Source organism: Rhizobium lusitanum, assembly GCF_014189535.1.
Lineage (GTDB): Bacteria > Pseudomonadota > Alphaproteobacteria > Rhizobiales > Rhizobiaceae > Rhizobium > Rhizobium lusitanum_C.
The window spans coordinates 1,367,250-1,423,430 of record NZ_CP050308.1 but is presented as its reverse complement, the minus strand read 5'-3'; the positions used below and the strand labels follow the sequence as shown (position 1 = coordinate 1,423,430).

The following is a 56,181-nucleotide window of genomic DNA, read 5'->3' as shown; positions in this document are numbered from 1 at the left end:
TGGCGATTCGACTATTTTCCATGCCATCAACCGTTCCAAGGAAAGTCTGGCGATCGACCTGAAGAGCGAGCGCGACATGCAGGCGCTGCGCCGGCTGATTTCGCAGGCCGATGTCCTGGTGCAGAATTTTCGGCCCGGCGTGATCGAGCGGCTTGGGTTGGGGTACGAGGCTGCGAACGAGATCAATCCGCGGCTCGTCTATTGCTCGATCAGCGGCTATGGCGACGAAGGCCCCTGGGTGTCTCGCCCCGGGCAGGATTTACTGGCGCAATCGCGCTCCGGCGTCATGTGGCTGAACGGCGACGAGGGGCAGGGGCCGGTGCCGTTTGGCCTCGCGATCGGCGATATGCTGGCAGGGGCTGCCGCAGCACAGGGTATTCTTGCGGCGCTGGTGCGTCGCGGCGTCACTGGCAAGGGCGGGTTGGTGGAGACGAGCCTGCTGGAGGCGTTGGTCGATCTGCAGGTGGAAGTTCTGACCGTCCACTTGAACAGCGGCAACAAGCTGCCGCAGCGCTCCGGTTTCCGCAGTGCCCACGCCTATCTCTCGGCACCTTACGGCGTCTATCCGGCCAGCGACGGCTATCTTGCCATTGCCATGACGCCGATTTCGAAGCTTGCCGACCTGCTCGGCATGGATGAACTTGCGCCCTATCGCGACGATCCGAAAAGCTGGTTCACGGCGCGCGACGAGATCAAGGCACTGATTGCGGCGCGCATCGCCACACGTACCGTCGATGAATGGCTTGCCATCCTCGAGCCGGCGGATATCTGGTGCGCAAAGGTGCTGGACTGGCCGGAGCTGTTGCAGAGTGAAGGATTTGGAGCGCTGGATATGTTGCAGACTGTCGGTCGCGGCGATGGCGTTTCCTTGACGACGACACGGTCTCCCATCCGGGTCGATGGGCAACGACCGAAATTCGAGCGTGCAGCCCCCGAAGTCGGCGAGCATAATGCGGCGATCTGGGAAGAATTCGATCTCGGTTGATAATCCGAGAGATCGCCCGAGAGATTTAGAAGGAGTTTCCCATGACACGCATCACCAATCTCCGCGTATTCGACCTGCGCTTTCCCACCTCGCAGAGCCTCGACGGCTCGGATGCGATGAACCCGGATCCGGATTATTCCGCCGCCTACGTTATTCTCGACACCGACAAGCCTGATCTTGCGGGCCACGGCCTGACCTTCACCATCGGTCGCGGCAACGACATCTGCTGCATGGCGATCGAGGCGATGCGGCATCTGGTGGTTGGCACCGAGCTTGCGACCGTGCTGGAAAACCCCGGCAAATACTGGCGGCACCTGACCAGCGACAGCCAGCTCCGCTGGATCGGCCCGGAAAAAGGCGCCATGCATCTGGCCACAGGCGCTGTCGTCAATGCCGTATGGGATCTGCTCGCCAAGGAGGCCGGCAAGCCGGTCTGGCAGCTGGTGGCCGATATGGATGCGGAACAGATCGCCGATATCGTCGACTACCGTTACATGACCGACGTTCTCACCCGCGATGAGGCGGTGGCTATCCTGACGAAGGCCGAGCCCGGCAAGGCCGAGCGCATCGCCACCCTCGAGCGCGAGGGCTATGCCTGCTATACGACGTCGGCCGGTTGGCTCGGCTATGAGGATGCCAAGCTACGCCGCTTGTGCCAGGAGGCGATCGATGCCGGCTTCAACCATGTGAAGATGAAGGTCGGCCGCGATCTCGAGGACGATATCCGCCGGCTCACCATCGCCCGCGAAGTCATCGGCCCCGATCGCTACCTGATGATCGACGCCAACCAGGTCTGGGAAGTCGGGCAGGCGATCGACTGGGTCAACAAGCTCGCCTTCGCCAAGCCTTTCTTCATCGAGGAGCCGACTAGCCCCGATGACGTCGCCGGCCATCGCAAGATCCGGCAGGCGATCGGCCCGGTGAAGGTTGCGACAGGCGAGATGTGCCAGAACCGCATCATGTTCAAGCAGTTCATCGCCGAAGGCGCGATCGACATCGTGCAGATCGACTCCTGCCGCATGGGCGGGTTGAACGAAGTTCTCGCCGTGCTGCTCGTGGCCGCCAAATACGGCCTGCCGGTCTGGCCGCATGCCGGTGGCGTCGGGCTTTGCGAATATGTGCAGCACCTGTCGATGATCGACTATATCGCCGTTTCCGGCACCAAGGACGGCCGCGTGATCGAATATGTCGACCACCTGCACGAACATTTCATCGACCCCTGCGTCATCCGCGACGCCGCCTATATGCCGCCAAGCTTGGCCGGTTTTTCCATCGAGATGAAGCCGGAGTCGATCGCGGAGTATACGTTCAAGGGGTGATCTTTACGGCCGGTTGGTATCGGCCATCCGCCGCCCCTTTATTCGGCGGCAGAAGCTGTGCAATATCCGCGCACCTCTGTCGGAGTATGGGTGCATGCGAGCCACGTTTGCCGTCGTCTTGACGTTTCTAATGTCCCTCGCATGCGGAAAGGCCGGAGCCGCTGATGGTAGCCAGTTCAACGTGGCGACACCTGGCGGCAATGTTCTGGTCGAAGGTTTTGTGAGCAGTTCAGGTGCTTCGCGTCCGGCGGTGATCATCCTGAGCGGCAGCCATGGCTTTGCTTCGCCCGCCTATGACGAGCTTGGGCGAAGCTTCAATGCGTCCGGCCTCGATGCCTATCTCGTCCATCTGCTCTCACCGGCCGATCAGCAGGCCATTGCCCGTGCAGGCAGTGCACCCGCTCGCATTGCCTACTATGCGACGCGGTGGCAGGACTGGATCGCAACGATTCACGGTGTGGTTTCCTATCTCAAGAACCAGCCCCACCATACCGGCAAGGTTGGCGTGTTTGGCTTATCCCTCGGCGCGCAGACGGCAGCTGCCGCCTCGGCCGACAGTACCGATATCGGCGCACTCGTGCTCGTCGACGGCGCCTTTCCGGATGGTTATTCGAAGCCGGTGCGCTCCCTGCCGCCACTCTACATCGTCTGGGGAGGGGCCGATCGAGTCTTTCCCGTCTCAACCGCACGGGAACTGCAGCGGATGGCACAAGGTCTGGGCGGATCAGTCAGCCTGAATGTCTATCAGGGCGGCGCGCATAATTTCTTCCTGAAGTCAGGCCCGCAAGCGGCGGCGGCCCATCAGGGCGCCGCCGCTTTCTTCCTATCGCAGCTGTCGAAGTAATCCTTTTCCTGTTGCCATCGTGAAGCGCTCAATTCGAGCGCTTCAACCATGCTTGGATGAGCGGCACGTCGGCGTCGGCCAGTTCGTGACCATAGGGGATGGTCTGCAGGTTCACCGTTGCGCCGCCGGCTCGCAGGCGTTCGGCGAGGGGTTGTGAGTATGGGCCGTACATGTCTTTCTCACCGGCGATGATCAGCACGTCAGCGTCCGACATGTCGGCCGGTGGCGGATCGGCCAGCACGGCCATGGAGCGCAGTAGGACGGCGCGACGGATAACGTGCGGCTGGAGCGAGAGCATGGCATTGAGCAGGTTGGCGCCGTTCGAGTAGCCGATATAAACGATGCGCTCAGGATCGAGACCGTAGGCATGGATCGCGCCGTCGATGAAGGCGGCGAAGGCTTCCGCCTCTCTGGCGATATCGGCTTGGTCGAAGGAGAAGGGCGTGATGCGGCGATACCAGCGCGGTGAGCCCTCTTCCAACGCGCGGCCGCGTACGCCGAGCAAGGTCGCCTGTGCATCGACCTTGTGGGCGATTGGCAGCATCGTCGTCTCGCTGGCGCCGGAGCCGTGCAGCAGGATGAAGGTGTTTCCATTCGGCTCCTGCGGGGTGAAGAAGCGATGGGTGAAAGGCAGGTCGCGATAGATGACGCGCGGCTCGCCGGGCATCGAGAACTGCGGCAGGATGACATTCAGCTCCGCCAACCGCTCCGGATTGTCGTCGGGAGCGAACAGCCGCGTGCCGAGTGTCGCCTCGTCTTCATCCACCAGCGGCCCCGGCGCATCGGTTGCAAGCTCGAGCAGGATGCCGCCGGGCTCGCGGACATAGAGCGAGCGGAAATATTTCCGGTCATGCATCACCGTCGGCGACGAATTGAGCGCCTGCAACCCGGCGTGAACCGATTGCAGTTCGGCATCGTCTGCGGCGCGAAATGCCACATGGTCAACGGTGCCCGTTCCCGGCGCGCTCGCCCAGAAGCCGCTGGCGTCGCGGATGTCGATGATGTCGCCCGGCTCGGCGACAAGGCGGCTGATCGCGCCGCTCACCGCCTGCGGCCGGTAGCCGAAATGTTTGACTAGAAGGCTTTGCGTCTGCTCGGGCGTCTCGCTAAACAACGTTGCGCCGCGAATGCGCCGGATGGCATGTTCGGGCGGGATCTTGTCGCTGGCCCAGGGGGCGGGCGATTGCAGCTCTGCCGCGCCGACCAGCTTGACGATGACGCCGTCGGGATCCTTCAGGCGAAGGACCGGTTCGCCGAACTCCTCGGAGGGGCCTTCCGGCTTCAGGCCGGCACTCAGGGTGCGCGTTAACCAGAAGCCGATGCTCATCGGGTCGATAGCGAGCGAGATTTCGCCGACCTGGCCGACGCCGGCGCGGCCGGGGGCGCCGTCTTCCCAGACGAGGAAAGTAATCAGCGATCCCGGCGATCCCGTTGCGTCGCCATAGAGGAGATGCAGTTGCGTCGCATCCTCGAAGCCGCCGGTGCGCTTGACGAGCCGCAGGCCGAGAAAGCCTGCGTAGAAATCGACATTCGCCTGCACCTTGCGGGTGATCAGCGTGATGTGGTGGATGCCGGCGACCATGGGATGCTCCAGAACGGATTGCAAATCTGGTCGCTATTTAGGGTGGAAGCTGTGACCAATTCAATGCGCAGTCCGTGGAGGCTGTGTTCACAAAATGCGTAGGGTTCGCTTGCAGGTACAGATCGGATCCGTCGCGGACCGGGTTTGGCTCAAGATTATTCGGATGTCTTTGAGGCTTTCTTCTTGGCTTTTGCCTTCGGTTCGGCTGGCGGCAGCAATGCTTCCTGCTGCAGGCGAAGCTCGCGCAGGCGCGCTGTCTTCTTCTCGCGGATTGTCTGCTCACTGGCCAGGATATCCCTGACGGTGGAGTCGAGCTGGCTGGCCTTGACCAAGGATGCCTGTTTCTTGGATCCGAATAGGTTGTCTTTATTAGGCGCCATGTTGGCCTCCAGGGTTCGTGTCGGCGTTGGCGTTGCTTGCGGATTTGCGCGGATGGTCGCCGCGCCTGCAAGGCGAGAAATCCCATCCTGTATCGGATGGCATCCGTATTGGCGATATAATTCTGTCGCCTCCCAAGAAATAAGGCGAGGACTTGCCGCTAAAACCGGGGAAACGGAAAGAAAAACTCCGATAGATCTTGCGAAAATTGATCCAGGGACCAGGAAAATATCTGGAAAAATACCAACGAATCTTGGTTCTCAAGACGTGATGATTTTATGTCTCGCGGGCTGATTTTTATGAAACATTTGGTCGTTTTCGATGCTTTATATGTTTTTCCTTGTAGAGAATTCGATCCTCCGTTATAAGCCATGCATCGATATTGCTGAATGAACTTTGCCTCGACGCACTCTGCGCGACACTGACGAACTTCCTCTCAAAATCGGTCTACTGCACCCAGGTGGTTACCTGGAATGCGATCTTTATATGAGTGATTGAAAGGTCATCGTTATGAGCACAGGTACTGTAAAGTGGTTCAATGCTGCCAAGGGTTTTGGTTTTATTCAGCCTGACGACGGCGCAACGGACGTTTTCGTGCACATTTCCGCTGTTGAACGCGCTGGAATGAGCAGCCTCCGTGACGGCCAGAAGATTTCCTACGAGCTTGTCAAGGACAATCGTTCGGGCAAGATGTCAGCTGATAAGCTGGAATCTCTGTAAGCATCTGCCTCCGGTCTTTGACCACGGATGTACTGGCATAGATCGTTGAGGCGATGAAGGAAGAGGTCGGGTCACCCCGGCCTTTTTTGTTGTCTTGATTCAGGCAAGTTGTGAATCGAAAAAAGCGCTGATCCCTGGATCAGCGCTTTTTTTATTCAGTCATTCCGCTGAGTGGGGGAGATATCAGCGCGTGCGACTTCAGTGCCCGCCGAGCATATCCTCGGGCGGCTTCTTGCGATGACCGCTGATTTCCGAGCCGGCCGTGCGCGAGAATTGAGCATTCCAGATTCCGGCGAGGAGCGCGATTGCGGTGACGACGATGAAGGCGACGGAGAAGTCGCTCATTTCGGCGGTCGCGTGTCCACGCGCCTGCATCGAGCCGTGCAGGGCAAGGGCAGCGATGCAGATGCCGAGCGACAGCATCAACTGCTGGAACGTCGAGTAGAAGCTCGTCGCCGAGCTCATCTGATCGCGTTCGATCTCGTCATAGGCGATGGTGTTGTAGGCCGTGAACTGGAACGACATGAAGAAGCCGCAGAAGAATAGGATCGTAAAGATCACCGGCAGCGACCAGTCGGGCTGGAAGATCGAGCAAAGCCCGTAGCCGAGCGTGCCAATGATGCCGAAGATCAGCAAGGCGGTGCGGAAGCCGAGCGTGCGCAGGATCCTGACCTGCAATGGCTTCATCGCCATGGAACCGAGCGCGGTCGCAATCGCGATCTGGCCGGCGGCGGCGGCCGACATTCCGAAGCCAAGCTGCAGCATCAACGGAATAAGGAAAGGATGCGCGCCCTGACTGATGCGGGTCAGCGAGCCGGCGATGACGGATGTGCGGAAGGTCGGCACCTTCATCAGCGAGAAATCCATGATCGGCGAGGGGTGCTTGCGGGCATGGCGCAGGTAGGCGATGCCGAACAGCAGGCCGACCGCGATTAGGAAAATGGCCATATAGCCTTCGCCCTCGCGGCTCGACATTTCGAAGCCGAACAGCAGCGAGCCGAGCGAGATGCCGGACAGGATGAAGCCTGAGAGGTCGAAACGGCCATTCCTCGGACCCTTCACCTCCTCGATGAACATCGATACCAGGATGAAACCGATGATGCCGATCGGCACGTTGATGTAGAAGATCCAGCGCCAGTCGAGATAGGTGACGAACAGGCCGCCGACCGGCGGGCCGAGGATCGGGCCGACAAGTGCTGGAATGAGCAGCCAGGACATGGCGTTCACCATATCCTTGCGCGCGACGCTGCGCATCAGCACCAGGCGACCGACCGGAAGCATCATGGCGCCGCCGAGGCCCTGTATCAGACGAGCGATGACGAGGAGAAACAGGTTCGGCGCCTGGGCGCAGAGGATCGAGCCGACGACGAAAATGGCAATCGCCGTTCGGAAGACGGTGCGCGAACCGAAGCGGTCGGCAATGGCGCCGCTCGCCGGAATGAAGATTGCAAGGCTGAGCAGATAGGAGGTGAGCGCGATACTCATGGACGGCGCACTGACGCCGAAATCCCTGGCCATGGTCGGTAGGGCCGTGGCGAGCACGGTTGCGTCAAGCTGCTCCATGAACATGGCGCTTGCGACGATAAGCGCTACTACACGAAAATTCGGTGCTGCCCGCCGGGTTGGGGCGGCCTGGAAAATCTGATCCGACATTGTCGGGGATCGCTCTCGATGGTGCGGAGGGGTCCAAAGACAGAACCGCAGGTCTGACAATAGCGCTAAGGCCGATTGGGATGCGGGTTGTATACTCTCGCTCACGCGCGATGACTATATCAGAAATCGCAAATCTTATTGATCGAAATGGAAAAAGTGACGCAGGCGGGCAGGAATGCCACAGCCGATGAATGCCAGATGAACAGAGGGCCGCGATCGAGCGTGGTTGTGTCGATCACGGCCTGTTTTCCTGCGTAAGATGGTGTGTTTTCATCGATGGTTTCCGGCCGGCAATGTACTCCGATAGCGGAGCCATCGCCGGCTGGATCGAGAAAGGGATCAGTAGCCGCCGGCGAGGCCCGAGCCGGCACGGCTGTCCATCGCGCCGTTGTAGCGTGCGCCGCCGCCCTTGGCGATGTCGCTGAGGCTCTTGCCGCCGACGAGAATACCGGCCGCTTTCCCCCAGACCGGCCAGTCGCCGCCGACCTGGACATTGTATCCCATGCCGGTCAGCAGCTTGATCGTGTCGGGCGAGAGGGCATAAGGCTCGGTATAGATCCGGTCCGGCAGCCACTGGTGATGGACGCGCGGCGCGTCGATCGCCTGCTGGATATCCATGCCGAAATCGATGACGTTGATGATCGCCTCCAGCGTGATGGTGATGATGCGCGAACCGCCGGGGCTGCCGATCACCATGAAGGGCTTGCCATCCTTGGCGACGATGGTCGGGCTCATGGAAGAGAGCGGCGTCTTCTTCGGCTGGATGGCATTGGCCTCGCCTTGTACCAGGCCGTAGAGGTTCGGCACGCCGGGCTTGGAGGTGAAATCATCCATCTCGTTGTTGAGGAGGATGCCGGTGCCGGGCGCGACGACGCCTGCGCCGAAGGAGCCGTTCAGCGTGTAGGTAACCGCTACCGCATTGCCGTCATTGTCGATGATCGAATAATGCGTCGTCTCATGGCTCTCGCCGAGACCCTTCGGCATCAGATCCTTGGAGACGCCAGCACGATAGGGGTCGATGCTGTCGCGGATCTTCCTGGCATAGTCCTTGTCCAGCAGCTTGGTGACGGGATTGTCGACGAAATCGGGGTCGCCCAGCGTGGAGTTGCGGTCGACATAGGCGTAGCGCATGGCCTCGGTCATCAGATGCACGGTGTCAGCCGAGGCGTAGCCGGTATAGGAGAGCGGGTAGCCTTCCAGCACGTTGAGGATTTCGCAGATGATCACGCCGCCGGAAGAGGGCGGCGGCGAGGAGATGATCTCGTAGCCACGGTAATTGCACTTCACCGGATCGAGTTCGCGGACCTTGTACTGGTCGAAGTCAACCTTCGCCAGGATGCCGCCCTTGTCCTGGCTGGCCTTGACGATGGCATCGGCGGTCGATCCCTTGTAGAATCCATCAGGCCCCTGTTCGGAAATGCTCGACAGTGCGGCGCCGAGGTCCGGCTGGGTGAACCGGTCGCCGGTCGAGAAGGGCGCGCCGTTCGGTTTGGTGAAGATCGCGGCGGTTGCCGGGTCGCGCGACAGCCACTTCTTGCCGTCGTTCAGTTCGGCGGCATCGGCCTGGTTCAGCGTGAAGCCTTCCTTGGCGTAACGGATCGCCGGCGCCATCAGCTCCTGCCGGGTTTTCGTGCCGTATTTCTCACGCGCTGTCTCGAAGCCCATGACGGAGCCGGGGACGCCGACGGCGAGATAGCCGTCCGTGCTGGCGCCCTTGACGACATTGCCCTTGTCATCGAGGTACATGGTCTTGGTCGAGGCCTGCGGCGCGCGTTCGCGGAAATCGAGGAAGGCCGTTTTGCCATCCTTCAGCCGGATGGTCATGAAGCCGCCGCCGCCGATATTGCCGGCGGTCGGATAGACCACGGCGAGCGCATAGCCGACCGCCACTGCCGCATCGACGGCATTGCCGCCACTCTTCAGCACGTCGACGCCGATATCGGTCGCCAGATGCTGCGCGGTCACCACCATCCCATGCTCTGCTTCGACCGGCTCCGGTGCCGCGGCCTGGACTGTCGTGATGGAGAAAAGCCCGAAGGCGAGAATGGTTGCCGAGGATATCGCTCGCTGGCGGAAATGGCGCATGATGGTCCCTCTGGGAGTTTGTTATCGAAGTAAAGGAGCTTATCGCGGGGATAGTGTCCAGTGTGACGAGAGCGATTTCCGAGCGCGTAAACGCAGCTGTCTTCGTCACCACCAGCGTAGGATCGGCCGGCAAAAGGCGACCTTCCGGCCGTGATACTCGGAGCCATTGTCGGCCTTTGAAGCCGCCCAGTATTAAATGCAGCTCGCGCCATCGCGCTTTCGTATTAATGCTGCCGCAAAATGTAGGAGACGGGCGCTTTTCGCACTCGCAATATTTTATTCATCAGAGCAGTCTACTTTAGGTGTGTGTATATCGAGGCCGAAGTATTGCGTGGAGAGTAACGGTGGCCGTCACGAAACTTGAGCAGTGGAAGAACGAGCGCAAGAATAGGCCCAAGCCCGTCGTCGTTGCCGAAAAGACGCATGTCGTCGAAATCGAATGCGCCCATTGCCGCCGGCATTTCTTCCGGTGGATATCGACAGCGCCGGCCTATTGGCGTTGCGACGATTGCGCGCAAACCGCCGATCTCGTTCAATCCTGACGTCAGGCGATCAGAATAGCTCTGATGTCATTGACGTTCGTACCGGTCGGACCGGGGACGAAGAGATCGCCGATCGCGTTGAATGCCGTCCAGGCGTCGTTGTTTCTGAGCATCTCGGCGGGCATCAGCCCGGCCTTGCGCAAGCGCGCCACCGTGCTTGCGTCGGCAAAGGCGCCGGCATTGTCCTCGCTGCCGTCGATACCATCCGTATCCGCCGCCATGGCATGAATGCCCGCGTGACCGTCGATATCGATCGCCAGCGACAGCAGAAATTCGGAGTTTCGTCCGCCTTTGCCCTTGCCCGTCAGGGTCACCGTCGTCTCTCCGCCGGAGAGCAATACGATCGGCTTGGAGAAGGGGCGATTGCGATGCAGGATTTCGCGGGCGAGCGCGGCATGCATGTGTGCGGCCTCGCGGGCCTCGCCCTCGATCGCATCCGAAAGGATCGCCGCCTCGATGCCGGCTTCGCGCGCCACTTGGGCCGCAGCCTCCAGCGAGACACCGGCCGAGGCGATGAGATGCACTTCGTTGCGGGCAAAGCGTGGATCGCCCGGCCGTGGCGCATCGGCCTCCGGCTTTTCGATATGCGCGATGACGGCGGCAGGCAGTTCGATGCGATAGAGGCGGATGAGATCCAGCGCTTCAGCGCGCGTGCCGGCGCCAGGGACTGTCGGGCCGGAGGCGACGAGGGCCGGATCGTCGCCCGGAATGTCTGAGACCACCAGCGAGACGACCTTGGCCGGATAGGCGGCAGTGGCCAGACGGCCACCCTTGATGGTCGACAGGTGCTTGCGAATGACGTTCATCACTGAGATCGGTGCGCCGGAGGCGAGCAGTGCCTTGTTGACGGCGATCTCGTCGGCAAGGGTGAGGGCACCGGCAGGCGACGGCAGCAATGCCGAACCGCCACCGGAGATCAGCGCGATCACCAGATCGTCCTCCGTCAGGCCCTCGACCAGCTTCAGCAACCGCTCGGAGGCGACAAGGCCGGCCTCGTCGGGGACGGGATGGGAGGCTTCGATGATCTCGATGTGGCGGCAGGGGGCGGCAAAGCCGTAGCGCGTCACCACCAGCCCTTCCAGCGGGCTATCCCAGCATTGCTCCAAGGCCGCCGCCATCTGCGCCGAGCCCTTGCCGGCGCCGATGACGATCGTCCGCCCTTTCGGCTTTGCAGGCAGGTGCGCGCGAATGCCGGTCATTGGATCGGCGGCGCGGACGGCTGCGTCGAAGAGGGAGGTGAGGAAGGCGCGGGGATCGGAAACGGTCATATTGGAATTCTGCCTGTCTGCGATGAGCTCGTAGCCATTTGGTGGCTCAACTGGCGCCAACGCGCAAGGGTGAGGAAGGCCGATTGTGTCCGGCAAGGTGAATCCCTATGTTTCAAACAACAGTTTCAACCTTTTAATTTGAGGGATTTTCGATATGGCCGAGTTGAGAGTGAAGACCAGACAGACGGGCGCCACCGCCACCCTCGGCCGCACCGGCTTTCCGCATGTAACATCGGTGACGGGCGGTGAGATCGACATCGTCACCTCGCCGTCGCAGCCGGGTTTTAATCCGCTCGACCTGCTCTATTCCTCGCTGTCGGCCTGTCTTGTGCTCAGCGCCCGCATGGCCGCAAGCAGCCTCGGCGTGCTCGACAAGCTGACGGAAGTTACCGCCGTCGTGACCGGCGAGAAGGCGACGGAAGGGCTGTCGCGCGTCGAGAAATTCAACATCGCCTTCACCATCAAGGGCGATTTCGGCGATGAGATCCGCAATGCGATTGCGCATGCCGCCGAGGACGAGATCTGCACGGTCAGCAATACGATCCGTGGCAATCCGAAGTTTGAGACGGTGATTTCGGGGTAATTCCGAGCTCCGAAAGGCCCCTCATCTGTCCTCTCGCAGTTTCCTTTGCTCAACTGTTCGAGCCCACCTTCTCCCCGCATGCGGGGCGAAGGGGCCTTGGCGAGGTCGCTCCCTCTCCCCGTCAAAACGGGGAGAGGGCTGGGGTGAGGGGCTTTTCATTATCTCGAGGGTAATTCAAACCCTTCCAGATACGCTCCAAGCTCCGGATCGATATCCACCTTCACCACATTGGTATAAACCGCTGTGGCGATCATGATGCCGGCGAAAGCGACGAGGTTGACGAGTGTGGGTTCGTCGTAGCGCGTCTTCAACTTCGCCCACAATGCCTCCGGCACGGCGTTGGAATCCTTGACGATGGCCTTGCCGAAATCGATCAGCAGCGCTTCGTCTTCGGTCGGTGCGATGGTCTCCGGCGTCAGGCCGGCATTGATCAGCGCGCGGCGGAAGAAGCCGACGGGGATGATCGCCCGGCTTTCCAGCGAAATGGCCTGGCAGAAGAGCCAGACGGCGCGGTCGTCCAGCGCCGGGCGTAGCTCTTCGCGCAGCGTGAACCATTCGGCATAGATGCGGTGTGCCACCGGCGAATGCAGTAGCGTCCGCTTCATATTGGTCATGCGTCCGCGCAGCGCGACCTCACGGTCGTGCTCAGTGCGGACGGCTTCTGACGCGGTATCGTAGTCGATCGGCGTGATATGGCTCATCGGCATGTCTCTTATTGCGCCGCTTCGGAAACGGGTTTGAAGAAGCGGTTTTCCGGGCGCGGCAGGCCGAGATTTTCGCGCAAGGTCGTGCCTTCGTAGTCGCGGCGGAAGATGCCGCGGCGTTGTAGCTCCGGAACGACGCGGGTGGTGACATCAAGCAGGCCCTGCGGCAGGAAGGGGAAGACGACGTTGAAGCCGTCGGAGCCTTCCTCGTGCAACCATTGCTCCATCTCGTCGGCGATCGTCTGCGGCGTGCCGACAAAGGCAAGGCCGGCATAGCCGCCGAGGCGCTGGGCAAGCTGGCGCACGGTCAGTTTCTCCTCCTCGGCCAAAGCGATGACGCGCTCGCGGCCGCTTTTGCTGGCGTTGGTTTCCGGCGTCGCGGGCAGCGGGCCGTCGGGATCGAAGCTTGAAGCATCATGACCGAGCGAGATCGACAGGGAGGCGATGGCACTGTCGTAATGCACCAGGCTGTCGAGCTTGGCGCGCTTGGCCTTGGCCTCCTCGACAGTATCGCCCACGATGATAAAGGCGGCGGGGAGGATCTTTAGATGATCCGGGTTGCGGCCGATCTTTTTCATCCGGCCCTTGATATCGGCGTAGATCGCCTTGCCGTCGGCGAGATTGCGCGGGGCGGCAAAAACTGCTTCCGCCGTTTCGGCGGCGAGCTGACGGCCAACGTCGGATTGCCCGGCCTGGACGATTACCGGCCAGCCTTGCGGCGGGCGGGCGATGTTGAGCGGCCCGCGCACGCTAAGCTCCTCGCCCTTGTGGGCGAGCACATGCATCTTGTCCGGATCGAAGAAGATGCCGCTCTCGGCATCGCGGATGAAGGCATCGTCGGCAAAGCTGTCCCAGAGGCCGGTAACGACATCGTAGAACTCGCGGGCGCGGTGATAGCGCTCGCCGTGCTCCATATGCTCGTCGAGGCCGAAATTCAACGCCGCGTCCGGGTTGGAGGTCGTGACGATATTCCAGCCGGCGCGACCACCGCTGATGTGGTCGAGGGAGGCGAAGCGTCGGGCGATGTGATAGGGCTGGTCGAAGGTGGTCGACGCCGTGGCGACGAGGCCGATCCTTTCGGTGACGGCGGCAAGCGCCGAGAGCAGGGTGAACGGCTCGAAGGACGTCACGGTATGGCTGCGCTTTAGCGCCTCGACCGGCATGTTCAGCACGGCAAGGTGATCGGCCATGAAGAAGGCATCGAACTTCGCCTTTTCCAGTTCCTGGGCGAAGCCTTTGATATGCTGGAAATTGAAATTCGCATCCGGGTAAGCGCCGGGATAGCGCCATGCGCCGGTATGCAGGCTGACGGGACGCATGAAGGCCCCAAGCTTCAATTGCTTCTGTTCAGTCATGGATCCAGTCCCTCTCGAAAATCATGGGGGTCATTGCGGCGTGCGAGCCGGCGCCGGCGAGACAATCTCCTTCGACGTAGGAGTGCTGTCGGCGCATTCAAAGAGCTGGTTTCATTTATTTGATCGGTTCGGGGAAATATTCATCCACTGCTGCCTTCAGCTTCGGTTTGTCGGGCAAATACCTGGACGAGCCAGTCGATGAAGACGCGCACGCGCGGGGAGAGCTGGCGGTTGCGGGGGTAGAGCATCGAGACCGGTGTTCTGGTTGGCGGAAAGTCCTTGAGGACGTGAAGCAACTCGCCGGATTTCAGGGCTTCTTCAGCGTGATAGCGCGGCACCTGGATCAGTCCGAGGCCGAGCTTGGCCGCCGAAAAATAGCTCTCGGCGGCGTTGACGGAGACCGTGGCGGGCAAAGTGATGTTGCGTACCGCGCCGTCGATGGTGAATTCCAGCGGCAGCAATCCACCCGTCGCCGAGGAGCGGAAGCCGACCATGCGGTGGCCGTCGAGAGTGTCCGGATGCGTCGGCATGCCGAAGCGCTCGATATAGGCCGGCGCGGCCAGCGTAACTTCCTCCAACATGGCGACGCGGCGGGCGATCATGTCGCTGTCCTGCGGCGTGCCGACGCGCAGCACGCAGTCGATGCCTTCGCGGATCAGGTCGACGAAACGGTCGCCCTCGGTCATGTAAAGTTCGATTTCGGGATAGGTTTCGAGGAAGGACGGCAGGTTCGGCAGGACGAAATGCCGGGCGAGCGTTCCGTGCACATCGACGCGCAACAGCCCCTTCGGCTTGGCACCGGCAAAGGCGCCTTCGGCGTCTTCAATGTCCGACAAGATGCGCAGGCAGCGCTGGTAATAGGCCTCGCCGTCGAGCGTCGGGCTGACATGCCGTGTGGTTCGCTGCAGCAGGCGAACACCCAGCCGCGCCTCCAGTTGCTTGACAGCGTCCGTTACCGTCGAGCGCGGCAGGCCGGTGTCTTCGGCGGCCAGCGTGAAGCTGCGGCGTTCCACGACGCGGGAAAACACCCGCATGGCATCGAATCTGTCCATTTTTCTTTGTTCGTAAATTTCGGATAGTGATGCCGATTAATGGATGATTATCCGCGAATTGAAAAGAGGCATCTTCGCTTCATCGAAACGCGCTACGGCGCAGAAACATGAAGGATGAAGACAATGACCAATAATTCCAACAGGGTAGCCATCGTTACCGGCGCATCTCGCGGCATTGGCGCCGCGATTGCGGAACGCCTCGCAAAGGACGGCTTCACGGTTGTCATCAACTACTCCGGCAGCGAAGCCGCCGCCGAGGAGCTGGCCCGCAAAATAGAGGGGAAGGGCGGCAAGGCGCTGATCGCCAAGGCTGACGTTTCCGATGCCGAAGCTGTGCGCCGGATGTTCGACGCGGCCGAAGCCGCCTTTGGCGGTATCGATGTCCTCGTTAACAATGCCGGCATCTTGCAGCTCGCCAAGATCACCGATGCCGATGACGCCAACTTCGACCGCCAGATCGCCATCAACCTGAAGGGCACCTTCAATACGCTGCGTGAAGCCGGCAAACGCCTGCGTGATGGCGGCCGCATCATCAACTTCTCGACCAGCGTCGTGGGCCTGAAGCTCGAGACTTACGGCGTCTATGCCGCAACCAAGGCCGCTGTGGAAACACTGACCGGCATCATGTCCAAGGAGATGCGCGGCCGTTCGATCACGGTCAACGCCGTCGCGCCCGGCCCGACGGCGACCGATCTCTTCCTCAACGGCAAGAGCGACGAGCTGATCGACCGCATGGCCAAGATGAACCCGCTGGAGCGCCTCGGCACGCCTGATGATATCGCCGCTACCGTTTCCTTCCTCGCTGGTCCTGATGGTTCCTGGATCAACGGCCAGACGCTGCGCGCCAATGGCGGCATGGTCTGAGCCTCCTGATCGGCGGCGGGTTCTTCCCGCCGTCACCACCCATTCACCCACACTATAGTCATCCGACAAGGAACAGGATCATGAGCAAGCAAGTTATCGTCATCACCGGCGCATCAAGCGGCTTCGGCGCCTTGACCGCCCGCGCTCTCGCCAAGGCCGGCCACACGGTCTATGCCGGCATGCGTCAAACCGAGGGTCGCAACGCGCCGCAAGTCGCTGAAGCCGCCGCCTTCGCCAGGGAAAACGGCGTCGACCTAAAAGCTGTCGAGCTGGATGTCGCCTCGGACGCTTCCGTCGAAGCCGGTATCGCCAAGGTCATCGGGCAGGAAGGCCGCATCGACACCATCATCCACAATGCCGGCCACATGTCCTTCGGCCCCGCCGAGGCTTTCACGCCGGAACAGTTCGCCGAGCTCTACGACATCAATGTGCTCAGCACCCAGCGCGTCAACCGTGCAGCACTTCCGCATCTGCGCCAGCAGGGCAAGGGCCTGGTGGTCTGGGTGTCCTCGTCCAGCACCCGCGGCGGCACGCCACCTTACCTGTCGCCCTATTTCGCCGCCAAGGCCGCCATGGATTCGCTCGCCGTCTCCTATGCGTCCGAGCTGACCCGCTGGGGCATCGAGACTGCCATCATCGTTCCCGGTGCCTTCACCAAGGGCACGAACCATTTCGCTCATTCCGGCTCGCCCGCCGACAAGGCGCGCGCTGCCGAATATGACGATGGTCCCTATGCCGGCGTTCCGGACCAGGCCCTGAAGGGGTTGGCCTCGCTGGAGCCTGCCGATGCGGATGCCGCCTCTGTTGCCGTCGCCATCGTCGATGTCGTCAACATGCCCTTCGGCACGCGTCCCTTCCGCATCCATATCGATCCGTCCGAGGATGGTGCGGAAATCGTCAATGGCGTCGCCGATCGCGTCCGCGCCGAACTCTTCCGCCGGATCGGCCTGGAGGACCTACTGAAGCCGCATGTAAGGAGCTGAAGCTTCGCCGACACCCTTCCGGCGTGTCAAATCGCCGCTTCTGTGCCACAGGAGCGGCGATCGCTTGCTTCCGTCCGGACAATTTTGTGCCGTACGGCATTCCAAGCCTACAAGTTTCGTATTAAAGCGAATCCTTTAGAGGGTCGGGAGATAATCCATGGACGCACAGGACATCGGCGAAATCGCCAGCTGGCTCATGCAGGCCGGTCTCAAGGGCATGGGAGAGGCCGATATCCTGACGGGTTTCTGCGAGGCATGCCGCCGGCATGGTCTCAACGTCGATCGCGCCATGACGTTGATGGACACGCTGCATCCGGTCTACGAAGGTCGTGCTTTCCGCTGGGATGGTAATCAGGCGATCGAGCGCGAGTTCGAATATGGCCCGTCGCATCAGGGGATCGCCGCCGAGAATTGGCAACGGACGGCCTTCCATCATATGCTCACCACAGGCGGGGACGAGGTGCGTCGACGCATCGGCTTCGGTGATCCAATCGATTTCTACGGTCTTGATACGCTGCACGCCGATGGTCACACGGACTACCTCGCCATGGTGCATCGCTTCGAAGAGGGCGGCACGATTGGCGAGATGGATTGTTTCTACTCCAATTTTGCCACCGCCGCCGCCATGGGGTTCTCCGACGAGGATCTGCGCATACTGCGCAAGCTTACGCCGGCTCTGGCCCTGGCGATCAAATGCACCGGTACCAGCCGTATCGCCCGCACCATTGCCGAGGTCTATCTGGGGGAGGATGCCGCCCGGCATGTTCTCGAAGGCAAGATCACGCGGGGCAAGGCCGAGCGCATCTCGGCGGCGCTATGGTTCTCCGATCTTGCCAACTACACCCGCATCTCGGACACGGCCGAGCCGGATGAAATCATCCCGATGCTGAACGCCTATGCCGATGCCGTGATTTCCTCGATCCACGAGGCTGGCGGCAATGTGCTGAAGCTGATTGGCGACGGTACACTGGCGATCTTCAAGGCAAGAGACGCCGCTGATGCCTGCGCGGCCGCGCTGATGGCAGAGTCACTGTTGCGCCAGCGGCTGCGTGACCTCAATGCTCAGCGGCAGATCGAGGGCAGGCCGGTGACTGATGTCTATCTCGGCCTGCATATCGGCGATGTTTTCTACGGCAATATCGGCAGCATGGATCGTCTGGATTTCACCGTCATCGGCCCGGCTGTCAACGAGGTCAGCCGCATCGCCTCCATGTGCCGTTCGGCCGACCGCAATATCCTGATGTCGTCGAATTTCGTCGAGACATTGGCTGCGGATCAGAGCAACGATCTCGTCTCGGTCGGCCGCTACGCGCTGCGCGGCGTCAACCGGCCGCAGGAGCTGTTCACGCTGCTGTCATCGGCAGCGTGACGGCTTTCATCGGCTGCGACGCTGATCTGTTCCCGGTCTCAGGATCGTAGGTTTCGGGCGTCGAGTATCGATTGCATTCACGGTCGAAGCTGACACCGTACGCATTTTGCCTGTGCTTTATGGTGGGCAAATTTTCCCGAACAGTGGTCGCTGCAGTCGCCCCCATTTTGTCATCGAGTTGGCCCAGCTGGTACGACTTCGTCCTTCAGATCTCATGCTTCCTGATATTGTGCAGCACCTTATGCAGCGTTGCGATGAAGGCGCGGTATTCGGCTTCTTCCACGCCGTCGAACAACTGCAGGAACAGATCGTATATGGTCGGCCAGACCTTTTCAAAGGCGGCGCGGCCGTTTTCGGTGATGGAGACGTCGCGCACGCGCATGTCTTCGGCGCGAGGCTGGCGGCGGATGAAGCCCTGTTGTTCGAGCGAGTCCAGGGTTCGGCTCATCGTCGATTGCTCGGTAACGGTAAAGACGGAGAGCTCGTTGATAGTGACCGAGGAGGAGACACTGAGGATGGCGAGCGCGCGCATCTTCGCGGTCGTCATGTCGTATTCGCGCAGCTCCTCCGACATGTTGTTGTTCCAGCGTGCTATCAGCCGGTTCATCAGATAGGGGGCGAAGTGGTTGAGCCCAATTTCGCCCATGGTCGGGCGCTTCTCCGAGCCATTATGGTTATGCCGCAAAACGGCGCCTGAAAACCGTTCCTCCATGAACGATATCTCCTCGTGGGATCTTGCTATTTCAGTGATGACGCCAGCAGGAATCTGGGTCTCCGCCAAGACCCGGATCCGTCGCAGGCACCTTTGAGCATAGCGCTGCTACCTGGGAGAGGTGGTTAACAGAGGAGTTGAAGGGGCGCCAGAGGAAAAGCCGGCCTAGCCTGCCGTCGTCGCCGGGCTCTGGAAGGATATCGGCGAGGTCAAATCGTCGGTCAACAATCACCTTTCGGGCGCCGCCTTCGATTGATGACAGGCCCTATCGCGCCTGCTCGCTCTTGTTTTTTCGAACACCATCATGCCGTCGGCCAGGATTGGGGCGGCAAGGCATTGCGGTGGCGGAGTTGTTCGGGCGCCGCCACCGCTCACACGCGGCTTATCTGTGCCGCGCTATGACCTCGGTAAGAACCTCTTCGAAGTGGGCGATGTCTTCGATTTTGTCTTAGTGTACCAGAGAAAAGCGGATTGCGCCTGTTTCCATTGAAAGGCCGAAAGGTTCATCAGGCGCCGGGCGAACATATGGCGAGTCGCGCAGCCGGATATCGTAGAGCGAAGGGCAGCCGTATCAAACTTCCTCGGTTTCCCAAGCTGCCTGATCGGCGCTCGGGTCGGCCTCGCCTTTGGCGACCTTGGCCTGACGCAGACCGATGCCGACGCCGATGAGGGCGAGTGCGCCGCCAATGGCGTGATAGGCGTGTAGTTGTTCCCCGAGGACCGCCCAGGCGAGAGCCGCGACGACGATGGGCAGGAGGTTGATGAGCAGGGAGGTTCGCGCTGCCCCGAGCTTCTGGATGCCGATCATCCAGCAAAGGGGCGCCAGCAGCGATGTCGGAATGGCCGCGTAGAGGATCAAGGGCAGGTTGGCGGACGTGATCGGCGAAATATCGCCCATCAGGAAGACTGGGATCAGCAGGATGGTCGAAAAGCCGATCTGCCAGAAAAGCTGCTGCCATATGGGCAATGGCATCGCCCAGCGCTTCAGCATCACGCCGTAGAGTGAGTTGGACAGGACGGCGACGATCATCAAGCCGTCGCCGATATGGAAGCTGCCATTCAGCAGAAACGCGGGATTGCCCTGGGACGTCAGGTAAATCAGGCCGATCAGGGAGATGACCCCACCCGCGAGGCTGGTCGCCGTCAGCCGTTCGCCGGCCAGCACCCCGGCCAGCAACGTCGACAGCAGCGGCATCAGCGCCACGATCACACCCATGTTGACCGCCGAGGTGGTCTTGGCCGCCTCATAGGCGAGGCTCTGGTAGATGACCATGCCGAGTGCGCCGAGGGTCGCGAGCTTCAGCCAGTATTGGCCGAGAAGCGCGCGGTTCCGCCATGCGGCCGGGCCGACGAAGGGCAGCAGGATGAGGAAGGCCAGCAGCCAGCGATAGAAGGAGATCGAGCCGGGCGAGATGACGCCGGCGGCCGCCTTGGTGACAACGGTATTGCCGGACCAGATGAGGACGGTGAGCAGCGGCGCCAGCGCCGCGCTCGTCAGGATGGCGGCGGTATCGTTGGCGGGAGAAGTCTGGTTGTTGCTCATGGCGGTCCTCCTGTCGGATGGTCGGCCTTGTCGGATTTCGTCGGTGTTGCTTTTATCGGCTGTCCGGTTTCTGGTATATAGCGAATATCAGACATAGGTAGCGGATTGCGGACATATCGGAGCAGGGGATGGCGGCACACGAACCACGCATTGAGGGAGATCCGCCGCGCCCGGTCTCCTTTCGGACGGAGAACTACAAGGGCGGCACGGTCTTCCCGGCCAAAAGCCAGCCGTGGGGCGAACTCAACTATGCCCTTATGGGCGTCGCCGAGTTTGTCATCGAGGGCGTGCGCTATCTGTCTCCACCCCATTATGCCATCTGGCTGCCGCCGGATACGATGCATGGCGCGTGGAACCAGCATGACCTGCATTATGTCACCGTCTATGTCGAGCGGGCGCTCTGCGCCGACCTACCGGCTGAGCCTTCAACGCTGAGTATCAGCCCATTGCTGAAGGCGATCCTGGCGGACTTCGCCGTCCGCGATGTTACGCTTCCGGAAACGGAGGAAGACCTGAGGCTGGCGCAGGTCCTGGTCGATCAGATCCGCCTTGCCCCGCGCTGCGAAAGCTATCTGCCGCTGTCTGACGACCCGTTACTCGGTCCGGTGCTGAAAGCGTTGCAGGCCGATCCCGGCGATCGCCATTCGTTGGCGGAATGGGCGCGCCGGATGGGAACGACCGAGCGGACGCTCTCCCGCCGCTGCCACGACGATCTCGGCATCTCCTTCAACGAGTGGCGTCAACGGCTGAGGCTCGTCGAGGCGCTGGCGCTGATCGAGGCCGGTGAGCCCGTGCAGCGAATCGCGACGCAGCTCGGCTATGGCAGCGCCTCCGCCTTCATCGCCATGTTTCGCCGGCTGACGGGGACGAGCCCGACGCGAATGGGATGAGCTGTTCATGGATCGATCAGCAAGACCTCGAGCTTGCGCAACTGTTTGGGATCGGCCATCGCGTCGATACCCATGATCCTGCCATCACCGGCCATGGTGAGACGAAGCGCGATGCGTAATTGTCCGCCGAGGATAACGACGGCGCCGACTGCACCATTGATGACGGCAAGCCGGGCGCCCTGGGCGCGGCCGCGGAAGGTTTCGGCAACGGCGGAGTTGCCGCGGATTTCGGCAAGTGCCCCCATCCGGGTCGCCACCGCATCGGCGCGGAAGACAACGTCGGGATCGAGAGCCGTCAGAAGCGCCGTCATGTCGCCGTTACGCGATGCCACGAAGAAGGCATTGACCAGATGGTGCTGGCGGCTGAGGTCTATCTCTGCCGTGGCCGGCACTCCTTGAACTCGCCGGCGGGCTCGGCTGGCGAGCTGGCGCGTGGCGACCGTGCTGCGCCCGACGATCGGAGCGATATCATCGAAGGCCATGTCGAACATATCATGCAGCACGAAGGCCAGCCGCTCTGCTGGCGCCAGCTTTTCCAACACGACCAGCAGCGCGAGACCGACTGAGTCGGCGAGCAAGGCATCCTGCTCCGGATCCGTGCCGTTTCCGGCCTCGTGCGTGACGACAGGTTCGGGGACGCGGATGGTCAGTGGCTCCTCGCGCCGGGATTTGCGGCTGCGCAGCCAGTCGAGGCAGATGCGGGCGGTGACCGTCGTCAGCCAGCCGCCGAGATTATCGATCTCGGATACATCCGAGCGACTGAGCCGCAGCCATGCCTCCTGCACCGCGTCCTCCGCCTCCGTCCGTGAGCCCAGCATGCGATAGGCAACGGCGCGCAGATGCGGTCGGTTGGCCTCGAATTTTTCCGCCTGCCACTTTTTTTCGTCCATCGGTCACATTCCCTCATCCTGTTCCGTCATGCCTATGACGAACGAGGTCCGGCTGATGTGACAATGGATCGGCACGGGGAGCGACATCGTCAAGATCAAAACATCCAAGGAGAGAATGATGCAAGCCCGTATGAAAAACCCCGCTGTTGTCCTGCCGGAAACCTTGCAGGCCCTGATGGCGCTTAGCGCCTCGCTCAAGGGTCGCGGCGTGTCGGAAAACACCATGGACCTCGTGCATCTGCGTGTCAGCCAGATCAATGGCTGCAGCGTCTGCACTGACATGGGGTTCCGCAAGCTGCAGAAGGACGGGGAGACGATCGAGCGTATCGTCGGCGTCTCCGCCTGGCGCGAAATGCCCTATTTCACCGAGGCTGAGCGCGCTGCCCTTGCGCTTGGCGAAGCCGCAACCCGGCTTGCCGACCGGCCGGAGGCCGTGAGCGACGAGATCTGGAACGAGGCTGCCCGGCACTACGACGAGACAGCGCTGTCCGCTCTGATTGTTTCGATCGCGGTCGACAATGTCTGGAACCGGTTGAACGCGACGGTGCGGCAGCAGGCAGGAGCCTCCTGGAACTGATCTGGATCTCGCCGGGAAGAACCGTCTCCCAATTGGGAGGCGGTTAGCGCACATGTCAGGCTTCGTTCAACTTCGCTGTCACCAGCAACTTTGCCAGCCAGTCGACGAAGACGCGCACCTTGTTGCTCAGGTGCCGGTTTGGGGGATAGACGATATGCAATGGCACAGGCGGGCGGCTCCAGCCGGTGAGAACGGGCATAAGGTCCCCCTTGGCGAGTTCGTCGCGAACCATGAAAGTGGGAATCTGGGCGATACCGAGGCCGGTCGTCGCGGCGTTGACATAGCTGCGACTGTCGTTGACCGAGACTATGTAGCGAGGGTTGATTTCCAAGGACTCGTTGCCGCGATGAAATTCGAAAGGGATCGTCCGGCCTGTCTGTGCCCGAAAATAACTGACGGCATAGTGACTGCTCTCCAGCTCTTCCGGTCGTTCGGGTATGCCGAATTTTTCGATATAGAGAGGCGCGGCGCAGGTAACGAATTGCATCTCGCCCACGCGCCGGGCAATCAGCGACTGATCGCTCGGCATTCCGGCGCGCAGCGCGCAATCGACGTTCTCCGCCAGATAATCCACGAGCCGGTCGCCGACGCCGAGGTCGATATGGATATCGGGATAGCGCTGGTGAAAATCGCACAGCGCCGGCATGACGATCCGCTCGGCAAAGGCGCCGGCCATTTCGACGCGCAGGCGGCCGCTCGGCAGGCTCTGCGAATTGCTGATGCTGCCGTCGAGTTCGTCGATTTCGGAGAGGATCTGAATGGCACGTTCGTAATAGAGGGCACCATCGGTCGTCACCATGACGCGCCGGGTGGTGCGGTTCAAAAGCTTGGCATGCAGATGCGCCTCGAGCGACTGGATGAGCGTCGTCACCGTCGCCTTCGGCATGGAGAGGGTTGCGGCGGCGCGGGTGAAATTGCCCGTCTCCACTACGCGTGCGAATGCCCGCATTGCTGATAGCTGGTCCATTCCATGGTGCCCTTCGAGCACAGAGAAAGAGTTCGATTGTTTGTTATTCGCGAATAGTCTGATCGAATATAGGTCACTTATTCTCAGAACGGAATAACAATATGTTGTCTTCATGATTGTTGCAATGCGGTACGGGGCGCTAGAAGCCGCATTCTCCTGAACATGATCGCCAAGCCTGTGAAATGGCTTTAGGAAAGGGGCATGTTCGACAGAATAGACAAGGATTTGGGTTCATGAGCGCGCCGTGGAAAGATGTTGTGCTGGAAAACGTGCCTACGGGACCGGTCGCAGCGCGGATCTATAACGGCGAGGGTCTCAAGAAGGCGGCACCGATCGTGCTTTATCTGCATGGTGGCGCCTTTCTGGATACCGAGCATGCAACCGTACGGCCTGTCGCCGCCAGTCTTGCGGAGGCCGGTGCGATCGTGATTGCCGCCGACTATACCAGCGGCAATCAGAATGCCTTTCCACAGGTGCTGGAATGCGCCTACGGGATTCTCGCCTACCTCGGCAACAAGCGGAACATGCTTGAGCTGGGCGGAGCGAAAAAGTCGCTGCTGTTTGTCGCCGGTGAGGAATCGGGTGGCAATGTTGCGGCGGGTGTTGCTTTAAAGGCGCGCGATCAGATGCCCGGTTCGCTGGACGGACAGGTGTTGATATCGCCGCTCCTTGATCCCTTCATGGGATCGAAATCTTTCCTCCAGGCGGAGGAAAGCGGCATGCGCGAGCGCTGGACGGAAGGCTGGAACCGATACCTGGGTTTTCTGGGTGGTGTCTGTCATCCCTATGCGGCGCCTCGATATTGTTCGCGGCTTTCGGGCCTCGCGCCGGCATTAGTGCTTACGGCCGAGGACGACCCGCTCCGCGACGAGAGCATGGAATACGGACGCCGCCTCGAGGAGGCAGGCGTCCGTGTTCGCCAGCAAGTCCTCCCCGCCGGGACAGGCTGGCCCACCCTCTACGGCGGGCAGTCGAAGGACAAGCCGTCATGGCAGCAGGATGTCTGTTGCTCTTTTAAGGGTTTTGTCGAAGACGTGCAGGCTTGATCGACCAGAGCATCCCGCTATCGAGTGGGGCCACCGGAAGCGGATGAGATGCTTTGGGCGCGAAAAATGAGAGCGATCGCGAGCGTTCTTGTGAACACGCGACGTCCTGGGCCCTGATGATATCGAGACGATAAGAATTTTCGGTCCCGTGTCCCAAGCCGGGACCACAAGGAGAGACTAACATGACGTCCAACGGTAAGCGCTGGGCCCTGTGGGGCGCCGGCATGGGTGTTGCTGCGACTGTTGCAGGCGCAGTCTTCTATCTGGATTTGCCGCGCGGTGCGCAAGCGAGCGAGAAGGCAGCGGCGGCAATGCCGGCCATCCCTGTCACGGTCGCTGCGGTAGAGGCGCGCGATATCACCGCCTGGCAGGAGTTCTCCGGCCGGCTCGAAGCCATCGATCGGGTGGAGGTCCGTCCGCGCGTGGCCGGCGCCATTCAGTCGGTGCATTTCCGCGAAGGTGCGCTGGTCAAGCAAGGCGACCTACTGGTGACGATCGATCCGGCACCCTTTGAGGCGGCCGTCGCTCAGTCGCAGGCACAAGTCGGCGCGGCAAAGGCCAAGCTCGATCTGGCCAAGGTCGAAGTCGATCGCGGTCAGAAGCTCTTCGACAACAAGACGATCTCGCAGAGCGACATGGACACGCGCTCCAGCAATTACGCCGAAGCGGAAGCCAATCTGAAGGCGGCGCAAGCAACCTTGCAGACGGCGCAGTTGAGCCTCGACTATACGCAGGTTCGCGCTCCGATCGCCGGCCGTGTCGGCAAGATCGCCATTACGGTCGGCAATCTCGTCGCCGCCGGTTCCGCTTCGCCGGCGCTGACCACGTTGGTTTCTGTCAATCCGATCTATGCCAGCTTCAATGCCAACGAGCAGACCGTCACCCAGGCGCTGGCTCAGCTTCCAGTCACCGATGGCGCCGCTCCGCCGGTCGAGCAGATCCCCGTGAAAATCGGCACCACCGGCGACAATGGCACACCGATCAACGGCAAACTGCAGCTGATCGACAATGAGGTCGATGCGGCAAGCGGCACGGTCAGCGTACGCGCCGTCTTCGACAATCCCGGCGGGCGTCTTATCCCCGGCCAGTTCGTGCGCGTGCGTATGGGCCAGCCAAAGGCCGAGAGCAAGCTGGTGATCAGCGAGCGGGCGATCGGCACCGACCAGGACAAGAAGTTCGTCTTTGTGGTCGATGGTGACAACAAGGTGGTCTATCGCCAGATCAGTCTTGGCGACACTGCCGATGGTCAACGCATCGTTGAAACCGGCCTGAACGCCGGCGATCGGGTCATCGTAAACGGCCTGCAGCGGGTTCGCCCGGGCGCGGTGGTCGATCCGAAACTCGAAGAAAAAGTCGCGGCCGCTCAGTAATCGACATTGCCGGGAGGCAGTTCTCCCGGCGGTCGTCTCAATGTTTTGATTTCGGAATGCTCGTGGCGCACATCGCGGACGGGCCCGGACTTCGTGTCCTTTTACATTCACCCCTGGAGAGGGTTCTGCCATGAACATCTCAAGATTTTTCGTCGACCGTCCGGTGTTTGCCGGAGTGCTATCGGTCCTCATCGTGGTCGCCGGCCTGATCGGTCTTCGGCTGTTGCCGATTTCTGAATATCCGGAAGTCGTGCCGCCGTCGATCGTCGTCACCGCGCAATATCCCGGCGCAAACCCCAAAGTCATCGCCGAAACCGTGGCGACACCGATCGAAGAGCAGATCAACGGTGTCGAAGGCATGCTCTATATGAACAGCCAGGCGACATCCGATGGACTGATGACGCTGACGGTCACCTTCAAGCTCGGCACCGATCCGGACAAGGCGCAGCAGCTGGTGCAGAACCGGGTCTCCCAGGCCGAGCCGCGCTTGCCGCAGAACGTCCGCGATCTCGGCATCACCACGGTCAAGAGCTCGCCGGACCTGATGATGGTGGTCAACCTCATCTCTCCGGACAACCGCTACGACATCACCTATCTGCGCAACTACGCGACCTTGAACATCAAGGACCGGCTCGCCCGCATCGAGGGCGTCGGCCAGGTTCGCGTGTTCGGATCGGGCGATTATTCCATGCGTGTCTGGGTCGATCCGCAGAAGTCCGCGGAGCGCGGCCTTGCCGCAAGCGATATCGCCAATGCCATCCGCCAGCAGAACATCCAGGCGGCGGCCGGCATTATCGGCGCATCGCCCAGTGTTCCCGGCATCGACGTGCAGCTCAACGTCAACGCACAAGGCCGCCTGACGACGCCGGAGGAGTTCGGCAATATCATCGTCAAAAGCGGGACCAACGGCGAGATCACGCGCCTGCATGACGTCGCACGCATCGAACTCGGCGCCGCCGACTATTCGTTGCGTTCGCTGCTCGACGGCAAGCCGGCGGTGGCCGTTCCTGTTTTCCAGGCTCCGGGCTCCAATGCCATCACGATCTCGGACGATGTCGTCAAGACAATGAACGAGTTGCAGGCCGCGATGCCTGACGGCGTCAAGTATGAGATCGTCTACGATACCACGCAGTTCGTGCGCGCCTCGATCGACAAGGTCGTTCACACCCTGCTCGAAGCCATCGCGCTGGTGGTCGTCGTCGTCATTCTGTTCCTGCAGACATGGCGTGCCTCGATCATTCCGCTCATCGCCGTTCCCGTCTCGATTATCGGCACTTTTGCCGTGATGTATGTCTTCGGCTTCTCGATCAACGCGCTCAGCCTCTTCGGCCTGGTGCTGGCGATCGGTATCGTCGTGGACGACGCCATCGTGGTCGTCGAAAACGTCGAGCGTAATATCGAAAACGGCCTAAGTCCGCGCGACGCGACCTATCGCGCCATGAAGGAAGTGTCCGGCCCGATCATCGCGATCGCGCTGGTGCTGGTCGCCGTCTTCGTGCCGCTTGCCTTCATCTCGGGCCTGTCGGGCGAGTTCTATCGTCAGTTCGCCCTGACGATCGCGATTTCGACGGTCATTTCCGCCTTCAACTCGTTGACGCTGTCTCCGGCTCTGGCGGCCCTTCTCCTGAAGGACCATCATGCGCCGAAGGATATGCTGACGCGGGTGATGGACGCGGCGTTCGGCTGGTTCTTCCGCGGTTTCAACAAGGTGTTTAACCGCAGTTCGAATGCTTACGGCAAGGGCGTCGGCGGCATCCTGTCGCTAAAGAGCCTGGTCATGTTGGTCTATCTCGCCCTGATCGGGGCGACATACTTCCTGTTCCAGACCGTGCCCGGCGGTTTCGTGCCGCAGCAGGACAAGCAGTACCTGATCGGTTTCGCGCAGCTGCCTGATGGTGCGACCCTCGACCGTACGGATGACGTCATCCAGCGGATGAGCAAGATTGCCCTCGAGCAGCCGGGCGTCGAACATGCCATCGCTTTCCCTGGCCTGTCGATCAACGGCTTCACCAACTCCTCCAACGCCGGCATCGTCTTCGTGACCTTGAAGGGGTTCGAGGAGCGCACGACGCCGAACCTGTCGGGCGGTGCCATCGCCATGCAGCTGAACCAGAAGTTTGCCGGCATCCAGGATGCCTTCATCGCCATGTTCCCGCCGCCGCCCGTCCAGGGTCTCGGCACGACCGGCGGCTTCAAGCTGCAGATCGAGGACCGCGCCGGTCTCGGTTACCAGGCGCTTGACGAGGCCAACAAGGCGTTCCTTGCCAAGGCCTATCAGACGCCGGAGCTCGCCGGCATCTTCTCGAGCTACCAGATCAACGTGCCGCAGCTCTTCGCCGATCTCGATCGCGCCAAGGCTGAGCAGCTGGGTGTCTCGGTGACCGATGTCTTCGACACGCTGCAGATCTATCTGGGTTCGCTCTATGTCAACGACTTCAACGCCTTCGGCCGTACCTACAGCGTGCGTGTGCAGGCGGATGCCAAGTTCCGCTCGCATGCCAGCGACATTGGCCAGTTGAAGGTTCGTTCGGCATCGGGCCAGATGATCCCGCTGTCGGCGTTGCTCAAGGTCGAGGCCAGCACCGGTCCTGAACGGACGACGCGTTACAACGGCTTCCTTGCCGCCGATATCAACGGCGGTCCGGCTCCGGGCTTCTCGTCCGGCCAGGCCCAGGCTGCCGTGGAGCGCATCGCCAACGAAACCCTGCCCAAGGGCATCGGTTACGAATGGACCGATCTGACCTATCAGCAGATCCTGGCCGGCAGCTCTGGCTTCCTGATCTTCCCGCTGGCCCTGCTGCTCGTCTACCTCGTGCTGGCCGCCCAGTATGAAAGCGTCACCCTGCCGCTTGCGATCGTCATGATCGTGCCGATGGGTGTGCTCGCCGCCCTGACGGGTGTCTGGCTGACGGGGGGCGACAACAACATCTTCACGCAGATCGGCTTGATGGTGTTGGTGGGCTTGTCGGCGAAGAACGCGATCCTGATCGTGGAATTCGCCCGCGAGCTGGAATTCGAGGGCCGCACGCCGGTCCAGGCCGCCATCGAGTCCAGCCGCCTGCGTCTGCGCCCGATCCTGATGACCTCCATGGCCTTCATCATGGGTGTCGTGCCACTGGTCACCTCGACCGGTGCCGGTGCCGAGATGCGCGCCGCCATGGGTGTCGCGGTGTTTGCCGGCATGATCGGCGTCACCTTCTTCGGCATTTTCATGACGCCGGTCTTCTACGTGATGATTCGCAGGATAGGCGGCAACCGTCCGCTGAAGCAGCATCATAGCAACGACAACAACCATTCGGCGGAGGCTCTCCCTATCGCCGCCGAATAGGACTGCCATGTCGGGTAGCACCCCCAGTGCCCGATATGTCATGGGCGGGACCGCAAGGTCCCGCCTTTTTTCGTTCTTGCGACGCTTCGATATTTTCCATTCAGGCCAATCTGTCTTTCGAAGATTTTACCGCCCGTCCGCCAATTTTGTTTGCATGCGGACGCCATGGGTTTATCAAGCACATAGGCATATTGACTGACGTACATCGGGCCGGAGGAGCTGTCCCGATGCGCGTCATTGCGAGGAGGATGCATGCATATCGCCATTATCGGAGCAGCCGGTATGATCGGCCGAAAGCTGGTGGCCGATGGTGGGCTCGGTGGCCGTGAGATCACGGGGCTGACGCTGGTCGACGTGATCGAGCCGCCACAGCCGAAAGGCTTCAACGGTAAGGTCACGGTGCGCGCGAGGGGTCTGTCCACGCATATCGAGAACGAGCTGGGAGGGCAGCTGCCATGACCGGTCGGAAGATCGTTTTCCTCGGGACCGGATTGATGGGTGCTCCGATGGTGCGGCGCTTGCTTGGCGCCGGCTTCGCCGTCACCGTCTGGAACCGCGACCTTAGCAAGGCGGATGCACTGGCGGCTGACGGAGCGACCGTTGCCGCGACGGCGGCGGAGGCGGCCAAGGGGGCGTCGGTGCTTTTCACCATGCTGACCAATGGTGGCGCGGTGAGCGAGGTCCTGTTCGGGAGTGGAGTGATGGACGCGCTGGCGCCCGGAGCCGTTGTCATCGACAACAGCTCGATCGCGCCGCCGATCGCCCGCGAGCATGCGGCGAAACTCGCCGAGCGCGGCTTTCGCCATATCGATGCGCCCGTTTCCGGCGGTGTGGTAGGCGCGGCGGCTGGGACGCTGGCGATCATGGCAGGCGGCGACGCTGATGTCATCGATAGTGTCCGGGATGTGTTTGCCCCGCTTGGCCGCGTTACTCATGTCGGACCGAGCGGCACCGGCCAGCTCGCCAAGCTCGGCAACCAGCAGATCGTCGCCGTCACCATCGGCGCCATCGCCGAGGCCATGCTGCTGGTGGAGGCCGGCGGCGGTTCGCGCGAGGCTTTCCGTGCCGCCATTCGCGGCGGCTTTGCCGAAAGCCGGATTCTCGAGCTGCACGGACAGCGCATGATCGACCGCAATTTCGAGCCCGGCGGGACCTCGCGCAACCAGTTGAAGGATCTCGATGCGGTTCTGGCCGCTGCCCGAAGCTTGTCTCTTCATCTGCCGCTGACCGAAACCGTCAGGACGGAATTTGCCGAATTCGTCGAGAATGGCGGCGCGGAGAGCGATCACAGCGGCCTGTTGCTGCATCTGGAAGACAAGAATGGCCGAGGAAAGGCTTGAGAAAGACATGAGCGACAACAGTCCATCCAAACGCCGTCTGCGCTCGCAGGACTGGTTCGACAATCCCGATCATATCGACATGACCGCGCTCTATCTCGAGCGCTTCATGAATTACGGCATCACGCCGGAGGAGCTACGTTCCGGCAAGCCCGTCATCGGCATCGCCCAGAGCGGCAGTGACCTGACACCCTGCAACCGTCATCACATCGATCTTGCCAAGCGTGTCCGCGACGGCATTCGCGATGCTGGCGGCATTCCGATTGAGTTCCCGACCCATCCGATCTTCGAGAACTGCAAGCGCCCGACCGCGGCACTAGATCGCAACCTCGCCTATCTCGGTCTCGTCGAGGTGCTCTACGGCTATCCGCTCGATGGCGTCGTACTGACGACCGGCTGCGACAAGACCACGCCATCGGCGCTGATGGCGGCGTCGACCGTCAATATTCCGGCGATCGTGCTTTCCGGCGGACCGATGCTCGATGGCTGGCATGATGGTGAGCTGGCCGGGTCCGGCACGGTGATCTGGCGTTCGCGCCGCAAGCTCGCGGCCGGCGAGATCGACGAAGAGGAATTCATGGAGGCGTCGCTCGCCTCGGCGCCCTCGATCGGTCACTGCAACACCATGGGTACGGCCTCGACCATGAATGCCATGGCCGAAGCGCTCGGCATGTCGCTCACCGGCTGTGCCGCCATCCCCGGCGCCTATCGCGAACGCGGGCAGATGGCCTATCGTACCGGGCGGCGCGCCGTCGAACTGGTGCTCGAAAATATCAAGCCGTCCGACGTGCTGACCCGGCGGGCCTTTCTCAACGCCATCCGCGTCAATTCGGCCATCGGCGGTTCAACCAATGCCCAGCCGCATCTGGCGGCCATGGCCAAGCATGCAGGCGTCGAGCTTCATCCCGAGGACTGGCAGGTGCATGGCTTCGACATTCCGCTGCTTGCCAATGTACAGCCGGCCGGTGCCTATCTCGGCGAGCGCTTCCATCGCGCCGGCGGCGTGCCGGCCATCATGTGGGAACTGCTGCAGGTCGGCAAACTCGATGGCGACTGTCCGACGGTGACCGGCAAGACCATGGCGGAGAACTTGAAGGGTCGTGAGGCGACGGATCGCGAGGTCATCCTCCCCTTTGCGCAGCCACTCAAGGAGCGGGCGGGCTTCCTGGTGCTGAAGGGTAATCTCTTCGACTTCGCCATCATGAAGATGAGCGTCGTGTCGGAGGATTTCCGCAGCCGCTATCTGCTGGAGCCTGGCCGCGAGGGCGTGTTCGAGGGCAGGGCGGTGGTCTTCGACGGCTCGGAGGATTATCACAAGCGCATCAACGATGCGGAACTCGGTATCGACGAGAATACCATTCTCGTCATTCGCGGCGCCGGACCGATCGGCTGGCCGGGTTCGGCCGAAGTCGTCAACATGCAGCCGCCGGATGCGCTGCTGAAGCGCGGCATCCGCAGCTTGCCGACGATCGGCGACGGCCGCCAGTCGGGCACCGCCGACAGTCCGTCGATCCTGAATGCCTCGCCGGAAAGTGCGGCGGGCGGCGGGCTTGCCTGGCTGAGAACCGGCGATACCATCCGGATCGACTTCAATCAGGGTCTCTGCGACATGCTGGTGGAGGAGGCCGAGATTGAACGGCGCAAGGGGGACGGCATTCCCGCCGTGCCGCCGGATGCGACGCCCTGGCAGCGCATCTACCGCCGCTCGGTCACGCAGCTTTCCGACGGTGCGGTGCTTGACGGGGCGGCCGATTTCCGCGATCTCGCGGCCAATCCGCCGCGTCACAATCATTAACCAAAAAACGATCCCGATGATGGTTGCGGGCAAAAGCCCGTAACTATGGAGGGGTTATTAAATATCGCTAAAGAGAGTGCTGGCAGGATATCTGCCGAAACTATGTAAGCTTTCCATGTGTCCGGAGGGGGTTCGAACTCGGTGGAAGAGGCGATATCAGGGCGATCCGAGCTGGAGTTCCAGAACCTCTTGAGGAGGCTGGAGCTGGCGCTGGAGACGTCGCAAATTGGGGTCTGGGAGCATAATCTCAATGAGGAGGAGATCCTCTGGGATTTGCAGATGCACACGCTGTACCAGACTGGCCTCCGCGACCGCAAAGTATCATCGGCAGTCTGGTTGAATGCCCTGCATCCCGACGATGTCGAACAGGCCATCGCCGACTTCGACGCGGCCATTGCGGAGAAAGGCTTCTACAATTCGCAATTTCGCATCGTCCTGCCGAACGGAGCTGTTCGTTACCTGCGCTCGCGCGCTCATTTCTTCGAGGGGGCCGATGGCGCGCCATCTTTCATCGGTGCGGAATGGGATGTCACCGCCGATGTCCTGCTCAACCGCGAGCTGAGCGAGCAGAAGGCGGTTGCCGAAGCGCGCGCGATCGCTTTGGAGCAAACCCGAGAGCGCGTCGAGCATGCCGCCGACCACGATTATCTGACAGGGCTTCCCAATCGCCGCTACTTCGATCGCCGGCTCGCGGAGCTGTGTGCGGATCAGGCTGTGGAGACGCTGGCCATCCTCCATATCGATCTCGACGGCTTCAAGCAGATCAACGACAAATGGGGCCATGCGGCCGGCGATACGACGTTGCAAACGGCGGCGGCGCGGATCCTGGGAGCGATCGCTGCCGGTGACATGGTCGCCCGCGTCGGTGGCGACGAGTTCGTCGCTGTGCTGGTCAATATCGCGACTTCAGACGAAGTGGGAACCATTGCCGAGGATATTCTGTGGCGGTTGCGGCGCGACATACGCTTCGGTCACGACTTGTTGCAGGTGGGTGCCTCGATCGGTGCGGCCTGGAGTGTTGCCGACGGTGCCGGCAATCTGCTGGCGGAATCCGATATCGCGCTTTATCAGGCCAAGAAGCTTGGCCGCAATCGCGTCGAGTTTTTCACACCGAAACTGCAATCCGATCTTCAGGCCGAGCGGCGGCTGGCGGAGGAGTTGCGGCTGGCACTGATGCGGAATGAAATCGTGCCCTTCTATCAGATCCAGGTGGATGCGCGCAGCCGGCGGATCGTCGGGCTTGAGGCTCTGGCCCGCTGGCGTCATCCGGGCAAGGGGCTATTGCCGCCCGCGGCCTTCCTGAAAGTGGCCGAAGAATACGGACTGACGGCTGAGATCGATGCGGCCATCCTCAATCGTGCGCTCTCCGACCGCGGTGCCTGGGTCGGACAAGGCCTGACGCCGCCACGCATCTCCGTCAATATTTCCGCAAGCCGCCTGGCTGATCCGGGTCTGATCGAACGGTTGCAGACGCTGAACATACCGCGCCATGCCATCGTCTTCGAATTGATCGAGACGATCTTCCTCGACGATCCCGATGACAGGGTGCTCGCCAATGTCGATGCGATCAAAAGGATGGATATCGATATCGAGATCGATGATTTCGGCTCCGGCCACGCCTCGCTGATCGGGCTTGTGAAGCTGAAACCAAAACGGCTGAAGATCGACCGGCAACTGGTGACGGCGATTACCGTCTCCGACGAGCAGCGCCGCCTTGTCGGCTCGATCGTGGAGATCGCAAGGGCGCTTAGTGTCGAGGTCATGGCGGAAGGCGTGGAGACCGAGGAACATGCACAGCTCCTGGCGCAGGCCGGCTGCGACGGACTTCAGGGCTACGCGATCGGATATCCTTCGCCGGCCAATGAGATTGCCGCGCTGCTGTTGTCGGCTCAGGGGTCGATTGCGGCGCGGAGATCCGGTGCCACCCGAGGCAAGGGCGGGGCTAGTGGATCTGCAGCGCGGCGATCAGCGCGTAGCTGATGATGCCGAGAGCCATCAGCGACAGCGTTGCTGCCGCGATCACCCGGCCGCCGGCATGGGCGACAGAGCGGATGTTTACCGACAGGCCGAGCGCCGCCATGGCAATCACCGTCAGTATGTTCGAAACCAGTGCCATCGGTGCAACCAGCGTATCCGGGATCAGGCCAAAGGAGCGCAGCGCCATCAGCCCCAGAAAGCCACTGATGAACCATGGGACCAACGAACGGTGATGGATCATATGGCCGTCCGTGGCAGCCGTTTCGGTCTTAGTGATGATGCCGAGCAGGAAGATGACCGGGCCGAGCATCAGCACGCGGATGAGCTTGACCACCGTGCCGGTCTGCACGGCCAGCAGACCGACAGGCGCGGTGGCGGCAAGCACCTGCGGCACGGCATAGACGGTCAGGCCGGCCAGTACGCCATATTGCCCAACGCTCATGCCGACGTGGAAATAGAGAAGCGGCAGCAAGAAGACTGCGGCGATGCCGAGCACGGCGGTGAAGGCGAGGGCTGCAGCGGTTTCTTCCGAGCCCGCCTCGATGACCGGGGCGATGGCGACGATGGCCGAGTTGCCGCAAATGGAATTGCCGCAGGCGATCAGCGTCGCGAGCTTCGGGGACAGACCAAGCAGCCGGCCGATGGCATAGGTCGCGGCAATCGACAGCACGACGACGATGGCGATGCCGGCGATCAGCCAGACACCGGCCTGATCGATCGCTGAGAGGCTGATCGAGGCGCCCAGCAGGACGATGGCGATTTCCAGCAGGATCTTGGCGCTGAAATCGATGCCGGGGCGGAAGGTGGGCTTTAGCGGCGTGACGGTGCAGACGACGATACCGAGCGCAATGGCCAGCACTATGCTCTCGATCCACCTGCCACCGAAGATGCCGATTTCGAGGCGTTCGCCGGCATAGGTAAGAAGCGCCACGGCGCCGGTGAGGGCGAGGCCGGGCAGGATGATCGCGCTTCGTTGAAAAAGGGGCATGCAGCACCGTCATTCGGTTGTGAAGAATTGCTGTGCCGGGAAAGTCTCACCTCCTGATGTCGACATCCATCGAATATTATCCTATGTTTCGTTCGATAAATTAGAATGATTTCCCATGACCTTCGAGCAACTCGTCATTTTCGTCGCCGTCGCCGAGCGGGAGCATCTGACGCACGCGGCGGAGGCCATCCATCTGACCCCGTCGGCGGTCAGTTCGGCGATCAAGAACCTCGAAGCCTATTACGGCGTCGAGCTGTTTCATCGGGTCGGCCGTCGGATCGAGTTGACGGAGACCGGCCGCACCTTTCTCGGCGAGGCCAGGGCGACGCTGGCGCGTGTGCGGTCTGCCGAACTCATGCTCTCCGAACTCGGCGGCCTGCAGCGCGGCCGGCTCAGCCTATGTGCAAGCCAGACCATCGCCAGCTACTGGCTGCCGCCCGTGCTGATGCGGTTCCATCGTGATTACCCCGGTATCGAACTCGACCTGACGATCGGCAATACCCGCACGGTCACCGAGGCGGTGATCGAGGGCACTGCCGAACTGGGCTTCGTCGAGGGTGAGGTGGACGTGCCGGCCCTGTCGATGAAAGTCGTGGCGCAGGATGCGCTGGTGATCGTCGTGCCGCCGGATCACCCCTGGGCCGACGGACGGACGCTTTCCGCAACCGATCTTGCCACGGGCAGCTCATGGGTGATGCGCGAGGAAGGGTCGGGCACCCGATCGGAATTTGAAAACGCCATCGCGAAGCTCGGCGCCTCGCCTCGTGATCTCAGTATCGCGCTGGTCCTACCGTCGAACGAGGCCGTGCTGTCGGCGGTCTGCTCAGGTCAGAGTGCCGCAGCAATCTCCAGTGCGGCGGTCGGGGCCTATCTCGGACAGGGTTTGCTGGTGCAAGCAGCCTTCGACCTGCCTGTCCGAAGCTTCCGTCTGCTGCGCCACAAGGAACGCCATGCCAGCAAGGCGGCGTTGACGCTGGAAGCCATGTGCAAGGGTTGAACAGCTAGACTATTGATATATGAGACTCGACTAATAAGCGAGTTGCATGCTACCATTTACCCGGTAGCCGCTAGGCGCGTTTGCGGCTTTTCCAGATGGCATCATGATCCGAGGGGATATCGATGGCAATCTACACTTGGACAAACCACGACCTCAACAATATTTGGATAGATCCCGCCAATTGGTCCCCGAACGGTCTTCCGGACTTTGGAGATTCTATTGTCGTTGATAACGGCGATACCATTACCCCTTATTTTGGTCATCAGCCTGATATCGGCAGCCTTTTTCTTTCGCCCACCAGCACCCTCAGCATTTATGGCGGCTTCCGCCAAACTTGGATAAAGATAGATGGACCGATTACCGGCGGCGGCGGTATCTTCGTTAGCGCCCTGTCCTACCTCGAAGCCGGCAGCGGAGTAACCTCTGCCGTCGGTTGGGTATATGTTGCGGGGAGCTATCAATGGGGCGGATCGGGTTCCTCTCAAGTGGTTACGCTGGCCGATGGCGCACGCTTCAATTTTTCAACGCAATTCGGCGGAACTATCTATCAGCAAGGTACCGGTGCGACCACCATCGCATACAACGGCCCAGGGGCAGTCTCGAGCATTTCAGTCGACGGTCAGATTGCGACATTCGTCACAACCGCCGGTGATTTTACGCTCAACTTCGCGGCCAATCTCAACCCTTCGACGTTTATACTGGATGCCGCGACCGGAACGATCGTCGTTTGTTTTGTCACGGGGACGCTCATCCAAACGACGAGAGGAGACATTCCCGTCGAAGAGCTGCGGGTTGGAGACGTCGTCGTCACGGCATCCTCACAACAACGTCCCATCCGGTGGATCGGAAGCGCTGAGCTGGATTGCGCCAATGCCCGAGATCCGAGCGCATGCTGGCCGATCCGGATTGCCGCTGGAGCCCTCGGGCCGAACAAGCCTGCGCATGACCTTTTTGTTTCTCCGGCGCATGGTATCCGCACCACCGTCGTGACCGACGTTCTGATACCCGCTTCGGCGCTTGTGAACGGAGCGACAATTGTCCAGGCCGAATGTGAGAGGGTGACATACTGGCATGTCGAACTGGACGAGCACGATATTCTTGTGACGAATGGACTGCCGACCGAGAGTTACATCGACCATGGGAATCGCGTTTTCTTTTCCCGGACGACGGACGATTCGATCCAGTTGCTGAAGAACGGTGGAGCTAGATGCCTAACCTATGTCTCAAAGGGGCTTCTCGTCGAGGCCGTTCGGATGCAGCTTCACGCGCGCGCCCTCGATTTGGGCTGGGCCCTGAGCGACGATCCCTTTGCCAATGTGCATCTGGTTGCCGACGGACAACGCATCGATCCCGTCATCGACGACTGGCGGGCGAAGTTTCATGTGCCGGCCTCGGTGTCCGAACTGTGGCTCGCCTCGGAATGGGGTGCGCCAAACCTGATCGGCTCCTCCGGTGATGGCCGCCGGCTTGGTGTCTGCATCTCGAAGCTGGTCATCGATGATGACGTGACAGGTGCCAGGCATATCTCAGCGGATGACGAGCGGCTGGTCGATGGCTTCCATTATGTCGAGGACGGAAATCGGCGTTGGACTTCCGGGCTTACACGCTTGCCTTCATCTCTGTGGGAAGGTTGCCGGTGGCCCTTTTCCCTGACTATCGATCTTGCCGGTCCGGCCGTGCCGCGCTGGATTTCGCCGGCGTTTTCCGAAGATTCCGTGATCGCCGCGCCTTCGATGGAAATGGCTTAGGGTAGCCGGGTCAGCTCAGCGCTACTCCGCGCGGCGCTGGCCGGCGATCACGAGGTCGATCTCGTTGCGTTCGAGCATGGCCTGGATATCCGGCGGCGGCATGTCGTCGGTGACCATCATGCTGTAGATGGCGGGATCGTCGATGATGATGGGGGCGCTGCGGCCGAATTTGGCGCTGTCGGCGACGATGATGCGGTTTTCGGCGCGCCGCGCCGCCTCGCGGGAATATTCGGCCTCCTCCAGATCGTGCAGCATGAAGCCGGAGGTGGCGTTGACGGCACCGACGGACAGGATGGCATGACGGAGATTGAAGCGGCGCAGGAAACTGGTCGCTTCCGCGCCGAAGGCACCACCGTCATGGCTGCGCAACTCGCCGCCGGCAAAGAAGATGCGGTTGCCGTTGCGGGCGGCCAGCGCATGCGCCACGGCGACGGCATTGGTGACAACGAACAGGTTCTGGTGCTTCTGCAGGGCGACCGCGATGAAGGCGGTAGTGGAGCCGATATCGAGGAAGATCGTGTCGCCGTCCTGTATGATCGTCGCGACACGGGCGGCGATGATGCGTTTGGCCTCCGCATTTTCGTTCATGCGGAAATGCAGCGGCGGCTCTATCATCGAGTCCTTGATGTGGACGCCGCCGTGAACCTTGGTGACGAGGCCATGGGCCTCCAGGCTGCGGATATTGCGGCGGATGGTTTCCTCCGAGACATCCAGCCGCTCGGCGAGGAACTGAATGCGGCTTGCGCCGCCGGCGAGCCGAAGCTCCTCCAGGATCTCGCGTTCCCGATGGTTCGAATGAAGCGGCGTCTGCGAGATGCCCGTCATGGTTTCGATCCTATCTGGGGCATGATCCGAAAACGCCGGAAGCGGCTTTGCGGAGGAGGTCATGCCTGCGAACATCTAGAGCGGGATAATGCCTCGAAGACAAGCGGTCTTGCAATCATCCCGAGATTCAATTTTTAAGCCAAATCCCGCTGACGATGAAGCTTACTGTTAATATGTGGTAGACCTTCCTTCCAGACATAACCCAACAAAAAGCCTCTTGGCCGTTTCATTTTGTGGCCGGTTCTTGACAGTCCTCCGTTTGTGGGGAACCTCTTGCATCCAAGAGATGCGCAATCGTCGCGCCGGGGTAGGGATGGCCGTAACACCCGAAGACAGAATACAGGCTCTTGGCATCTGGCACGGGCCGATCGAGATCGCTCCGCTGGTGGGCGGCATCACCAATCGTAATTATCTGGTTACGGATAGCGGGCGACGTTTCGTCGTCAGGCTCGGAACCGATATTCCGGTTCATCATATCAGCCGGACCAACGAGGTGGCGGCGAGCAGAGCCGCGCATGCGGCCGGGTTGTCGCCCGCCGTCATCCATCATGAGCCCGGGATACTCGTGCTCGACTATATCGACGGCAAGGCGCTTGCAGCCGAGGATATCCGCGATCCGTCGATGCTTTCGCGCATCGTGCCGCTCGTCCGCTCCTGCCATCTAGATGTTTCCCAGCATTTTCGCGGTGCCGCCGCGATCTTCTGGGTTTTCCATGTCGTACGCGACTACGCCGCCCTTCTCGAGGAAGGAGGGAGCAGGCATCGGTCATTGCTGCCTTCCTTCCTCGATAGTGCCGCGCGGCTGGAACAGGCGGCCGGCCCCTTCGACATCGCCTTCGGCCATAACGACCTGCTGGCGGCCAATTTTCTCGACGATGGCAAACGGCTTTGGTTGATCGATTGGGATTATGCCGGTTTCAACTCGCCGCTCTTCGATCTCGGCGGTCTCGCTTCCAACAATGATTTCTCCGAGGACCAGGAAACCGCGATGCTGGAAGCCTATTTCGAGGCGCCGGTGAGCGAGGATCTGCGCCGGCGCTATCAGGCGATGAAATGCGCGTCGCTATTGCGCGAGACGATGTGGAGCATGGTCTCGGAAATCCACTCCGAGATCGATTTCGATTATTCAGCCTATACGAGCGAAAATCTGGCGCGGTTTGAGCGCGCCTATCAATCATTCCGGAATTCTTGAGGTGATGCGATGAAGGAACTGCCCAAAACAGCCAAGGCGGTCGTCATCGGCGGCGGCATTATCGGCTGCTCGACGGCCTATCACCTCGCCAAGCTTGGGCTGACCGACACGGTTCTGCTGGAGCGCAAGAAGCTGACCTCGGGCACGACATTCCACGCCGCCGGCCTCGTCGGGCAGTTGCGCACCAGCGCCAATATCACGCAGATGCTCGGCTATTCCGTCGATCTCTACAAGAGGCTGGAGGCCGAGACGGGTCTTGCCACCGGCTGGAAGATGAATGGTGGCCTGCGCCTTGCCTGCAATGAGGAGCGCTGGACGGAGGTCAAGCGTCAGGCGACGACGGCGCAATCCTTCGGGCTGCAGATGCACCTGCTGACGCCACAGGAAGCCTTCGATCTCTGGCCGCTGATGGACATAGACGATCTGGTCGGCGCGGCCTTTCTGCCGACCGACGGACAGGCCAATCCCTCCGATATTACCCAGGCGCTGGCGAAGGGCGCCCGCATGGCTGGCGTTTCGATTTTCGAGGATACCGAAGTTCTCGATCTCGAGATCGACAAGGGCAGGATCCGCGCCGTCATCACCGACAGGGGCCGCATCGAATGCGAGCGCGTTGTCGTCTGCGCCGGGCAATGGACGCGGGCTTTCGCGGCACGCTTCGGCGTCAACGTGCCGCTGGTCTCCGTCGAGCATCAATATCTCATCACCGAATCCTTCGGCGTTCCCTCGAACCTGCCGACGCTGCGTGACCCGGACAGGCTGACCTACTACAAGGAAGAGGTCGGCGGGCTGGTCATGGGCGGCTATGAGCCGAACCCGGTCCCCTGGGCGATCGACGGCATTCCCAACGACTTTCATTACACGCTGCTCGACAGCAATTTCGACCATTTCGAGCAGATCATGGAGCAGGCGCTTGCGCGCGTGCCGGGCCTGCAGACGGCGGGCGTGAAGCAGCTTCTGAACGGCCCCGAGAGTTTTACGCCCGATGGCAATTTCATTCTCGGAGAGGCGCCGGAACTGAAGAACTTCTTCGTCGGAGCCGGTTTCAATGCCTTCGGCATAGCCTCGGCCGGCGGGGCGGGCATGGCGCTCGCCGAATGGGTGGCGAAGGGCGAGCCGCCCTATGATCTCTGGCCGGTCGATATCCGCCGCTTCGGCCGTCCGCACTTCGATACCGACTGGGTCCGCACCCGCACACTCGAAGCCTATGGCAAGCACTACACCATGGCCTGGCCGTTCGAGGAGTATTCGAGTGGCCGCCCCTGCCGCAAGTCGCCGCTCTATGACCGGCTGAAGGCGCAGGGCGCGTGTTTCGGCGAAAAGCTCGGCTGGGAACGGCCGAACTGGTTCGCCGATCTCTTTACCGGCGAAGAGCCGAATGACGTCTATACCTACGGACGGCAGAACTGGTTCGATGCCGTGGGACGTGAGCACAAGGCGGTGCGCGAGGCGGCCGTCATTTTCGACCAGACCTCCTTTGCCAAATTCGTACTGAAGGGCCGCGATGCCGAGGCGGCGATCTCGTGGATTGCTTCAAACGACGTCGCCAAGCCTGTGGGCGCGCTGACCTATACGCAAATGCTGAACGACCGGGGCGGTATCGAATGCGATGTCACCGTGGCGCGTGTCGCCGAGAACGAGTTCTACATCACCACCGGCACCGGCTTTGCCACCCATGATTTCGACTGGATCGCCCGCAACATCCCGGCCGAGATGCATGCCGAGCTGGTGGACGTCACATCCGCCTATTCCGTGTTGTCGCTGATGGGGCCGCATTCACGCGCCGTGCTGGAGGCGGTGACGTCGGCCGATGTTTCCAATACTGCATTTCCCTTCGGCCGGGTGAAGACCATCGGCATCGATGGTTGCCCGGTCCGGGCGCTGCGCATCACATATGTCGGCGAGCTCGGCTACGAGCTGCATGTGCCAGTGGAATATGCCACCACGGTCTATGACACGCTGATGGCCGCCGGCCGCGATCATGGTCTCGTCAATGCCGGCTACCGCGCTATCGAAAGTTGCCGGCTGGAAAAAGGCTATCGTGCCTGGGGCTCCGATATTGGCCCTGATCACACGCCGGTGGAGGCAGGACTTGCCTGGGCGGTGAAGATGAAGAAGGGCACCGCCTTCCGGGGCCGCGCGGCCATCGAACGGCAACTGGCCTCGGGGATAAAGAAGATGCTCGCCTGCTTCGTGCCGGATGACCCCGAGATGGTGCTCCTCGGCCGCGAGACGATCTATCGCGACGGGCAGCGCGTCGGCTGGCTGTCGAGCGGCGGCTATGGCTACACGATCGGCAAGCCGATCGGCTATGGCTATGTCCGTGATCCCAACGGCGTTACCGAGGATTTCGTGCTTGGCGGCCGCTACGAGCTTGATGTCGCGCAGCGCCGCGTGCCGTGTCAGGTATCGCTGAAGCCGCTCTATGATCCGCAGATGGCGCGGATCAAGGGATGATGTCGAAAGGCGCGACGCGGTTTTCGACAAAAACGTCTTCTCTTGCCGATCGATCGGTCAGGCGCTATGTTGCCGCTGTCGAAAAAGGCGCGACTTGGTGTGGTCTAGCCCAAGTCCTTCCGGAAACGGAAGCTCTGTCCATGCCCAGTGCATGAGTCCCACGACGAACAACGGACGCTCTCAAGCGCCCCATTGTTCGTCCGTGTGGTTCTCAAAACGACGAACCGCTCCGGTCGAACGACCATAAAGGAGTAGTTCATGGCCGATCTGTTTAAAATTTATGATGTTGTGATTGCTGGTGCAGGCCCTGTCGGCTTGTTTCTCGCCTGTGAGTTGCGCCTCGCTGACCTCTCGGTCTTGGTGCTGGAAGAAGCCGAAGACCCGCATTCGCCCTTGAAGCGGCTCCCGTTTGGCATGCGCGGCCTTTCCGCGCCCACCATCGAAGCCTTTTACCGCCGCGGGTTGCTGGACGACATCGCGAAACCGCAGCGCACGAAAGATCAACCGGCCGACGGCAGTGCTTCGACCACCCCGCATTGGATGCAACAGCCGCGCCGCCCGGGCGGTCATTTCGCAGGCATTCAGTTCTATTTGGACAACGTCGATACCTCGAAATGGCCGTATCGCCTGCCAAGTCCGGCCGGCACCAGCATGGCGGTCGAGATGGAATATCTCGAAACCGTCCTGGCCGCTCGTGCAATCGCGATGGGCGTCGAGATCAGGCGCGGCCTTGGCGTCGAGAGCCTCGACCAGTCGGGCGAAGGGGTGACCATTCGCGCCGGTGGTGAGGCTTTTCGCGGACGCTGGCTCGTCGGCTGCGATGGCGGCCGCAGCACGGTGCGCAAGGCGGCGGGATTTGCATTCGTCGGCACCGATCCCGAGTTCACCGGCTATTCCGTCGACGTCGAGATGGCCGACCCTGACAAGCTCCGCTTGGGCCGTCACTATACGCCGACGGGTATGTATACCTACCAAAAGCCGGGGACCATCGCGATGGTCGATTTCGACGGGGGTGCTTTCCACCGGGCACAGCCGATGACGCTCGAACATGTGCAGACTGTATTGCGCCATATCTCCGGCACCGACGTCACACTGACGGCCCTCCGGCTTGCGACTACCTGGACGGATCGCGCCTACCAGGCAACGGCTTATCGCAACGGGCGGGTGCTGCTCGCCGGCGATGCCGCCCACATCCACTCTCCCCTGGGCGGTCAGGGGCTTAACCTCGGACTTGGCGACGCAATGAACCTGGGATGGAAGCTGGCTGCGACGATCCACGGTAACGCGCCAGCCGATCTGCTTGATAGCTACGTCAGCGAACGTCATCCGGTCGGAGCGCAGGTTCTCGACTGGTCGCGCGCCCAGGTGGCGCTCATGCGGCCGAGCAGGAGTTCGCGCGCGCTCGAAGCCATTATTCGTGATCTCATCGACACACGCGACGGCGCGACCTATTTCGCCGAGCGCGTCTGGGGTGTGTCTCTCCGCTATGATCTTGGAGGTAGTCACCCGCTCGTCGGCCGCAGCGCTCCCGATTTCGAGCTGGCTGACGGGACGAAGCTCGGTGATCACCTCCGAAACGGGAAAGGCCTCTTGCTGGACTTTGAGACGGATACACCGCTTCAAGCACTGGCGAGCCGTTGGAATGGTCGGATCGTCTATCTCGCAAGCGATGCCGAGGACAGGCTTGGCTTGAGCGCCGTGCTCGTGCGCCCCGACGGCATCGTCGCCTGGGTCGATGAGGGTGTTCCTAACCAGGAGGAGGTTGCGCAAGCCACGTCACGATGGTTCGGCGAAGCCGAAAAACTGTGATCTCGTCATCACGGCATCCGCCATTTTCTTGACACGCCGCCGCTTTCATCCTCAATCGACATGCTGATAACGGACGAAGGCGAGAGACGATGGCGGAAGCGGGTATCAAGCTGGAAGAGAGCTGGAAGGAGGCGCTGTCGCCGGAATTCGACAGCCCTTATATGCATGAGCTCAAATCTTTTCTCGTCGAGGAAAAACAGCGCGGCAAGGTGATTTTTCCGCGCGGCAGCGAGTATTTCCGGGCGCTGGACCTGACGCCGCTGGATGAGGTGCAGGTCGTCATCCTCGGGCAAGATCCCTATCACGGCGCCGGCCAGGCGCATGGGCTCTGCTTCAGCGTCCGCCCCGGCGTGCGCATCCCGCCCTCATTGGTCAATATCTACAAGGAGCTGGAGGCCGATCTTGGTATTCCGCCGGCGCGTCATGGTTTTCTCGAAAGCTGGGCGAAACAGGGCGTGTTGCTGCTGAACAGCGTGCTCACCGTCGAGGAATCGCAAGCCGCCTCGCATCAGGGCAAGGGCTGGGAGCGCTTCACCGACGCCGTCATCCGCCAGGTCAACGACGAATGCGATGGCGTCGTCTTCATGCTCTGGGGCTCCTACGCGCAGAAGAAGGCCGCTTTCGTCGATACGGAGCGGCATCTGGTGCTGAAATCCGTGCATCCGTCGCCGCTCTCCGCCCATAACGGTTTCCTCGGCTGCCGACATTTCTCCAAGGCCAATGCCTATCTGGAAGAACATGGCCGGGAGCCGATTGAATGGGCTTTGCCGAGTGATCCGGGCGGTCAGTGAGATGCCTGATCCCAGGGGTCAACTATCGACACACCGGTATCGTCAAAATCCTTGGTATTGCGGGTGACGACAATCAGATCGTGGACGATTGCGGTTGCGGCAATCAGGCCGTCAGCTTCGCCGCGCGGGCGCAATGCGGCGAGACGTCCCCATTCGACGGCAATTTGGTCGGTGATGGGTAGAATGCGGCCGCTGTGATCATGGCGGAGTTTACGGAGCCATTCTTCCAAATGCGTGGCGGCTCGTGGATCGGACCTGCGCTTTAGTGCAATTCCGCGCATAACCTCACCGAGCGTGATGACGCTCAGATATACGGTTGAGGGCTCGACTGAGCGTAGCCAGGAAATTGCTTCGACCGTACCGCGACGGGCTTCGGAAACAACGTTGGTATCGACCAGATACATTAGAAGGCGACATCCCGGCTTGGCGTCTTGTCTCGCGTCATTACTGCATCGGCCAGTTCATCATCCCAGATCGGTTCCGATAGCAGGTCATCGACCAAACTCGGCTTGCCGGCCCGCAGGGCGTCATAATCTTCAGCGGAGAGAACGACGGCTGCGCGCTCGCCGCGTAGCGTCACGGTTTGTGGACCTTCGCTACGAGCCTTCTGCACGACTTTCGAAAACTGATTTTTGGCGTCTTGCAATGGCCAGTCCATTGGTCGATCTCCTAGCTAGACTGTCTAGATTAATTTAGCGTGCGTGACGGGTTTATGCAATGCCGATAGGTTAGGTTCCACCCCGAAAACACCATCAGTGAACGACGATCTTTCATCGTTCAATAATTGAAGACAATCCGTTTGGCACTTGAGGGCTATCGAAACGCTCGCTCTCGGACCATCTTCTGCCCATGAGAAACGCCTGCCGTTGCGGGCGAGACAAGGGGTTAGAGATGCTCAATCAGATCAAGGGTCTTCACCACGTTACTTCGATGGCGGAAGACGCCCGCACCAACAACAAGTTCTTCACCAACACGCTCGGCCTTCGCCGCGTCAAGAAGACCGTCAATTTCGATGCACCCGATGTCTATCACCTCTATTATGGTGACGAGATCGGCACGCCCGGCACGATCATGACCTATTTCCCGTTCCCGAAAATGGCGCGTGGCCGTCCCGGCACCGGCGAAGTCGGCAATACCGTCTATTCTATTCCGGAAGGTGCGATCGGCTATTGGACAGACCGGCTCAGCAAGCAGGGCGTCGAGGGACTGAAGGCCGATGAATCCTTCGGCCAGAAGCGCCTGCATTTCTCTGGTCCCGATGGCGACGGTTTCGCGCTCGTCGAGGTCAAGGATGACAAGCGTGATCCCTGGACCCATGGCGGCGTCGATGCCGAACACGCGATCAGAGGCTTCCATTCCGTCGCGATGAGGCTGCGGGACGAGGGCGCCACGGCCGAACTGCTGAAGTATATGGGCTATGAAGTTGTCGACACGCATGAAGGCGTCAAGCGGCTCGCCATTCCCGGCGGCAATGGTGCCGATATCGTCGATCTCGAAACCATGCCTAGCATCAACCGAGCGCTTCCCGGTGCCGGTTCCGTCCACCACGTCGCCTTCTCCGTCGAGAACCGCGCCAAGCAGCTCGAAGTGCGCAAGGCTCTGATGGAGACGGGGTATCAGGTGACCCCGGTCATCGACCGCGATTACTTCTGGGCGATCTATTTCCGCACGCCGGGCGGCGTACTGTTCGAAGTCGCCACCAACGAGCCCGGCTTCAACCGCGACGAGGACACTGCTCATCTCGGCGAGGCGCTGAAGCTGCCGGAACAGCATACGCATTTGCGTGCGCTGCTCGAAGAGCATCTCGAACCGCTGGACGTCTAAGCGAGGGGTAAGATTATGACCGACACGATCTATGTGCACCGGGTGAAGCCCGGTGCACCCGGCAAGCCTATCCTGTTCACCTTCCACGGTACCGGCGGTGACGAGAACCAGTTCTTCGATTTCGGCAGTCGCCTGCTGCCGGAAGCCACCATCATCTCGCCGCTTGGCGACGTTTCGGAACATGGCGCCGCCCGCTTTTTCCGCCGCACCGGCGAGGGGGTCTACGACATGGCCGACCTTGCCCGCGCAACGGAAAAGATGGCTGCCTATGTCAAGGGCCTGGCCATCGACCACGGTGCCTCGCAGGTGCTCGGTCTCGGCTTTTCCAACGGCGCGAATATTCTCGCCAATGTGCTGATCGAGCACGGCGATCTCTTCGACGCCGCTGTGCTGATGCACCCGCTAATCCCGTTTCAGCCGCGCGACAATGCCGAACTCGACGGTCGGCGCGTGTTGATCACGGCCGGCGAACGCGACCCGATCTCACCGGCGCCCGTGACCAAGGCGCTGGCGGATTATTTCACGCGGCAGAAGGCTGAAGTGACGCTCGACTGGCATCCGGGCGGCCATGATATCCGCCCGAACGAGATCGAGGCGATCCGGGGATTCTTTGCGTCCTATGCGTAAACAGAAAAGCCGGTGGCAAATGCCATCGGCTTTTCCGAAGTGCTTCTGGCGGTGAGCTTGCGCCAATCCTAGCTGTTTAAATCAGAATCGCCTGCCCCCCGGAATCCGCCGTACAGTCGGGGCGTTGATTAAGTTCATCTATGGTGGGAAGCGGACTGGCGGCTTCTGGGAAATCACGCTGGAAAGGCCGCCTTTCACGGGTCACGGAGTTCGACGACAACGTGCACGATAGTTCGAGTAGGCTCAATCCTCTCTCAGCCCCCACCGGCCTTCTTCTTCCGGTGGTCGGCTAGTTGATCCCACAGGCCAAGTACAAGCAGAGAATGGATCAGGAGATCACTGATAACTGCATTGATCATACCGCGCTCAAGAGTGCCGTGTGCAATCGAGTTCCGCAGGTTTAGTCCCCGAGGGTCGGAGTAAATGAGCTTGAAATAGAGCGTCAGATCAGCGCCGAGGATGTCCTTAACGACCTTGTTTCCGAATATTTCACCCATGCCGATAGCGATCTCGCGGTCAAGCATAGCTGGGTGCTTTCTAGTGACGGGTTCACCCAGTTTACCGGTAATGGTACGGAGGGCACGTTCTACCTGGGGCACCAGCACATGGATTGCTTTCATGTGATCGTGAGCGAACCACGCGCCCACTCCTTCGAGTAGGAAGCTGGAATCTTCGAATAGACCCGAGCGCTCGGCAAACCCGGTAACCGCATATGGATTGAGTTCATGTTTCTCGATCGCTGCCTGCAGCGCGCGGTGCAGGTATGGTGAAGTCCACTGCACATTCTGCTGGGCATGATGGATTACACGTCCATCAAGATCGTCTTCTACCCCTCCAAGCATCGCGGCTTGATGATCTTTCGCCATTATCGCGATCGGAATGAAGTTCATGATCGAACCCTCACCATCCTCCCCGCCTTTTTTGATCTGCGCCTCTATCTGCGCGACCTCAGGCACGAACTGGTTCGCAATCCTGGTGAAGGTGTGCAGCGGATCGTCGGTGACCATCGTGGAGACGAACGCATCCATTTCCTCCATCGTAATCGTCTGAGTGGTCTCAAACGACTGCATTTCCTCTCGAGACACTTCGATCGCTTTTATTCGCGCGATTCTCGCTCGCTTTGCATCCTCTTGCTTGCCGGCATCGAGATAGGCGTTTTCGGCGCTCTGTAGCATCGAAGACGCGCGCAGGTTGTCACCAAGACCGGCGGTGTGCTCGAAAGCCCTACCCACTGTCTCCTGAAGCCGGACCACATCGGGGCGGCTGCCGACGCGATTGTAGTAGGCCTGCAGCCGTTCAGAGACGTTCTCAAGCTGGAAGGGGTCGAACTTTTCAGCGCTCGCAGTGTCTGCGTAGTCAGCCGCCAGCCCCTCTAGGCTCTGGGCGAGATAGGCGCGCCTGTCGTCGGTCAATGCTTTATCCGCGATGAGGCGGTCGTAGGTCTTCCACCACCACCCCTCTCCCGCCACGGCTTTGTCATGAAGCTGCAGGAGCATGACGATGGCTGCCTCGGCGCGCTCGTTGTCCCGGATCTGGCGAGCGATATCGAGTGCCCGGCTCGCTGATGCGATCTGCTCATGAAACTCTGTGACGAGACCGCTAGACACGCCCTCGAGATACGCATCAACGGCAGCGACGGCATGGCGAAAATCCGGCTTAGCATTGCCGACCGTCCTCGCAAGCTCCCAGCATAGGTCCGCATAGCGAGCCTGCAGTCCTGGGTGCCTGAACTGACTGACACGGCTGGCCCAATGCTGGAAGATGGCTTCGTCGACCTGATCGACAGCCGGCGCGAATGCCTTCTTCCCGTCGATGCTGATCCATGAGCCGAACGGGCCGAAATAAGAATGCCACGGCTCAAAGCCCCAGGCTTCGGTCGTCAGGGTCCATGCGACGAGTTCAGCAAATGCACCCGCATTTAGGTCGGCGTCGAGATCTTTCCCGAGCGCCGTGCGAGCCTTCATCAACTCTGTCTGAAAGTAATGAGACGGAAGCGGCTCATGTCGTTTTTCGACATCAGCGATAATGTTCTCGAACTCTACCGGTACCTTCATTTGCCCCTCCGAAATCATATCTCTATGGATAGACGAAATCGGAATTCCGCGCTGCTCAAATGTCCTATGGGCGAGGGCAGCTTTCGAAAGGTCACTACAGGTTTTGGAACGTCCGATATGGGGTCGAAAGCTGCCGCACGATCGTTTATAAGCGAGTGTCGGCTGTCCCGTGATCGCGTAGGAAGGCAGACAGTGGGCCGCAAGGCGCTCAGCTATTTCCCGATCATCATCACCATGGCTCTCGCCTGGGTCTCGGCCACTCGCCTGTCCACCTGCGTAATATAGTCAGGCCCACAGAACGCCTTGAGGTTCATGGCATCCGTGTCATCGAACTCTTTGTGCCCGGATTTCGCGATGACGATACGCCAGGCGCAGCCGAGGATCTTGTCGGGCTGGATGGCCTTGTCGCAGCCCGTGCTCAGGCAGAATGCGACGTTTCGCTGCCCCTGATATTTCCCGTCGATGGCGTCGCTGTACTCCGTCTTCCAGCTATCCCGCGTATGCCGGCAAGCACCCGGATCAGCGCTCTGGCTGCATTCCACGGCGGGGTTGATATAGCTCTCGGCAACAGGCCATGGCACGGCATCGACCAGGCTCACGCAGCCGCATGCAAACAGGCTTGCCAGCAATAGCTGCATTGTTTCTCCCTCTGCCGAATCATCCATACCCTAAAGGCGCTTGAAATATCCGCAAGACGGATGGGCCGGTTTGGATTGAAGCAGCCGTGGCGGTTCTGCAACCGCTACATTTTCTTCTCGCATCCGCGACATGCAGGCCGCAAGCATGGCTTGTAGGCTGTTCCTGCACTCGCTAATAGTCGCGCCATAAAACATAAGAAATTCGGGAGGATTCGTGTCGTGACGCTGGCGGAGCAGCAGCAGTATCGGCTGGGCGTGACCTATGTGGCGCTTTCGGCCCTGGCGTGGTCGACATCCGGCCTGTTCGTGCGCACCATTCACGCCGATCTGATGACCATTCTCTTCTGCCGCGGCGTCGTCACCGGCTTTGGCGTCTTCGCGCTGTTTTTCTATATTGAGCGCGGCAATGGCTGGCGGATTATTCGCTCCATGCGCTGGCCGTCGCTGGCCGCGACGGTTTTCTCCACGACAGCCATGATCGGCGGTATCGGCTCGATCTATTACACCTCCATTGCCGATGCGATGGTGATCTATGCGACCGTGCCTTTCGTTACGGCCGGCGTCGCCTATGTCTTCATCCGGGAGCGCCCGAGCGCCACGACGCTCGTTGCCAGCGTCGTCGCCTTGGCCGGGGTGCTGGTGATGCTGTCCGGTGAGTCTGCCGGTGACGGAAGCTGGCTCGGCAAGGGGCTTGCCGTCATCATGACCCTGGCGGTCGCCGGTCTTGCCGTCATCATGCGCCAGCACCGCGATGTGCCGATGCTTCCGGCGATGGCTCTGTCCGCATGGCTCTGCTCCTTGGTCACCTTCTGGTTTGCCTCGCCGTCGATGGTGTCGGGACACGACCTGGGTCTGATCGTCGCCTTCGGCCTTGTCCAGAGCGCCATGGGTCTCAGCCTCTATACCTTCGGCTCGCGGCTGATCCCAGCCGCTGACGCCACGTTGATAACGTCGCTTGAAGTGCCGCTGACGCCGCTGTGGACCTGGATGTTCCTGGCGGAGCTGCCTTCAAAGGCGACGTTGGTTGGTGGGCCGATCGTGCTTGCCGCGCTCTTTGGGCATATCCTTTTGGAAGTACGGAGAAATCGAGTGAAGGAGGTCGTTCAGGTGCTCTGAGCGGCTTGTCCACCGATTGTTGAAATGCTGAAATCGGTCCTACAAATGAGGAATCGATGCCGATGAAAAAGACGTTCAATCCGCCCTCCGTCCGCCGCCCGTTCGGCAATTACAATCACGGCCTGCTGGTGCCGCCGGGCGCCAGCCTGCTGGTGACCTCGGGCCAGGTCGGTATTGCGCTCGACGACAGCATTCCCTCGGATGTGACCGGCCAGGCAGAGCTTTGCTTCGAGGCGATCAAGGCGATCCTGGAGGAGGCCGGCATGAGCTTTGCCGATGTCATCCGCATTTCCGGTTTTGTCACCAGGCGCGAGGATTTTCCCGCCTACATGGCTGTTCGCGACCGCTATACGCTCGATCCGAAGCCGGTCTCGACGCTGATCATCGTCGGCGGGTTTACGCGGCCGGAGTTTTTAGTAGAGGTCGAAGTAACCGCAGCGAAGGTAGTGTGATGACAGGAGCTTCAAAAGAGATGGTAGATGTGCCGATGCCGCAAATCCTGGGTCTGTATGAGACCCATCTGACGGTCGTCGATCTCGATCGTTCGATCCGGTTTTATCGCGATGTGATCGGGCTGGAGCTGGCAACCGTCATTGAGAACAGGAATGTCGCATTCTTCTGGATCGACGACAAAAGGAAGGGCATGCTCGGCCTCTGGGCTATAGGCAGCGCGCCGCTCCGAATGCGGCTTCACATTGCGTTTCGGGTCACGCTGGAGGATGTTCTCGGCTCTGCCGCCGCGCTGAAGGCACATGGCGTTCAGCCGCTCGATTTGAACGACAATCCATCGGACGAGCCCGTCGTTCTCGGCTGGATGCCGGCAGTTTCGCAATATTTTTTGGACCCGGATGGGCATTCGATCGAGTATATCCATGTGCTTGAGGATGCGGCCGATCCGAGCTTCGGCGTAAAGCCCTATTCGCAATGGCTGTCGCGACCGAAACCCGCGATCTGACCGGGACAAGCTGTATCGAGCCTTGGGAGGCGAGCATGACCCAGAACATCTATGATGATCCGGCCTTCTTCCAGGGCTACAGCCAGCTGCAGCGGTCGATCGATGGGCTGGCGGGCGCGGCGGAATGGCCGTCGATGCGGGCGTTGCTGCCCGACTTGCGCGGTCTGGAGATTGTCGATCTCGGTTGCGGCTTCGGCTGGTTTTGTCGCTGGGCGAGGGAGCAGGGCGCGGCCAATGTGTTGGGTCTCGATGTCTCCGACAATATGCTCGCCCGCGCTGAGGCTGAGACGGCTGACAAGGCTATTCGCTACGGTAAGGCCGATCTGGAAGATCTTCAGCTTCCGGCCGCCGCTTTCGATCTCGTCTATAGTTCGCTCGCCTTTCACTACATCAAGAATTTCTCCGGGCTTCTGGCGACGATCCATCAGGCGTTGAAGCCCGGTGGGCGTCTGATCTTCTCCATCGAACACCCGATCTACATGGCGCCGCGACGGCCGGACTGGCTGGTCGATGCTGAAGGCCGCAAGACATGGCCGCTCGACAGCTATCAGATGGAAGGGCCACGGGTGACGAACTGGCTCGCCGAAGGCGTCGTGAAGCAGCATCGCACCATGGGAACGACGCTCAACCTGCTGATCAGCTCGGGCTTTACGATCGCGCATGTCGAGGAGTGGACGCCGACGGATGAGGAGCTTGCCACGCATCCGGATTGGGCGATCGAGCGCGAGCGCCCGATGTTCCTGCTGATATCCACGACGAAGTGACGTGCAGATGGCTTATACGCCAGCCTCTTGCGTGCTTTCCTGCGCTTTGAGGGAAAGTTGTTTCAGCACGTCGAGGAAGACATCGAACCGTTCGTGACCGATCTCTTCCGCCCATTCAGCGTGCAGCTTGCGTAGGCAGGTGAAGATTGTTTCGGCTATCTCCTGTCCCCGCGCACTGAGATATATAAGACGCCGATCGCTGTTCTCAGGAGCGCGCCGCTCGACATATCCCAGCTCTTCGAGCTGGGTGATTAGATAGTTGATCGCTTGCCGCGACATTTTCTTCTGCCGTGCCAATTCGGATGGTCTGATGCCGTCCGGCAGGGGATAGGAGAACACCGCGAAGTGAGCGTCCTGAAAATCCGTGAAGCCGGCGTCGTGAATAGCTTTGTGCATCCGATTGCGAACGTCCTGCCAGACGATGCGCAGCAGAGCGCCGAAGAAAGGCGGTTGCAATTTCTCGTTCGTGTTGGGTTGCTTTGTCAGCTCATTGAACATTGACATGTTTGTAAAGTCGCTTTACGTTTATTTTGTAAAGCTACTTTACAGCAAGGATGAGGCTGATGGAAGCGAATGGACATGACGTCGTACGCATCGGGGAGTTGGAGCTGCGCTTCCTGGTGAACGACAAAGGCGCTACGGTATTCGAGTTCATCGTTCCGTCCCACGCCCGCGTACCCGCGCCCCACTATCACAAGGATGCGGACGAAATCCTCTATGGGATCGAGGGTATCGTGACGATCACCGTTGATGGTCGAAAGCAGGAACTGGGTGTTGGCGACGCTGTCTTCATTCCGCGCGGCAGCGTCCATCACCATGAGAATCTGCATGAGAGCAGCGCACGAGCTTTGGTCGTCATCACGCCGGGCGCCATCGGACGCCGCTATTTCGAAGAGATCGCCGACGTGATCAATGTGCCCGGCAAACCTGACCTTGCCAAGGCGCAAGAGGTCATGCTGCGCCACGGGCTCGTCCCGGCTTAAGTCCGAATTCCGGAGCGTTTTAAAACCGCTCCATCTCCCGTTTCACCTTCTCCAGAAACCGCTTTCTCGTCTCATCGGTCGAGCGGTTCATGTCGTAATGGGCGAGGAAGACGACCGGGGCGAAGGGCTTGATCATGGCACGGATCATGCGCTTGATGATCTTCTTCGGTGGGTTGCCGACGATGAAGGCGCGGAAGGGATCGGCGCCATAGGTCATCACGGCGCCAAGTTTCTGGATGTGCTTCAGCTTCGAGATCACCTTGCCGTTCACCAGTTCGAAGGTAACGCCCGGCAGCCAGACACGGTCGAAATAGCCTTTCAGGATCGCTGGAAAGCCGAAATTCCAGACCGGGGTAACGATAACAAGGCCTTCGGCGCGCTGGAGCCGTTCGACGTATGATTTCACCGCCTCGGTATTGTCAGGGTAATCGTGATAGATCATCCGGCCTTGTCGAGAGAGAACCGGGTCGAAACCCTCGGCATAGAGATTGCAGTCGTCGACCTCATGGCCGGCGGCTTTCAAGCTCTCGACCGTCTGCCGGTGCAGGGCAGCACCATAACTCTCCTCGACGGGATGCGAATGAAGGACGAGAACCCTCATGAGGCCTCCATCAGCGCCGCCAGACCCGGGAAGAGATAGTTCTGGCCGGACTTGAAATCGAAGTCTGGATTGTCCCAGGCGATCATCTTGCCAGGATTGAGCAGACCCTTGGGATCCGTCTCTTTCTTGAAGGCGAGCTGGACGGTGTCGGTCTGCTTCATGCCGCCTTCTTCCAGCGTGTAGCGGTGCGGATTGAAGATCGGGCAGCCGTGGTCCTGATGGATCTTGATGATCTCCTCCAGCCGGGCCTCGGAGGTATAGCGCACCAGCGGCAGGCCGGCGCACTGGATCTGGCCGTCGAACTTGATGAATTCGAGATGGCCGGGCACTTCGTCGCCGAAGATTTCGACCATCTTCTGCACCTTGGCGACATGATCCGGGCCCGGATACTGCACCTGCAGATAGGTGATGCTCGGGTCGACCTTGATGGCGCGTAGCGTCGTGTGGTTCCAGGCGAGCTCATAGGCATGCGGGATGCCCTTCATGCTCTCCACCTTGTCGGAGCGGAAGGTGATCTCGCCCTTCTGCTGGCTGGCAAAGGCGACGAATGGCTCCATCGAATGCGGCGCGATCATCAGCGCCACGACCGACTGGCCGTGACGGATGTAAGGCTTATGGCGGGTGAAATATTCGTACGGGATGGGAGCCGCGATCGGCGCGATTTCCTTGACGAGGATGCCGTTGCATTTGGCGAGCGCGTCGGAGAAGCGCACGGCGTCCATGAAGTCGTCATAGCCGACCAGCACGTCCACCCAATCGTAAGCCGGGGCTAGCGGCATTTCGATCTCGGTGATGATGCCGTTGGTGCCGTAGGCGTGGCTGACCTTGGTCAGGTCCCAGCCGGTGAGGTCGAGGACGCGCGGTTCGGCCTCCATGGTGACGACGCGCAGGCGCAGAATATTGCCGATGTCGCGCAACCCGCCCCAGGTGATCGAGCCGACGCCGCCGGAACCGCCGGCGATGAAGCCGCCTATGGTTGCAGTCTGCGCCGTCGAGGGGTGGAAGCGCAGCTCCTGGCCGGAATGGGCCTTCGTCTGGCGGTCGAGCTCGGCAATGATGATGCCGGGCTCGCAGATGACGCGACCGGGATGGAT

Annotated in this window: 51 protein-coding genes and 1 pseudogene (2 of these 52 running past the window's edge); 31 read left to right on the top strand and 21 right to left on the bottom strand. The window is 60.8% G+C overall.

Annotation, left to right across the window (positions count from 1 at the left end):
• The 3 genes from HB780_RS20625 to HB780_RS20615 all read left to right on the top strand — a co-directional run.
• Nucleotides 1-985, top strand: partial view of a CaiB/BaiF CoA transferase family protein gene (locus tag HB780_RS20625; RefSeq protein ID WP_183695836.1) — the 3' portion only. It extends 176 nt beyond the left edge of the window; 985 of the gene's 1,161 nt are visible here — the last part of the coding sequence; the start codon falls outside the window, past its left edge; its stop codon occupies nt 983-985.
• 41 nt (nt 986-1,026) lie between these two features.
• Nucleotides 1,027-2,304, top strand: a complete 1,278-nt coding sequence (locus HB780_RS20620; RefSeq protein ID WP_183695832.1) for an L-fuconate dehydratase — start codon at nt 1,027-1,029, stop codon at nt 2,302-2,304.
• 94 nt (nt 2,305-2,398) lie between these two features.
• The gene (locus HB780_RS20615; protein WP_183695829.1) at nt 2,399-3,148 is read left to right on the top strand and encodes a dienelactone hydrolase family protein; all 750 of its coding nucleotides are present in this window, start codon (nt 2,399-2,401) and stop codon (nt 3,146-3,148) included.
• A gap of 28 nt (nt 3,149-3,176) precedes the next feature.
• Here HB780_RS20615 and HB780_RS20610 read toward each other — a convergent pair whose 3' ends face one another.
• Both HB780_RS20610 and HB780_RS20605 read right to left on the bottom strand, forming a co-directional pair.
• Nucleotides 3,177-4,730 carry a VOC family protein gene (locus HB780_RS20610; RefSeq protein WP_183695827.1) on the bottom strand — a complete coding sequence of 518 codons (1,554 nt, stop codon included), beginning with the start codon at nt 4,728-4,730 and terminating at the stop codon, nt 3,177-3,179.
• A gap of 155 nt (nt 4,731-4,885) precedes the next feature.
• Entirely contained in the window at nt 4,886-5,110 is a 225-nt protein-coding gene (locus HB780_RS20605) for a hypothetical protein (protein ID WP_183695824.1), read from the bottom strand.
• A 508-nt stretch (nt 5,111-5,618) separates the two neighbouring features.
• Between HB780_RS20605 and HB780_RS20600 the strand changes: the two genes are divergently transcribed.
• A complete protein-coding gene (locus tag HB780_RS20600) occupies nt 5,619-5,828 on the top strand; it encodes a cold-shock protein (RefSeq protein WP_183695821.1) in 210 nt (69 codons plus the stop codon).
• A 198-nt stretch (nt 5,829-6,026) separates the two neighbouring features.
• Here the strand turns inward: HB780_RS20600 and HB780_RS20595 are convergent, their stop codons facing one another.
• Nucleotides 6,027-7,481 carry a DHA2 family efflux MFS transporter permease subunit gene (locus HB780_RS20595; RefSeq protein ID WP_183695818.1) on the bottom strand — a complete coding sequence of 485 codons (1,455 nt, stop codon included), beginning with the start codon at nt 7,479-7,481 and terminating at the stop codon, nt 6,027-6,029.
• Nucleotides 7,482-7,820: 339 nt separating this feature from the next.
• On the bottom strand, nt 7,821-9,566 hold the full coding sequence (ggt, locus tag HB780_RS20590; protein WP_183695815.1) for a gamma-glutamyltransferase: 1,746 nt from the start codon (nt 9,564-9,566) through the stop codon (nt 7,821-7,823).
• Nucleotides 9,567-9,910: 344 nt separating this feature from the next.
• Between ggt and HB780_RS20585 the strand changes: the two genes are divergently transcribed.
• Entirely contained in the window at nt 9,911-10,108 is a 198-nt protein-coding gene (locus HB780_RS20585; RefSeq protein ID WP_183695812.1) for a hypothetical protein, read from the top strand.
• A gap of 2 nt (nt 10,109-10,110) precedes the next feature.
• Here HB780_RS20585 and HB780_RS20580 read toward each other — a convergent pair whose 3' ends face one another.
• A complete protein-coding gene (locus HB780_RS20580; RefSeq protein ID WP_183695809.1) occupies nt 10,111-11,376 on the bottom strand; it encodes a glycerate kinase type-2 family protein in 1,266 nt (421 codons plus the stop codon).
• Nucleotides 11,377-11,530: 154 nt separating this feature from the next.
• Here HB780_RS20580 and HB780_RS20575 point away from each other — a divergent pair, with 154 nt between their 5' ends.
• Nucleotides 11,531-11,959, top strand: coding sequence for an OsmC family protein (locus HB780_RS20575; RefSeq protein WP_183695806.1), 429 nt, complete (start codon nt 11,531-11,533; stop codon nt 11,957-11,959).
• 158 nt (nt 11,960-12,117) lie between these two features.
• Here HB780_RS20575 and HB780_RS20570 read toward each other — a convergent pair whose 3' ends face one another.
• The 3 genes from HB780_RS20570 to HB780_RS20560 form a co-directional block, all read right to left on the bottom strand.
• Entirely contained in the window at nt 12,118-12,660 is a 543-nt protein-coding gene (locus tag HB780_RS20570; RefSeq protein ID WP_183695804.1) for a hypothetical protein, read from the bottom strand.
• 11 nt (nt 12,661-12,671) lie between these two features.
• The gene (locus HB780_RS20565) at nt 12,672-14,018 is read right to left on the bottom strand and encodes an LLM class flavin-dependent oxidoreductase (RefSeq protein ID WP_183695801.1); all 1,347 of its coding nucleotides are present in this window, start codon (nt 14,016-14,018) and stop codon (nt 12,672-12,674) included.
• A 140-nt stretch (nt 14,019-14,158) separates the two neighbouring features.
• Nucleotides 14,159-15,070 (bottom strand): LysR family transcriptional regulator, encoded by a 912-nt coding sequence (locus HB780_RS20560; RefSeq protein ID WP_183695798.1) that lies wholly within the window; start codon nt 15,068-15,070, stop codon nt 14,159-14,161.
• A 123-nt stretch (nt 15,071-15,193) separates the two neighbouring features.
• Between HB780_RS20560 and HB780_RS20555 the strand changes: the two genes are divergently transcribed.
• The 3 genes from HB780_RS20555 to HB780_RS20545 all read left to right on the top strand — a co-directional run bounded on the left by HB780_RS20555 (nt 15,194) and on the right by HB780_RS20545 (nt 18,286).
• A complete protein-coding gene (locus HB780_RS20555; RefSeq protein ID WP_183695795.1) occupies nt 15,194-15,934 on the top strand; it encodes an SDR family oxidoreductase in 741 nt (246 codons plus the stop codon).
• 80 nt (nt 15,935-16,014) lie between these two features.
• The gene (locus HB780_RS20550; RefSeq protein ID WP_183695792.1) at nt 16,015-16,917 is read left to right on the top strand and encodes an SDR family oxidoreductase; all 903 of its coding nucleotides are present in this window, start codon (nt 16,015-16,017) and stop codon (nt 16,915-16,917) included.
• Nucleotides 16,918-17,074: 157 nt separating this feature from the next.
• Nucleotides 17,075-18,286: an adenylate/guanylate cyclase domain-containing protein gene (locus HB780_RS20545; protein ID WP_183695788.1), complete on the top strand. Its 1,212-nt coding sequence runs from the start codon at nt 17,075-17,077 to the stop codon at nt 18,284-18,286.
• Nucleotides 18,287-18,491: 205 nt separating this feature from the next.
• On the opposite strand, the gene HB780_RS20540 is transcribed toward HB780_RS20545, so the two are convergent.
• Entirely contained in the window at nt 18,492-18,998 is a 507-nt protein-coding gene (locus HB780_RS20540) for a MarR family winged helix-turn-helix transcriptional regulator (protein ID WP_183695786.1), read from the bottom strand.
• A gap of 571 nt (nt 18,999-19,569) precedes the next feature.
• On the bottom strand, nt 19,570-20,541 hold the full coding sequence (locus HB780_RS20535) for a DMT family transporter (RefSeq protein ID WP_183695783.1): 972 nt from the start codon (nt 20,539-20,541) through the stop codon (nt 19,570-19,572).
• A 128-nt stretch (nt 20,542-20,669) separates the two neighbouring features.
• Here HB780_RS20535 and HB780_RS20530 point away from each other — a divergent pair, with 128 nt between their 5' ends.
• The gene (locus HB780_RS20530) at nt 20,670-21,431 is read left to right on the top strand and encodes an AraC family transcriptional regulator (RefSeq protein WP_183695780.1); all 762 of its coding nucleotides are present in this window, start codon (nt 20,670-20,672) and stop codon (nt 21,429-21,431) included.
• A 5-nt stretch (nt 21,432-21,436) separates the two neighbouring features.
• Here the strand turns inward: HB780_RS20530 and HB780_RS20525 are convergent, their stop codons facing one another.
• Complete coding sequence (locus tag HB780_RS20525) at nt 21,437-22,321, bottom strand: sigma-70 family RNA polymerase sigma factor (protein WP_183695777.1); 885 nt, start codon at nt 22,319-22,321, stop codon at nt 21,437-21,439.
• A 118-nt stretch (nt 22,322-22,439) separates the two neighbouring features.
• Between HB780_RS20525 and HB780_RS20520 the strand changes: the two genes are divergently transcribed.
• Nucleotides 22,440-22,898, top strand: coding sequence for a carboxymuconolactone decarboxylase family protein (locus HB780_RS20520; protein WP_183697300.1), 459 nt, complete (start codon nt 22,440-22,442; stop codon nt 22,896-22,898).
• 55 nt (nt 22,899-22,953) lie between these two features.
• On the opposite strand, the gene HB780_RS20515 is transcribed toward HB780_RS20520, so the two are convergent.
• Complete coding sequence (locus HB780_RS20515) at nt 22,954-23,865, bottom strand: LysR family transcriptional regulator (protein WP_183695774.1); 912 nt, start codon at nt 23,863-23,865, stop codon at nt 22,954-22,956.
• A 233-nt stretch (nt 23,866-24,098) separates the two neighbouring features.
• Here HB780_RS20515 and HB780_RS20510 point away from each other — a divergent pair, with 233 nt between their 5' ends.
• The 7 genes and pseudogenes from HB780_RS20510 (at nt 24,099) to HB780_RS20480 (ending at nt 34,721) form a co-directional block, all read left to right on the top strand.
• Nucleotides 24,099-24,911 carry an alpha/beta hydrolase fold domain-containing protein gene (locus tag HB780_RS20510; protein WP_183695772.1) on the top strand — a complete coding sequence of 271 codons (813 nt, stop codon included), beginning with the start codon at nt 24,099-24,101 and terminating at the stop codon, nt 24,909-24,911.
• Nucleotides 24,912-25,093: 182 nt separating this feature from the next.
• Nucleotides 25,094-26,281 carry an efflux RND transporter periplasmic adaptor subunit gene (locus HB780_RS20505; RefSeq protein ID WP_183695769.1) on the top strand — a complete coding sequence of 396 codons (1,188 nt, stop codon included), beginning with the start codon at nt 25,094-25,096 and terminating at the stop codon, nt 26,279-26,281.
• A 130-nt stretch (nt 26,282-26,411) separates the two neighbouring features.
• A complete protein-coding gene (locus HB780_RS20500; protein ID WP_183695766.1) occupies nt 26,412-29,609 on the top strand; it encodes an efflux RND transporter permease subunit in 3,198 nt (1,065 codons plus the stop codon).
• Nucleotides 29,610-29,861: 252 nt separating this feature from the next.
• A pseudogene (locus HB780_RS20495) lies at nt 29,862-30,029 on the top strand (D-erythronate dehydrogenase); the annotation flags it as partial.
• A 35-nt stretch (nt 30,030-30,064) separates the two neighbouring features.
• Nucleotides 30,065-30,949, top strand: coding sequence for an NAD(P)-dependent oxidoreductase (locus HB780_RS20490; protein WP_183695763.1), 885 nt, complete (start codon nt 30,065-30,067; stop codon nt 30,947-30,949).
• 7 nt (nt 30,950-30,956) lie between these two features.
• Nucleotides 30,957-32,741 carry an IlvD/Edd family dehydratase gene (locus tag HB780_RS20485; RefSeq protein ID WP_183695760.1) on the top strand — a complete coding sequence of 595 codons (1,785 nt, stop codon included), beginning with the start codon at nt 30,957-30,959 and terminating at the stop codon, nt 32,739-32,741.
• A gap of 141 nt (nt 32,742-32,882) precedes the next feature.
• Nucleotides 32,883-34,721: a putative bifunctional diguanylate cyclase/phosphodiesterase gene (locus HB780_RS20480; RefSeq protein ID WP_183695757.1), complete on the top strand. Its 1,839-nt coding sequence runs from the start codon at nt 32,883-32,885 to the stop codon at nt 34,719-34,721.
• Here the strand turns inward: HB780_RS20480 and HB780_RS20475 are convergent.
• On the bottom strand, nt 34,684-35,706 hold the full coding sequence (locus HB780_RS20475) for a YeiH family protein (RefSeq protein WP_183695754.1): 1,023 nt from the start codon (nt 35,704-35,706) through the stop codon (nt 34,684-34,686). The genes HB780_RS20480 and HB780_RS20475 overlap by 38 nt on opposite strands.
• A 115-nt stretch (nt 35,707-35,821) precedes the next feature.
• Between HB780_RS20475 and HB780_RS20470 the strand changes: the two genes are divergently transcribed.
• Nucleotides 35,822-36,703: a LysR substrate-binding domain-containing protein gene (locus HB780_RS20470; RefSeq protein ID WP_183695751.1), complete on the top strand. Its 882-nt coding sequence runs from the start codon at nt 35,822-35,824 to the stop codon at nt 36,701-36,703.
• Nucleotides 36,704-36,825: 122 nt separating this feature from the next.
• Nucleotides 36,826-38,451, top strand: a complete 1,626-nt coding sequence (locus HB780_RS20465; RefSeq protein ID WP_183695748.1) for a Hint domain-containing protein — start codon at nt 36,826-36,828, stop codon at nt 38,449-38,451.
• A gap of 21 nt (nt 38,452-38,472) precedes the next feature.
• Here the strand turns inward: HB780_RS20465 and HB780_RS20460 are convergent, their stop codons facing one another.
• Nucleotides 38,473-39,276, bottom strand: coding sequence for a DeoR/GlpR family DNA-binding transcription regulator (locus tag HB780_RS20460; protein WP_183695745.1), 804 nt, complete (start codon nt 39,274-39,276; stop codon nt 38,473-38,475).
• A 313-nt stretch (nt 39,277-39,589) separates the two neighbouring features.
• On the opposite strand from HB780_RS20460, the gene HB780_RS20455 reads away from it, so the two are divergent.
• From HB780_RS20455 to ung, 4 genes are all read left to right on the top strand, one after another.
• Nucleotides 39,590-40,468, top strand: coding sequence for a choline kinase family protein (locus HB780_RS20455; protein ID WP_183695742.1), 879 nt, complete (start codon nt 39,590-39,592; stop codon nt 40,466-40,468).
• A gap of 9 nt (nt 40,469-40,477) precedes the next feature.
• Nucleotides 40,478-42,925, top strand: a complete 2,448-nt coding sequence (locus HB780_RS20450; protein WP_183695715.1) for a GcvT family protein — start codon at nt 40,478-40,480, stop codon at nt 42,923-42,925.
• A gap of 258 nt (nt 42,926-43,183) precedes the next feature.
• Nucleotides 43,184-44,734 (top strand): FAD-dependent monooxygenase, encoded by a 1,551-nt coding sequence (locus HB780_RS20445; protein ID WP_183695712.1) that lies wholly within the window; start codon nt 43,184-43,186, stop codon nt 44,732-44,734.
• Nucleotides 44,735-44,823: 89 nt separating this feature from the next.
• Nucleotides 44,824-45,525, top strand: coding sequence for a uracil-DNA glycosylase (gene ung, locus HB780_RS20440; RefSeq protein WP_183695709.1), 702 nt, complete (start codon nt 44,824-44,826; stop codon nt 45,523-45,525).
• Here ung and HB780_RS20435 read toward each other — a convergent pair.
• A complete protein-coding gene (locus tag HB780_RS20435; protein WP_183695706.1) occupies nt 45,519-45,929 on the bottom strand; it encodes a type II toxin-antitoxin system VapC family toxin in 411 nt (136 codons plus the stop codon). The genes ung and HB780_RS20435 overlap by 7 nt on opposite strands.
• Entirely contained in the window at nt 45,929-46,183 is a 255-nt protein-coding gene (locus HB780_RS20430) for a type II toxin-antitoxin system Phd/YefM family antitoxin (protein ID WP_183695703.1), read from the bottom strand. Before HB780_RS20430 ends, HB780_RS20435 begins: the two co-directional genes overlap by 1 nt.
• Before the next feature lie 233 nt (nt 46,184-46,416).
• On the opposite strand from HB780_RS20430, the gene HB780_RS20425 reads away from it, so the two are divergent.
• Nucleotides 46,417-47,349, top strand: coding sequence for a VOC family protein (locus HB780_RS20425; RefSeq protein ID WP_183695700.1), 933 nt, complete (start codon nt 46,417-46,419; stop codon nt 47,347-47,349).
• Between the two features lie 15 nt (nt 47,350-47,364).
• Nucleotides 47,365-47,976, top strand: coding sequence for an alpha/beta hydrolase (locus tag HB780_RS20420; RefSeq protein ID WP_183695697.1), 612 nt, complete (start codon nt 47,365-47,367; stop codon nt 47,974-47,976).
• A gap of 254 nt (nt 47,977-48,230) precedes the next feature.
• Here the strand turns inward: HB780_RS20420 and HB780_RS20415 are convergent, their stop codons facing one another.
• The gene (locus tag HB780_RS20415; RefSeq protein ID WP_183695694.1) at nt 48,231-50,030 is read right to left on the bottom strand and encodes a DUF4209 domain-containing protein; all 1,800 of its coding nucleotides are present in this window, start codon (nt 50,028-50,030) and stop codon (nt 48,231-48,233) included.
• A gap of 212 nt (nt 50,031-50,242) precedes the next feature.
• Nucleotides 50,243-50,668 (bottom strand): hypothetical protein, encoded by a 426-nt coding sequence (locus HB780_RS20410; protein ID WP_183695691.1) that lies wholly within the window; start codon nt 50,666-50,668, stop codon nt 50,243-50,245.
• 219 nt (nt 50,669-50,887) lie between these two features.
• Between HB780_RS20410 and HB780_RS20405 the strand changes: the two genes are divergently transcribed.
• The 4 genes from HB780_RS20405 (at nt 50,888) to HB780_RS20390 (ending at nt 53,503) form a co-directional block, all read left to right on the top strand.
• The gene (locus HB780_RS20405; protein WP_183695689.1) at nt 50,888-51,784 is read left to right on the top strand and encodes a DMT family transporter; all 897 of its coding nucleotides are present in this window, start codon (nt 50,888-50,890) and stop codon (nt 51,782-51,784) included.
• A 62-nt stretch (nt 51,785-51,846) separates the two neighbouring features.
• Nucleotides 51,847-52,236, top strand: a complete 390-nt coding sequence (locus HB780_RS20400) for a RidA family protein (RefSeq protein ID WP_183695686.1) — start codon at nt 51,847-51,849, stop codon at nt 52,234-52,236.
• A 20-nt stretch (nt 52,237-52,256) separates the two neighbouring features.
• Nucleotides 52,257-52,739 (top strand): VOC family protein, encoded by a 483-nt coding sequence (locus tag HB780_RS20395; protein ID WP_174161036.1) that lies wholly within the window; start codon nt 52,257-52,259, stop codon nt 52,737-52,739.
• A 35-nt stretch (nt 52,740-52,774) separates the two neighbouring features.
• Entirely contained in the window at nt 52,775-53,503 is a 729-nt protein-coding gene (locus HB780_RS20390) for a class I SAM-dependent methyltransferase (RefSeq protein ID WP_183695683.1), read from the top strand.
• Between the two features lie 12 nt (nt 53,504-53,515).
• On the opposite strand, the gene HB780_RS20385 is transcribed toward HB780_RS20390, so the two are convergent.
• The gene (locus HB780_RS20385) at nt 53,516-54,007 is read right to left on the bottom strand and encodes a MarR family winged helix-turn-helix transcriptional regulator (RefSeq protein ID WP_183695680.1); all 492 of its coding nucleotides are present in this window, start codon (nt 54,005-54,007) and stop codon (nt 53,516-53,518) included.
• 59 nt (nt 54,008-54,066) lie between these two features.
• On the opposite strand from HB780_RS20385, the gene HB780_RS20380 reads away from it, so the two are divergent.
• Nucleotides 54,067-54,486 (top strand): cupin domain-containing protein, encoded by a 420-nt coding sequence (locus HB780_RS20380; RefSeq protein WP_183695677.1) that lies wholly within the window; start codon nt 54,067-54,069, stop codon nt 54,484-54,486.
• Between the two features lie 19 nt (nt 54,487-54,505).
• Here HB780_RS20380 and HB780_RS20375 read toward each other — a convergent pair whose 3' ends face one another.
• Entirely contained in the window at nt 54,506-55,087 is a 582-nt protein-coding gene (locus HB780_RS20375; protein WP_183695674.1) for an NAD(P)H-dependent oxidoreductase, read from the bottom strand.
• Nucleotides 55,084-56,181, bottom strand: partial view of an FAD-binding oxidoreductase gene (locus HB780_RS20370; RefSeq protein WP_183695670.1) — the 3' portion only. It continues 312 nt past the right edge of the window; only the last 1,098 of its 1,410 coding nucleotides appear in the window; its start codon lies off the right edge, out of view; it ends in the stop codon at nt 55,084-55,086. Before HB780_RS20370 ends, HB780_RS20375 begins: the two co-directional genes overlap by 4 nt.

What these genes read in the sequence shown, in the direction of transcription:
- HB780_RS20450 (WP_183695715.1), top strand. Translation starts at nt 40,478, where the DNA reads ATGAAGGAACTGCCCAAAACAGCCAAGGCGGTCGTCATCGGCGGCGGC.
- HB780_RS20385 (WP_183695680.1), bottom strand. Translation starts at nt 54,007, where the DNA reads ATGTCAATGTTCAATGAGCTGACAAAGCAACCCAACACGAACGAGAAA.
- HB780_RS20435 (WP_183695706.1), bottom strand. Translation starts at nt 45,929, where the DNA reads ATGTATCTGGTCGATACCAACGTTGTTTCCGAAGCCCGTCGCGGTACG.
- HB780_RS20610 (WP_183695827.1), bottom strand. Translation starts at nt 4,730, where the DNA reads ATGGTCGCCGGCATCCACCACATCACGCTGATCACCCGCAAGGTGCAG.
- HB780_RS20510 (WP_183695772.1), top strand. Translation starts at nt 24,099, where the DNA reads ATGAGCGCGCCGTGGAAAGATGTTGTGCTGGAAAACGTGCCTACGGGA.
- ung (WP_183695709.1), top strand. Translation starts at nt 44,824, where the DNA reads ATGGCGGAAGCGGGTATCAAGCTGGAAGAGAGCTGGAAGGAGGCGCTG.
- HB780_RS20595 (WP_183695818.1), bottom strand. Translation starts at nt 7,481, where the DNA reads ATGTCGGATCAGATTTTCCAGGCCGCCCCAACCCGGCGGGCAGCACCG.
- HB780_RS20515 (WP_183695774.1), bottom strand. Translation starts at nt 23,865, where the DNA reads ATGGACCAGCTATCAGCAATGCGGGCATTCGCACGCGTAGTGGAGACG.
- HB780_RS20455 (WP_183695742.1), top strand. Translation starts at nt 39,590, where the DNA reads ATGGCCGTAACACCCGAAGACAGAATACAGGCTCTTGGCATCTGGCAC.
- HB780_RS20490 (WP_183695763.1), top strand. Translation starts at nt 30,065, where the DNA reads ATGACCGGTCGGAAGATCGTTTTCCTCGGGACCGGATTGATGGGTGCT.
- HB780_RS20505 (WP_183695769.1), top strand. Translation starts at nt 25,094, where the DNA reads ATGACGTCCAACGGTAAGCGCTGGGCCCTGTGGGGCGCCGGCATGGGT.
- HB780_RS20430 (WP_183695703.1), bottom strand. Translation starts at nt 46,183, where the DNA reads ATGGACTGGCCATTGCAAGACGCCAAAAATCAGTTTTCGAAAGTCGTG.
- HB780_RS20620 (WP_183695832.1), top strand. Translation starts at nt 1,027, where the DNA reads ATGACACGCATCACCAATCTCCGCGTATTCGACCTGCGCTTTCCCACC.
- HB780_RS20525 (WP_183695777.1), bottom strand. Translation starts at nt 22,321, where the DNA reads ATGGACGAAAAAAAGTGGCAGGCGGAAAAATTCGAGGCCAACCGACCG.
- HB780_RS20540 (WP_183695786.1), bottom strand. Translation starts at nt 18,998, where the DNA reads ATGGAGGAACGGTTTTCAGGCGCCGTTTTGCGGCATAACCATAATGGC.
- HB780_RS20580 (WP_183695809.1), bottom strand. Translation starts at nt 11,376, where the DNA reads ATGACCGTTTCCGATCCCCGCGCCTTCCTCACCTCCCTCTTCGACGCA.
- HB780_RS20410 (WP_183695691.1), bottom strand. Translation starts at nt 50,668, where the DNA reads ATGCAGCTATTGCTGGCAAGCCTGTTTGCATGCGGCTGCGTGAGCCTG.
- HB780_RS20555 (WP_183695795.1), top strand. Translation starts at nt 15,194, where the DNA reads ATGACCAATAATTCCAACAGGGTAGCCATCGTTACCGGCGCATCTCGC.
- ggt (WP_183695815.1), bottom strand. Translation starts at nt 9,566, where the DNA reads ATGCGCCATTTCCGCCAGCGAGCGATATCCTCGGCAACCATTCTCGCC.
- HB780_RS20600 (WP_183695821.1), top strand. Translation starts at nt 5,619, where the DNA reads ATGAGCACAGGTACTGTAAAGTGGTTCAATGCTGCCAAGGGTTTTGGT.
- HB780_RS20395 (WP_174161036.1), top strand. Translation starts at nt 52,257, where the DNA reads ATGGTAGATGTGCCGATGCCGCAAATCCTGGGTCTGTATGAGACCCAT.
- HB780_RS20470 (WP_183695751.1), top strand. Translation starts at nt 35,822, where the DNA reads ATGACCTTCGAGCAACTCGTCATTTTCGTCGCCGTCGCCGAGCGGGAG.
- HB780_RS20485 (WP_183695760.1), top strand. Translation starts at nt 30,957, where the DNA reads ATGAGCGACAACAGTCCATCCAAACGCCGTCTGCGCTCGCAGGACTGG.
- HB780_RS20445 (WP_183695712.1), top strand. Translation starts at nt 43,184, where the DNA reads ATGGCCGATCTGTTTAAAATTTATGATGTTGTGATTGCTGGTGCAGGC.
- HB780_RS20605 (WP_183695824.1), bottom strand. Translation starts at nt 5,110, where the DNA reads ATGGCGCCTAATAAAGACAACCTATTCGGATCCAAGAAACAGGCATCC.
- HB780_RS20565 (WP_183695801.1), bottom strand. Translation starts at nt 14,018, where the DNA reads ATGACTGAACAGAAGCAATTGAAGCTTGGGGCCTTCATGCGTCCCGTC.
- HB780_RS20400 (WP_183695686.1), top strand. Translation starts at nt 51,847, where the DNA reads ATGAAAAAGACGTTCAATCCGCCCTCCGTCCGCCGCCCGTTCGGCAAT.
- HB780_RS20550 (WP_183695792.1), top strand. Translation starts at nt 16,015, where the DNA reads ATGAGCAAGCAAGTTATCGTCATCACCGGCGCATCAAGCGGCTTCGGC.
- HB780_RS20575 (WP_183695806.1), top strand. Translation starts at nt 11,531, where the DNA reads ATGGCCGAGTTGAGAGTGAAGACCAGACAGACGGGCGCCACCGCCACC.
- HB780_RS20570 (WP_183695804.1), bottom strand. Translation starts at nt 12,660, where the DNA reads ATGAGCCATATCACGCCGATCGACTACGATACCGCGTCAGAAGCCGTC.
- HB780_RS20520 (WP_183697300.1), top strand. Translation starts at nt 22,440, where the DNA reads ATGCAAGCCCGTATGAAAAACCCCGCTGTTGTCCTGCCGGAAACCTTG.
- HB780_RS20460 (WP_183695745.1), bottom strand. Translation starts at nt 39,276, where the DNA reads ATGACGGGCATCTCGCAGACGCCGCTTCATTCGAACCATCGGGAACGC.
- HB780_RS20475 (WP_183695754.1), bottom strand. Translation starts at nt 35,706, where the DNA reads ATGCCCCTTTTTCAACGAAGCGCGATCATCCTGCCCGGCCTCGCCCTC.
- HB780_RS20420 (WP_183695697.1), top strand. Translation starts at nt 47,365, where the DNA reads ATGACCGACACGATCTATGTGCACCGGGTGAAGCCCGGTGCACCCGGC.
- HB780_RS20425 (WP_183695700.1), top strand. Translation starts at nt 46,417, where the DNA reads ATGCTCAATCAGATCAAGGGTCTTCACCACGTTACTTCGATGGCGGAA.
- HB780_RS20415 (WP_183695694.1), bottom strand. Translation starts at nt 50,030, where the DNA reads ATGAAGGTACCGGTAGAGTTCGAGAACATTATCGCTGATGTCGAAAAA.
- HB780_RS20615 (WP_183695829.1), top strand. Translation starts at nt 2,399, where the DNA reads ATGCGAGCCACGTTTGCCGTCGTCTTGACGTTTCTAATGTCCCTCGCA.
- HB780_RS20560 (WP_183695798.1), bottom strand. Translation starts at nt 15,070, where the DNA reads ATGGACAGATTCGATGCCATGCGGGTGTTTTCCCGCGTCGTGGAACGC.
- HB780_RS20500 (WP_183695766.1), top strand. Translation starts at nt 26,412, where the DNA reads ATGAACATCTCAAGATTTTTCGTCGACCGTCCGGTGTTTGCCGGAGTG.
- HB780_RS20545 (WP_183695788.1), top strand. Translation starts at nt 17,075, where the DNA reads ATGGACGCACAGGACATCGGCGAAATCGCCAGCTGGCTCATGCAGGCC.
- HB780_RS20380 (WP_183695677.1), top strand. Translation starts at nt 54,067, where the DNA reads ATGGAAGCGAATGGACATGACGTCGTACGCATCGGGGAGTTGGAGCTG.
- HB780_RS20530 (WP_183695780.1), top strand. Translation starts at nt 20,670, where the DNA reads ATGGCGGCACACGAACCACGCATTGAGGGAGATCCGCCGCGCCCGGTC.
- HB780_RS20390 (WP_183695683.1), top strand. Translation starts at nt 52,775, where the DNA reads ATGACCCAGAACATCTATGATGATCCGGCCTTCTTCCAGGGCTACAGC.
- HB780_RS20375 (WP_183695674.1), bottom strand. Translation starts at nt 55,087, where the DNA reads ATGAGGGTTCTCGTCCTTCATTCGCATCCCGTCGAGGAGAGTTATGGT.
- HB780_RS20535 (WP_183695783.1), bottom strand. Translation starts at nt 20,541, where the DNA reads ATGAGCAACAACCAGACTTCTCCCGCCAACGATACCGCCGCCATCCTG.
- HB780_RS20465 (WP_183695748.1), top strand. Translation starts at nt 36,826, where the DNA reads ATGGCAATCTACACTTGGACAAACCACGACCTCAACAATATTTGGATA.